General features: G+C 44.6%; 43 protein-coding genes, 1 pseudogene and 1 CRISPR repeat array (2 of these 45 cut by a window edge). Of the genes and pseudogenes, 26 read left to right on the top strand and 18 right to left on the bottom strand.

What is annotated here, in order from left to right; translation table 11 throughout:
• A protein-coding gene (locus tag CRECT_RS11290; RefSeq protein WP_004320855.1) for a DUF4214 domain-containing protein crosses the window boundary here: on the top strand, positions 1-2,016 show its 3' portion. It extends 1,623 nt beyond the left edge of the window; only the last 2,016 of its 3,639 coding nucleotides appear in the window; the start codon falls outside the window, past its left edge; it ends in the stop codon at positions 2,014-2,016.
• A 1,083-nt stretch (positions 2,017-3,099) separates the two neighbouring features.
• Here CRECT_RS11290 and CRECT_RS11285 read toward each other — a convergent pair.
• From CRECT_RS11285 to CRECT_RS11255, 7 genes are all read right to left on the bottom strand, one after another.
• Positions 3,100-6,471: a DUF4214 domain-containing protein gene (locus tag CRECT_RS11285; RefSeq protein ID WP_171992752.1), complete on the bottom strand. Its 3,372-nt coding sequence runs from the start codon at positions 6,469-6,471 to the stop codon at positions 3,100-3,102.
• Positions 6,472-6,531: 60 nt separating this feature from the next.
• On the bottom strand, positions 6,532-11,718 hold the full coding sequence (locus CRECT_RS11280) for a DUF4214 domain-containing protein (protein ID WP_171992751.1): 5,187 nt from the start codon (positions 11,716-11,718) through the stop codon (positions 6,532-6,534).
• 15 nt (positions 11,719-11,733) lie between these two features.
• Entirely contained in the window at positions 11,734-11,904 is a 171-nt protein-coding gene (locus CRECT_RS11275) for a hypothetical protein (protein ID WP_171992750.1), read from the bottom strand.
• A 66-nt stretch (positions 11,905-11,970) separates the two neighbouring features.
• A complete protein-coding gene (locus CRECT_RS11270; RefSeq protein WP_171992749.1) occupies positions 11,971-14,511 on the bottom strand; it encodes an autotransporter domain-containing protein in 2,541 nt (846 codons plus the stop codon).
• Between the two features lie 256 nt (positions 14,512-14,767).
• Complete coding sequence (locus CRECT_RS11265; RefSeq protein ID WP_002946166.1) at positions 14,768-16,228, bottom strand: aldehyde dehydrogenase family protein; 1,461 nt, start codon at positions 16,226-16,228, stop codon at positions 14,768-14,770.
• 974 nt (positions 16,229-17,202) lie between these two features.
• Complete coding sequence (gene bcp, locus CRECT_RS11260; RefSeq protein WP_002945905.1) at positions 17,203-17,700, bottom strand: thioredoxin-dependent thiol peroxidase; 498 nt, start codon at positions 17,698-17,700, stop codon at positions 17,203-17,205.
• Positions 17,697-17,900, bottom strand: a complete 204-nt coding sequence (locus tag CRECT_RS11255; RefSeq protein ID WP_002945890.1) for a tautomerase family protein — start codon at positions 17,898-17,900, stop codon at positions 17,697-17,699. The genes bcp and CRECT_RS11255 overlap by 4 nt, the downstream gene beginning before the upstream one ends.
• Before the next feature lie 192 nt (positions 17,901-18,092).
• Here CRECT_RS11255 and CRECT_RS11250 point away from each other — a divergent pair, with 192 nt between their 5' ends.
• The 5 genes from CRECT_RS11250 (at position 18,093) to CRECT_RS11230 (ending at position 24,676) form a co-directional block, all read left to right on the top strand.
• On the top strand, positions 18,093-19,865 hold the full coding sequence (locus CRECT_RS11250) for an aryl-sulfate sulfotransferase (protein WP_002945891.1): 1,773 nt from the start codon (positions 18,093-18,095) through the stop codon (positions 19,863-19,865).
• 508 nt (positions 19,866-20,373) lie between these two features.
• Positions 20,374-20,592, top strand: coding sequence for a hypothetical protein (locus CRECT_RS11245; RefSeq protein WP_002945913.1), 219 nt, complete (start codon positions 20,374-20,376; stop codon positions 20,590-20,592).
• Between the two features lie 559 nt (positions 20,593-21,151).
• Positions 21,152-23,413 (top strand): cytochrome c3 family protein, encoded by a 2,262-nt coding sequence (locus CRECT_RS11240; protein ID WP_002945909.1) that lies wholly within the window; start codon positions 21,152-21,154, stop codon positions 23,411-23,413.
• Positions 23,414-23,501: 88 nt separating this feature from the next.
• The gene (locus CRECT_RS11235; RefSeq protein WP_002945897.1) at positions 23,502-24,155 is read left to right on the top strand and encodes a thiol:disulfide interchange protein DsbA/DsbL; all 654 of its coding nucleotides are present in this window, start codon (positions 23,502-23,504) and stop codon (positions 24,153-24,155) included.
• The gene (locus CRECT_RS11230) at positions 24,155-24,676 is read left to right on the top strand and encodes a disulfide oxidoreductase (protein ID WP_002945903.1); all 522 of its coding nucleotides are present in this window, start codon (positions 24,155-24,157) and stop codon (positions 24,674-24,676) included. The genes CRECT_RS11235 and CRECT_RS11230 overlap by 1 nt, the downstream gene beginning before the upstream one ends.
• A gap of 842 nt (positions 24,677-25,518) precedes the next feature.
• On the opposite strand, the gene CRECT_RS11225 is transcribed toward CRECT_RS11230, so the two are convergent.
• The 4 genes from CRECT_RS11225 to CRECT_RS11210 are packed head-to-tail and all read right to left on the bottom strand — an operon-like array spanning position 25,519 to position 29,179.
• Entirely contained in the window at positions 25,519-26,199 is a 681-nt protein-coding gene (locus tag CRECT_RS11225; RefSeq protein WP_002945919.1) for a response regulator transcription factor, read from the bottom strand.
• Position 26,200: 1 nt separating this feature from the next.
• Positions 26,201-27,850 (bottom strand): sensor histidine kinase, encoded by a 1,650-nt coding sequence (locus CRECT_RS11220; protein WP_002945917.1) that lies wholly within the window; start codon positions 27,848-27,850, stop codon positions 26,201-26,203.
• Between the two features lie 39 nt (positions 27,851-27,889).
• On the bottom strand, positions 27,890-28,513 hold the full coding sequence (gene dsbI, locus CRECT_RS11215; RefSeq protein ID WP_002945895.1) for a protein-disulfide oxidoreductase DsbI: 624 nt from the start codon (positions 28,511-28,513) through the stop codon (positions 27,890-27,892).
• A 9-nt stretch (positions 28,514-28,522) separates the two neighbouring features.
• Positions 28,523-29,179: a thiol:disulfide interchange protein DsbA/DsbL gene (locus tag CRECT_RS11210; RefSeq protein ID WP_002945914.1), complete on the bottom strand. Its 657-nt coding sequence runs from the start codon at positions 29,177-29,179 to the stop codon at positions 28,523-28,525.
• Positions 29,180-29,414: 235 nt separating this feature from the next.
• On the opposite strand from CRECT_RS11210, the gene CRECT_RS11205 reads away from it, so the two are divergent.
• From CRECT_RS11205 to CRECT_RS11170, 8 genes and pseudogenes are all read left to right on the top strand, one after another.
• Positions 29,415-31,262 carry an aryl-sulfate sulfotransferase gene (locus CRECT_RS11205; RefSeq protein ID WP_002945896.1) on the top strand — a complete coding sequence of 616 codons (1,848 nt, stop codon included), beginning with the start codon at positions 29,415-29,417 and terminating at the stop codon, positions 31,260-31,262.
• A gap of 133 nt (positions 31,263-31,395) precedes the next feature.
• The gene (locus CRECT_RS11200; RefSeq protein WP_002945900.1) at positions 31,396-31,653 is read left to right on the top strand and encodes a hypothetical protein; all 258 of its coding nucleotides are present in this window, start codon (positions 31,396-31,398) and stop codon (positions 31,651-31,653) included.
• 423 nt (positions 31,654-32,076) lie between these two features.
• Positions 32,077-32,915: pseudogene (locus CRECT_RS11195) on the top strand (DUF3737 family protein).
• A 674-nt stretch (positions 32,916-33,589) separates the two neighbouring features.
• Positions 33,590-34,504: a branched-chain-amino-acid transaminase gene (ilvE, locus tag CRECT_RS11190; protein WP_002945915.1), complete on the top strand. Its 915-nt coding sequence runs from the start codon at positions 33,590-33,592 to the stop codon at positions 34,502-34,504.
• A gap of 8 nt (positions 34,505-34,512) precedes the next feature.
• Positions 34,513-35,613: an SPFH domain-containing protein gene (locus tag CRECT_RS11185; RefSeq protein WP_002945892.1), complete on the top strand. Its 1,101-nt coding sequence runs from the start codon at positions 34,513-34,515 to the stop codon at positions 35,611-35,613.
• A gap of 1,111 nt (positions 35,614-36,724) precedes the next feature.
• Complete coding sequence (gene hisIE / locus CRECT_RS11180) at positions 36,725-37,714, top strand: bifunctional phosphoribosyl-AMP cyclohydrolase/phosphoribosyl-ATP diphosphatase HisIE (protein ID WP_002946047.1); 990 nt, start codon at positions 36,725-36,727, stop codon at positions 37,712-37,714.
• 79 nt (positions 37,715-37,793) lie between these two features.
• Positions 37,794-38,321, top strand: a complete 528-nt coding sequence (locus CRECT_RS11175) for a DUF2393 family protein (protein ID WP_002946060.1) — start codon at positions 37,794-37,796, stop codon at positions 38,319-38,321.
• Positions 38,321-38,854 (top strand): DUF2393 family protein, encoded by a 534-nt coding sequence (locus tag CRECT_RS11170; protein ID WP_002946073.1) that lies wholly within the window; start codon positions 38,321-38,323, stop codon positions 38,852-38,854. Before CRECT_RS11175 ends, CRECT_RS11170 begins: the two co-directional genes overlap by 1 nt.
• Before the next feature lie 302 nt (positions 38,855-39,156).
• Here the strand turns inward: CRECT_RS11170 and CRECT_RS13025 are convergent, their stop codons facing one another.
• From CRECT_RS13025 to dnaG, 4 genes are all read right to left on the bottom strand, one after another.
• Positions 39,157-39,285 (bottom strand): hypothetical protein, encoded by a 129-nt coding sequence (locus tag CRECT_RS13025; RefSeq protein ID WP_257792180.1) that lies wholly within the window; start codon positions 39,283-39,285, stop codon positions 39,157-39,159.
• Positions 39,286-39,504: 219 nt separating this feature from the next.
• A complete protein-coding gene (locus CRECT_RS11165) occupies positions 39,505-40,068 on the bottom strand; it encodes a hypothetical protein (RefSeq protein ID WP_002946046.1) in 564 nt (187 codons plus the stop codon).
• A gap of 536 nt (positions 40,069-40,604) precedes the next feature.
• Positions 40,605-41,591 (bottom strand): argininosuccinate synthase domain-containing protein, encoded by a 987-nt coding sequence (locus CRECT_RS11160; protein WP_002946068.1) that lies wholly within the window; start codon positions 41,589-41,591, stop codon positions 40,605-40,607.
• On the bottom strand, positions 41,588-43,246 hold the full coding sequence (gene dnaG, locus CRECT_RS11155; protein WP_002946048.1) for a DNA primase: 1,659 nt from the start codon (positions 43,244-43,246) through the stop codon (positions 41,588-41,590). Before dnaG ends, CRECT_RS11160 begins: the two co-directional genes overlap by 4 nt.
• A 63-nt stretch (positions 43,247-43,309) precedes the next feature.
• Between dnaG and CRECT_RS11150 the strand changes: the two genes are divergently transcribed.
• The 5 genes from CRECT_RS11150 to CRECT_RS11125 all read left to right on the top strand — a co-directional run bounded on the left by CRECT_RS11150 (position 43,310) and on the right by CRECT_RS11125 (position 47,474).
• On the top strand, positions 43,310-44,335 hold the full coding sequence (locus CRECT_RS11150; RefSeq protein WP_039888678.1) for a tetratricopeptide repeat protein: 1,026 nt from the start codon (positions 43,310-43,312) through the stop codon (positions 44,333-44,335).
• On the top strand, positions 44,313-44,750 hold the full coding sequence (gene rnhA / locus CRECT_RS11145) for a ribonuclease HI (protein WP_002946043.1): 438 nt from the start codon (positions 44,313-44,315) through the stop codon (positions 44,748-44,750). The genes CRECT_RS11150 and rnhA overlap by 23 nt, the downstream gene beginning before the upstream one ends.
• Positions 44,750-45,418 carry a ribonuclease III gene (gene rnc, locus CRECT_RS11140; protein WP_002946070.1) on the top strand — a complete coding sequence of 223 codons (669 nt, stop codon included), beginning with the start codon at positions 44,750-44,752 and terminating at the stop codon, positions 45,416-45,418. The genes rnhA and rnc overlap by 1 nt, the downstream gene beginning before the upstream one ends.
• The gene (aroC, locus tag CRECT_RS13120; RefSeq protein WP_002946050.1) at positions 45,415-46,851 is read left to right on the top strand and encodes a chorismate synthase; all 1,437 of its coding nucleotides are present in this window, start codon (positions 45,415-45,417) and stop codon (positions 46,849-46,851) included. Before rnc ends, aroC begins: the two co-directional genes overlap by 4 nt.
• A gap of 338 nt (positions 46,852-47,189) precedes the next feature.
• Positions 47,190-47,474 carry a hypothetical protein gene (locus CRECT_RS11125; protein WP_002946061.1) on the top strand — a complete coding sequence of 95 codons (285 nt, stop codon included), beginning with the start codon at positions 47,190-47,192 and terminating at the stop codon, positions 47,472-47,474.
• On the opposite strand, the gene CRECT_RS11120 is transcribed toward CRECT_RS11125, so the two are convergent.
• From CRECT_RS11120 to CRECT_RS11110, 3 genes are all read right to left on the bottom strand, one after another.
• A complete protein-coding gene (locus CRECT_RS11120; protein ID WP_157752404.1) occupies positions 47,463-47,609 on the bottom strand; it encodes a hypothetical protein in 147 nt (48 codons plus the stop codon). The two genes, CRECT_RS11125 and CRECT_RS11120, sit on opposite strands and share 12 nt — an antisense overlap.
• Before the next feature lie 660 nt (positions 47,610-48,269).
• Positions 48,270-49,162: a CRISPR direct-repeat array (repeat unit 30 nt; unit sequence GTTAAATTTTACTCCTTTGGGGTTTGAAAT).
• Between the two features lie 585 nt (positions 49,163-49,747).
• The gene (locus CRECT_RS11115) at positions 49,748-52,207 is read right to left on the bottom strand and encodes a type VI secretion system Vgr family protein (RefSeq protein ID WP_157752405.1); all 2,460 of its coding nucleotides are present in this window, start codon (positions 52,205-52,207) and stop codon (positions 49,748-49,750) included.
• Positions 52,208-52,461: 254 nt separating this feature from the next.
• Complete coding sequence (locus CRECT_RS11110) at positions 52,462-52,980, bottom strand: Hcp family type VI secretion system effector (RefSeq protein WP_039888673.1); 519 nt, start codon at positions 52,978-52,980, stop codon at positions 52,462-52,464.
• A 139-nt stretch (positions 52,981-53,119) separates the two neighbouring features.
• On the opposite strand from CRECT_RS11110, the gene CRECT_RS11105 reads away from it, so the two are divergent.
• The 7 genes from CRECT_RS11105 to CRECT_RS11075 all read left to right on the top strand — a co-directional run.
• A complete protein-coding gene (locus tag CRECT_RS11105) occupies positions 53,120-53,734 on the top strand; it encodes a tRNA 2-selenouridine synthase (protein ID WP_171992747.1) in 615 nt (204 codons plus the stop codon).
• A 4-nt stretch (positions 53,735-53,738) separates the two neighbouring features.
• Positions 53,739-53,975 (top strand): hypothetical protein, encoded by a 237-nt coding sequence (locus tag CRECT_RS11100; protein ID WP_171992746.1) that lies wholly within the window; start codon positions 53,739-53,741, stop codon positions 53,973-53,975.
• Between the two features lie 32 nt (positions 53,976-54,007).
• Positions 54,008-54,631 (top strand): hypothetical protein, encoded by a 624-nt coding sequence (locus CRECT_RS11095; RefSeq protein ID WP_039888875.1) that lies wholly within the window; start codon positions 54,008-54,010, stop codon positions 54,629-54,631.
• A gap of 273 nt (positions 54,632-54,904) precedes the next feature.
• Positions 54,905-55,549, top strand: coding sequence for a tRNA 2-selenouridine synthase (locus CRECT_RS11090; protein WP_171992745.1), 645 nt, complete (start codon positions 54,905-54,907; stop codon positions 55,547-55,549).
• 4 nt (positions 55,550-55,553) lie between these two features.
• Positions 55,554-55,727 (top strand): hypothetical protein, encoded by a 174-nt coding sequence (locus CRECT_RS11085; protein ID WP_171992744.1) that lies wholly within the window; start codon positions 55,554-55,556, stop codon positions 55,725-55,727.
• Positions 55,728-55,794: 67 nt separating this feature from the next.
• Entirely contained in the window at positions 55,795-56,382 is a 588-nt protein-coding gene (locus tag CRECT_RS11080; protein WP_039888745.1) for a hypothetical protein, read from the top strand.
• Positions 56,383-56,386: 4 nt separating this feature from the next.
• On the top strand, positions 56,387-57,671 hold the 5' portion of the coding sequence (locus CRECT_RS11075) for an alpha/beta hydrolase family protein (protein WP_002946129.1). The gene runs 2,573 nt beyond the window's last position; only the first 1,285 of its 3,858 coding nucleotides appear in the window; the start codon lies at positions 56,387-56,389; its stop codon lies beyond the right edge, outside the window.

The following is a 57,671-nucleotide window of genomic DNA, read 5'->3' as shown; positions in this document are numbered from 1 at the left end:
GCCGAAGCTGAGCTGCAAAAAGCTAAGGCCGATGCATTGGCCGATTTGGCTAAAAAACTGGGAGCGGTCGAGCTAAAACAAGTAGGAGACACAACTCTTTATAGAAGTGCGGATGGAAAGTATAGCGTCGATATCGGCAAAAAGATAGAAAAAGACAAAACTCTCGTAGTGGATAAAACGACTAATAAACTCCACGAGATAGGCACCGACTCTACTTCCCTTGGAGAGGCTAAATTTACCGATAAAGCGCTTTTACGATCCGATGCGGGGAATAAAATTACCTTATTTAAAAATGGAGAAAAACAAATCATTTACATTGAAAAAGACGGTAAGGTCATATCCGCTGTTAATAAAGAAGGAACAAAAGCCTATTTCCTAAAAAACGCCGATGTCGCAGCTGATTACGATACGCTTTCAAAAGGCGCATTTGAAGGCGATAAACTTAAAATAGGCGGTAGCGAGAAAGAGGGATATGAAGCACAGATATCACAAGATGGCAATAAGTTTAAAGTCGATAAAGTAAAAGTGGACGGAACCGATTATACGTTTGATAACGCCAATCGTCCCGCTATCGATGAGACAACGGACTACAAGGTAAAAGATCTAAGCGGCCTTAAAATCCCTCTGATAAACGGCAAGGTCTATAACGGAACAAGAGACGGATCAAAGATAAAGTCCGATAGCCAGTCCGGTATCGGCAATCTTGACAGTGTTGAAAAGGACAATAAGGTTTATAAATTTAATGCCGATTATAAAGTGACATCTATCAAGGATGGCAACTATACTTATGTCTTAAAATCTCCCACCTATTTCGGTAATGCCAGAAACGATCTGAATACGCAGGAAAAACAAGCTAAAGCATCGTCTAAAATTTTAGATCAAGACGGCAATGAATTTATTTTAAACAATGAAGGCAAGATAGAAAAAATAAATTTAAAAAACGGTGCGGAGCTAACGCTAGAAAATCCTGCCGCGTTTAATAGCGCGACTTTAAACGATCTTAAGATAAGCAATATTAAGTTTAAGGATACGAATTTCAAACTTATGGGCGAGCATAAATACGGCGAAGCTAAAACGTATGAAAAAGTCGACGGCAAGAACTTACTCAAAGCCGGAAACAAATATATCAACACCGAAGCTGAAAAAGACGGGCTTAAACATACCGTCACAAATGCCGAAGAAAATAAATACACGCTCACGGTTACCAAAGGCGCCGCAAAAGTATCCGAAGAAAAGCTCGAAAACGGCATAACCAAACTGACGACTTATGGAGATAACGGCACTGACGTAAAAGACGTCACGATCTCGGGCACATCTGCGAATCCAAACGATACCGTCGATGTTGTGAACTCAAATGAAGATAACACGGGTAAAGTCCTGGCAAGCAATCTGGAAAAAACCCAATTTAAAAGCATAGAGAAATTTAATATTAACGCTGCGGTCAGCAATCTGTCGTTTAAACAGTTTGAGAAAATGAACGGAGCCGATACGAAAGAGATTAGCCTCGGTGCCGCTTCTACGACTATTAGCGATGCAAAAGGCAACATCGATCTTAGCAAAGTGAAATATAATAATAAAAAGCTTTCTATGGATATCTCGGATAACAATACGAAAGATACCATAAAATTGAGCGGCGATAAAGGCGAACTAAGTCTCAATGGCTTTAATGCGGCGGATGATAAGATAGATTTTAGCAATCTCGGCGCTACGGATAAAACCGTAACGTCAGCTAATTCGCCTGAAACGACTATCGAAAACGGTAAAATTTACAAGACGACCGTTAGCGGAAATATAAATGATAATGTCTTTGATCAGTTGTTTGCCGCAAGCGGAAAGACTTTTAAAACTACCGTAACTAAAAACGCGAAATCGGTAATAGCCGTTAAAGGATCCGATAAAACTAAACTTTACTCGGTAGAGGATAAAGACGGAAACGGCACGATAGACCAGAGCGAAGTAAGCTTAGTAGGTACTTTAGATAGTAGCGTCGAGCTTAACAACTCAAATATCGCATAAATTTATTTTGATTCTGTCGCCGCTATGGCGGCAGAATTTTCTATTCACTCCAAAATATTTCTCTGTAAGATTACAAAACAATTCGGAAACTTTATCGACGGTTTTTATGCGTAAATTTACGTATGAAATGAGAATTTAAGAGCAAAACGAGCGTATATTTTATCTTGCAAGAAGAGGCTTCGGGCGCAATCAAAGCGGCGAATGCTGGCAAGATCGTATCGCCAACGATCGCTAGATGCTTTGATCCGACAAAGAGCGGCGTCGGTGCCTTGATCGTGGGGCCTACAGTCTTGACTCATAGTATTTTTATCTAAATTCGCCTCATCGGTCCGAGTTTTAGCGGATTTTAATACCGCTTGAGACGCTTTGACGCAGGAACGTGAGCTCGCGCGGGCATCCGCTATCACGCGCAAACGAGCTTTGGGATGTTATCGCGCATACAGCCCGGGGCATATTTTGGCAGATGCTCGGTATGGCTGCCGCTGCGGCTCTACCGGCCGGGCCGACTTTTGGCAGATCGGCAAAAATTCGCGACGAACCGCAAAAACTCGGCTTTTAAAATTTGGATTTAGCGATAGAAATTTGGAAAAATAAAATATATCGCGTGAAGTGAAATTCGATAAATTTAGCGTTTTAGGTTATTAAATTTGTAGCTTGCGGACCTGTTTTGCTCAGCGTAAAATCAGCGGTTTGTCTTTAAATTTGAGTTTATAGCAGGTAGAATTCGGCCTTAAATTTAAATGTATTTGTCGCGCTTTAAAGTTTAAATTTTAAGCAAATTTATGAGTTTGGTTAAATGCGGGATCGATCTGTCAAGCGTTAAATTTAAACCGCCGATATAAATTTAACAAGCGTCGCAACCAAAAAGACTCGGCAAAACGCCTGATCAAATCGCCGCTTTTAGCTAAATTTTAATAAAATAAAATTACTAGCATACGTGCCGTTATCAAATTTAGCTAAATTTTACCATCCGCATAGTGCGCAAATATAAATTTAAAATTTGCAAGTAAAACGGTCGGTTTAGTAGATTTTATAAGAGAAATTCCCTCGAATTTACGAGGGAATTTAAATGAGCTTTTAGCGTCAAGGCGTAGAAATACCGACCAGATCTACGTGCACTGGGTTTTCTATATCGACTTTGATAGTATGCGTGCCGCTTGTATCAGTGTAGGTGCTCTCGTATCTAGTGTAGCCGTTTTCTACGCCGGGATCGTTAGAGACTTTAGTAAAGCCCTTAAGACCTACCGAATCTTTTTTATCGCCTTTGATTTTTAAGATGGTATCTTTGTTGTCCGTCATCGCAAAGATATCGGCCGCGGTCATATTATTGAGCTTAACCGTATCATCGCCGGTATATCCTAAGTGTAACTGTTCAAAATTTGAAATCTTTTGATTTAACGTATCTCGTATCGCATCAAAATCAACGTCTTCGTTAAAATACAAGCTATCGTATCCCTCGCCGCCGTCAAGCAGCGTATCGTTTAGCTCGCCGTAAATTTTGTCGTCTCCTTCTCCTCCTTCTATATGGTCATCGCCATAACTGCCTTTTATCGTATCGTTTCCGCTTCCGCCCTCTATGGTGTCGTTGCCGTTATCGCCGTATAAAAAGTCGTTTCCATCGCCGCCGTCTATGGTGTCGTCGTCTCCGCCGCCATAGATGTTGTCGTCTCCTTCGTTACCATAGATGGTATTATTTCCGGCTCCGCCTTCTATTTCGTCGTTTCCTTCTCCTCCATAAATTTCATCGTCACCGTCTCCTCCGTAAAGCGTATCGTTGCCCTCGTTGCCGTAAATCGTATCATCGCCCTCATCGCCGTAAATGACATCGTTATCCGCACCGCCATACAGCTTATCCTCTCCTTTGCCGCCGTAAAGCGCATCATTGCCGTCGTTGCCGTAAATCGTATCGTCTCCATCGTTGCCGTATACGATATCATCGCCGCCTTTTGCGCGAATGATATCTGCTCCTTGGGTTCCTTGGATATAGTCTGCGTTATCCGTCGGTTGATCGGATAAGAATGCGGTTTTTATCGATTTTTTGATATCTACTTTGACGAGTTCGCCCTTATCGTTTAATCCCTCGTAACGATTGTAATTCGCATCCAAGCCGTTCGTATCGGCCGAAGCGGTAAAGCCGCTTAAAACCGCGATATCTTTATCGTCGCCGTTTATTTTTAGGATCGTATCTTTGTTTGAGGTAAGCTTTGAGATATTTTGAGGACTTAAGTTTCTAAGCGTTGCGGCGTTGCTGTTGCCGCTTCCTAGATCCAGTATCTCGAAATTTTTGATCGCGTCTGCTTGCAGCGTATTAAAATCGATCTCTTTATCTTCAAGGATGAGCGTATCCACTCCTTCGCCGCCGTCAAGCAGCGTATCGCTTAACTCGCCGTAAATTTTATCGTCTCCCTCGCCGCCTTTTAGCGTATCTTTGCCTTTGTGTCCGTAAATTTCATCGTTTCCTTCTCCGCCGTCTATCGTATCGTCTCCGTCGTTACCGTATAGCGTGTCGTTTCCGGCTTCGCCGTCTATCGTATCTTTTCCTTCTCCGCCGTAAATTTTATCGTCGTCGCCGCCGCCTTTGAGGATGTCGTCTCCTTCATTGCCGAATATATTATCCTTTCCGCCTTCTCCATAGATGGTATCGTTTCCGCCTTCGCCCTTTAAGATATCGTCTCCTTCGCCGCCCTTTATGGTATCATCTCCGTCGTTGCCGTAAATTTTGTCCTTACCCTCATTGCCTTCTATTGTGTCGTTACCTTCGCCGCCGTAAATGGCATCGTCTCCGGCTCCGCCAAACAGCTTATCGGCTCCTTCGTTGCCGTGGATGATGTCATTGCCTTCGTCGCCGTAAATTTCATCGTCTCCGCCGTTTCCGTATATCACGTCGTCCCCGCCTTTTGCGCGAATGATATCCGCTTCTTGGGTTCCTTGGATATAGTCCGCATCATCCGTCGGTTCTGTAGCTGCAAATACGGTTTTTATGGATTTTTCGATATCGACTTTGATGAGTTCGCCCTTATCGTTTAACCCCTCGTAACGATTGTAATTCGCATCCAAACCGCTCGTATCGGCCGAAGCGGTGAATTTTTTATCTAAGATTACGGTGTCTTTATTGCCGCCGCTTATTTTTAAGATCGTATCTTTGTTTGAGGTGATATTAAGGACGTTTTGCGGAGTAAGATTTTTTAGAACCATACCGATATAAGAGCCTTTGTTTAAATCCAATATCTCGAAATTTTTGATCTTATTTTTTTGCACGGCGCCTAGATCTATCTGAGAGCCCGTGAGCAAAAGCGCATCTATTCCTTCGCCGCCGTCAAGCAGCTTATCGTTTAGTTCGCCGTAAATTTTATCATTTCCCTTTCCACCGTAAATGGTATCGTTGCCACCATTGCCAAATATGATATCGTTTCCGTCTCCGCCATAAAGAGTATCGTCTCCCGCATCGCCCATTATTTCGTCATCACCGCCATCGCCGTAAATAGTATCGTTTCCGTCGCCGCCGGTGATCCTATCTTTCCCTTCGCCTCCATATATCTCATCATCGCCCCCAAGACCGTCTACGAAGTCATTGCCTCCTTTGGCATCTATGAAATCCTTTTTATCGGTTCCTCGTATATGATCCGTTCCATCAGTACCCACTATCTTGTTTGGTTCCTCAGGATTCGGTACCGGCGGTTGAGGAGGATTCGGGTTCGGTTCAGGCTGCGGATTTGGCGCAGGAGGAGTAGGAGGAGTAGGGTTATCGGGTGGAGTAGGGGTATCCGGAGTACTTGGATTATCTTCTTTAGGCAGTATCTGTTTTATCTCATCTTCACTCTTACCCGTTACTTGAGATAAAATCTTAACCTTATTGTTTTGTTTTGCGGATTCATCCAGTTTGGATTCGTCTACGGTTAAATTTCCTTTATTGTCTTGTATAACCTTTTTTATATCATTTGCTTTTAAAGTAGAGGATATATTGCTATTAATATCCGTAAAAGATTTTAAAGCGTTTTGTATGCTTGAGTTAGGAACGTTTTGTATGCTATCTGCTACCATATTTGAAGCAAGTACTTTATTTACTAAAAGATTGTGAGCCGCTTTAGTAGCTTCATCGGTACTGTTTGAGTATTTAGGATCAAGAGCTTCTTTAAGAAGCTGGCTTGCTATAAAACCTTTATTAGCTCCTTCTTTTAATTTATTTATCCAAAAGGCTTTACCCTCTTTATCTATACCCGCACCTTTACCCAGTACGTTTTCATAGATATGGTTTATAAACTTTTCGTCGGTATTTAAATTACCTCCGAAATACTCTTTTGCCGCACCGGTATTAAGCATAGCGTTTGCGATATCTGCCATACTTAGGTTTTGAGTATTTGCGGCATTTAGCCAGAATTTATTTCCGGCACCTTCACTGGCTCTACCAAACAGTGCTATGTATAAAGCAGAGATATGGGACTGGGTTAGGGACATTGGGACTCCTTTGTAAAATATTATAAAAAGCGCCTGAAGCGCTTTTTATAAATAAATTGACTACGAGAAATCCATATTATTTTCTGTTAAGTCAACACCTTGATATTTGTCGTTCGTGATTGTTGCGACAAGCTTAATTTCATCCTTTTCGATGATGCCGTCTCCGTCGTCGCTGATGCTGTAAATTTGGGTTTGATCTTTGCCTTTTGCCGCAAACACCGCCTTGCCGTTTGCCTCGATGGCGTTAAGGTATTGCGCTAGTTCGGCGAAATCGCTACCTGAAAAGTTTTTATTTTCGATATCGCTTGCTATGTCGGCTTTATAAATTTTACCGTTTTGCGCGCTTTGAGCGGAGCTTATCTTGACCAAATTCGAGTCTGTCGCGCCAAGATTTTTTAGGTTGATTTTATCGTTTGTTCCAAAGTCGGAAATTTGGAAATTTTTAACGGTTTTATCGAAGATAAAGGTTTCGTTCGCATCGGTTGCCTGCGTAGAACCGTTTGAAGGCAGATCTTTGATCTTGATATCTTGTCCGCTTGCATACATAGACTTGTTTTCTTCGTATTCGGAGTATGGTATGGCATCGTCATATGCGCTTGAGGCAGGCGGTATGACTTTGTCGTATGCGCTAAATTTACCTTTGATGGAGTCATACTGCTCTTTTGTGAGGTTGGAAAGGTCGATAGGCACGTTGTTTTCGGTACTGTCTATGCCTTGTCCTTTATCGCCCAATCTATCTTTGTTGGCTATGAGATCCATGATGCCGTTTTGGATGTTTGCGGAAGTATCTTTGATCGTGAAAGTCGCGCTGGAGCTTTTATGCTCTTGCAGTATCTTTTTAAATTCCTGCACGGTAACTTCCAGCAATGATTGCATACCGAAAAAGTCGGCCATAGTAAATACATCGACTTTATCGCTTAAAGCTATGGCTTTATCTTTAGGCTGTAAATCGGTAGCTCTTATGGTATCGTCCGTAGCAAACGCATCTTCGCCCAGTTTATTAAACATCTCTCTGCTCACCGAAATTCTATCGTCGTTTGTCGTCGAGTCTATGGACTTGATCTTGTTGGCGAGATACCGGGTATTGTTGTCCGTATCAAGATAATCAAGCAGCTTTTGTATCTCTTTTGAATTTGAGCCTTTTATGTTGATGGACTTATTTGCAAATTTAGTGTGGGCGCCGGGGGTTGAAAGCAGAGCTTTTGCGGCTTCTGCGGTCATATCGATGTCTTTTATGCTGCCCGCTTTAAGCTTATCAAAGCCTCCGTTTGCTTTAACGGCCTCAAGCGTATTGGTATCTAAAACTCCGCCTTTAAGCGTTATGCCGGCGTCCGAAATTTTAGATACGAGCGTCGATGAAAGTTTTGCAAGCTCGTCTATGCTAAGCTCGACTTTATTTATCGCATCGGCCTTAAATTTGCTTGCGATGCTTTCCAGGTTTTTAAGCGTTTCAAAATTTACATTTTCGTCGATTTTGAGTTTGGTTATGCTGTTGTCGGCCACTTTATCCATAAAGGCTTGTTTTAATTCTTTGAGCGTTTTAGCGGAAACGCCGATATCTTCTATGGTATCAAAACCGTCTTTTTTGCCGTAACCTTCTATCTTTGTTATCTTTTGATCGGCGCCAAAGGTGTATTTGACGTTTTTATATGTAACGGTATCGTTTTCAAGCATATAATTAGCGTTAAAGTCTCCATCGAAGAATTTTTCTACGGTTACGGCTTTATCTTTTACCAACTGCGTCGTCATAGCATTAGGATTCATACTTTTGTAGATAAAGTTGTTGTGAGGATTTGTTTTATCGTTGCCGATTTTGATCTCTTTTATCTGATCGGCTCTTAGGAAAGTATACGTAGTATCGCCGAGTTTTAAGGTATCTCCGTCGTGAAGGTTGCTAGCGACCGATTCAAAGCTTAATTTTTTTATTTGATCCATATTTAAAAGACTCATAAGTCCCGCATAACCTTTGACTCCTATGGCGAAAACCCCTTTTTCTCCAAAGTCGATCCATCTTACGGCCATACTGTCCGTATCGAGAGGTTGAGTGCCGGCCGCATCTATGAAATATTTTCCGTCCGCGTCTTTGTAGATATTGTCTATCCCCGGTATTTTAACTCCCGGAGCCTCATCTCCAAAAAATTTAACGAAACCTTTTTCATCGCTTACTTTTACAAGGCCTTCTTTTTTAGTATTACCGTAGAGTTTAAATCTACCGTCGGTCGTTCCTTGTGCGGATTCTCCGATTTTTACTTTACCTAAATTTACATTCTTAAATACAAGCAACGTATCTATGCCCGCATCATACACGTCCCCTTTTATTTTGTTTGCATCGTTTCTCGAGATATAGACGTAAAGATCGTCGCCTCTCATAAAATATTTTATGGAATTTGCCGGCAACCCGCCGTCTTTGTGTTCGAGTTTATTTGCAAGTCTTTCTATGGATGTTATATCTTTTGCAAAATCGATAACATCGCCCGGTTTGGTATGGATGACATGCGTACCGCCTTCAAGATCGTCGGCCTTGCCGATATTATAGGTTGTCGAACCGTCGGTATTTTTTATCTGAGTGATTCCTTTATATTCGTATACCGCGTTTTCCGTCTCCCCGTAAACTGGTTTTGGGCTCTCGCTAGGATCAGGAGTCGGCATTTCATCAGGAGTCGGTCCCTTAACATCGTAAACGTTATTATCCTTATCATCCTGCGACACTATATCTTTTATAGCTTCGTATTTTGATTTTTCGATGTTTATTTTTTTATTATCCGAGCTATCTAGGGTTTTGATTTTAGTTAGATATTTTTGTATGACGTCAAGATTCTTTGATATATTTTCGGACGTATCTTGGATATTTACTTTGCCTTTCTTTGACATTTTGTCTTTTATAAGGTTAAAATCGGCGATGCTTACGGTAAGATCATAGCCCTCTTTTATGAAAAATTTCTCGACCGTATCGTGTTTGATTAGCTCCATATCGTTTTTGCTGTTAGTAACGCCGTTTAGCCAAATTTTACCTGCTACTATCTTATCCAAAAATGCTTTTGTAAGGGTGTATGTAGGATCGTCCGCATCTAAAGCTAGGGCGCCGACGTTAAATTTGATGCTGTGTATTTTAGAAAGCGTATCAACCTTGCTTATGCTCGCTACCGCGTTTAAAAAGCCGTATCTATCATGTATATCGATAGAATTATCCGGAGCTTTATCTTTTAACTTTGCAAAATCGTCCGCCTCTATCTTTAAAAAATTGCCCGCCTTCATCGTAAAGCTATCGACTTTATCGTTTAGTGCAAGCGCTTTATCTCCAGCTTCAAGATCTTTAACTTCTATTTTGTTGTCTTTGCTGAATTTATCCGCCGTTATCGCTTCAAATTGAGATTTCGTAACGCTTATAGGTTTATCGTTTTGAGTTGAGACGAGGGATTTTACCTTGTCTTTATACGCCGCCAGTTCTGCGATCTTTTCATTTATGGCTGCCGACGTATCCTTTATGTCGAATTTCTTATCCGCATTCTCAGGTTTTGCGGCTTCTTTTAAGAAATCCGCCACGTTAAGATCGCTCTTTTTTACTTCATACACTCCGTTATCTTTATCGTCCTGGGATATTACGTCTTTTAAAGCTTCGTATTTTTCTTTTTCTATATTTATTTTTTTATTATCCGAACTATCTAGAGTTTTGATTTTAGTTAGATATTTTTGTATGACGTCAAGATTCTTTGATATATTTTCAGACGTATCTTGGATATTTACTTTATCGGCTTTTGATATTTTATCTTTTATAGCGTTAAAGTCGGCGACATTTACGGTAAATTCTTTGCCTTCTTTTATAAAAAATCTCTCGACTACGTTATGTTTGACTAGTTCTATATCTTTTTTGCTGTCAGTAACATCATTTAGCCAAATTTTACCTGCTATTATTTTGTCAAAAAACTCTTTGGTGATTACGTAGTTTGGGTTATTAAGGCTAACACTTGAGCTAATTTTAAATTTTATACTATGGATTTTAGAGAGCGTAGCGGCCGCACTTAGACTAGGTATCCCGTTCATAAATCCCCAGTCGTCGTCAACGGCGATAGAGTCGTCCGGAGCTTTATCTTTTAACTTTGCAAAATCGTCCGCCTCTATCTTTAAAAAATTGCCCGCCTTCATCGTAAAGCTATCGACTTTATCGTTTAGTGCAAGCGCTTTATCTCCAGCTTCAAGATCTTTAACTTCTATTTTGTTGTCTTTGCTGAATTTATCCGCCGTTATCGCTTCAAATTGAGATTTCGTAACGCTTATAGGTTTATCGTTTTGAGTTGAGACGAGGGATTTTACCTTGTCTTTATACGCCGCCAGTTCTGCGATCTTTTCATTTATGGCTGCCGACGTATCCTTTATGTCGAATTTCTTATCCGCATTCTCGGGTTTTACGGCTTGTTGTAAAAACGTAGCTACATCGACCTCTTTATTCGGTTCAGGATTCGGTACCGGCGGTTGAGGAGGATTCGGGTTCGGTTCAGGCTGCGGATTTGGCGCAGGAGGAGTAGGAGGAGTAGGGTTATCGGGTGGAGTAGGGGTATCCGGAGTACTTGGATTATCTTCTTTAGGCAGTATCTGTTTTATCTCATCTTCACTCTTACCCGTTACTTGAGATAAAATCTTAACCTTATTGTTTTGTTTTGCGGATTCATCCAGTTTGGATTCGTCTACGGTTAAATTTCCTTTATTGTCTTGTATAACCTTTTTTATATCATTTGCTTTTAAAGTAGAGGATATATTGCTATTAATATCCGTAAAAGATTTTAAAGCGTTTTGTATGCTTGAGTTAGGAACGTTTTGTATGCTATCTGCTACCATATTTGAAGCAAGTACTTTATTTACTAAAAGATTGTGAGCCGCTTTAGTAGCTTCATCGGTACTGTTTGAGTATTTAGGATCAAGAGCTTCTTTAAGAAGCTGGCTTGCTATAAAACCTTTATTAGCTCCTTCTTTTAATTTATTTATCCAAAAGGCTTTACCCTCTTTATCTATACCCGCACCTTTACCCAGTACGTTTTCATAGATATGGTTTATAAACTTTTCGTCGGTATTTAAATTACCTCCGAAATACTCTTTTGCCGCACCGGTATTAAGCATAGCGTTTGCGATATCTGCCATACTTAGGTTTTGAGTATTTGCGGCATTTAGCCAGAATTTATTTCCGGCGCCTTCACTGGCTCTACCAAACAATGCTATGTATAAAGCAGAGATATGGGACTGGGTTAGGGACATTGGGACTCCTTGAGTTTAAAATTTATATGCGAAATCAGCTCTGCCGCCGGTTTCGTTTTTTTTACCGAAAACATGTGTTACGCTAAAATTTAGCTGAGTAGCTTGCGAAGGCGTATATCTCAAGCCAAGCTCGCCGCCGGCGGAGTAGCCTTTTGGATTAAAACTAAGTCCGTCTTCGTCTTGCAAAGCTCTAATTTGCGTATTTGAGTTGAATTTATACTCAAATTTGACCTTCGCGTAAGGCGAAATTTTTTAGCCGTTGTAAATTAATTTTGAGTAAATTTTGGTGATATTGGTTTTTGTATCGTCAAATTTAATAATCCTGCCGCCGATATCGGTTTCGTCGCTTCCGGTGTAGAAAAACGCGTAAGATACGCAGTTATCCATACTAAAATCTCCGAGATTCAGCTTTTTGCCTACGCCTAAATTTGCGCCGTAATACGTCGCCTGCGTATCATACCCGCTAAATTCGCTTTTGGTTTTACCGACTCGTAGCAAGGTATCTACGTAAAAATCGTTTTGTAGATTAAATCTGGCAAAGACGCCGCCGCCGTAGTTTTTTACTTTGCCGTCGAAATTGTGGTTGTCGAATTTTGCATATCCGTGCTCGGCAAATAGGCCAAATACTTTTTCGTCTATCTTCGTGGCTAAACCGGCGGCTACGGCGAAACCTTTTAGGTCGGTATCGCTTTTGTCGTAGTTTGCTTTAAAGCCGTTTATGCCGGCAAAGCTCATTATGAGCCTTTCGCGCTCGCCTATACCCAAATCCGGCGCTCCGGCGTCGCTTCTAAAGTCCAGTTTATCGGCGTAGGCCAGTCTGGCGTAGCTATCTTTCATAGCAAATAAATTCGCGTTTTCAAGGCGGTTTAGATCAACCTCGACGCTGCCGATAGCGTCGCTAGCCACGTCGTTCATCTTGCCGTTTAGGTTCGTCGGAGCGGCTGCGCTTTTCAGCAGTCTTTTGCCTTTAGAGCCGGGCGATTTTTCTTTGAGAGTCGCGCTCAAGGTCGTATCGCCGGTCTTTTTTATTTCAAATTTATAATCGTTTAAAGTGCCGGAAGCGGTTTCGTATTTTATCTCGTCGTCGGCTAAAATTTTACCCGATGCGCCCGTTTTTTTGATCAAATTTACCGTTTCGTTGATATTGAGCTTTGGAGCCCGTCCGTCTATCGTGACCTTAAATTTCGCGCCTTTTAAGTCGGTGTCTTCGTTTGAGCTTAACGAAATGATATCGCTTCCGGCTTTCGTATCTTGAGGTAGGTAGAAGTTGTAGGTCTCGAAATTTTTGACGTTTCCCGCTGTTATGTCGTTAGAATAAACATTGAGGGTATTGCCGCTTATGTGCATTTGGCTTTCGGCTTTGCCGCCTACTATGTCGCCACCGACTCTTACGCTATTTTTTAAATTTATTATGTTATTTATCGCGCTTCCCGTAAAACCTTCGTTGTATCCGCCATAAACACTACCGCCGATATTTGCGTCGCTTAACGTTATTTTATTCGCGTCGGCGTTACCCGTTCCGTAACCCGTATGGCCGCCGTAAACGTCCTTTCTAACCGCCGAGTTAAAGATGCCTACCTCGTTTTTGTCGGCGCTATTTGTTAGCGATTTGCCTCCGTAGACGATGCCTGCTTGCGATTTATTTGCGCCGTCCGACCTTAGCGCGACTTTGTTTAAATTTGCATTACCGCCTCCGGTTTCGCCGCCGTAAATTTCTGCCGCCTCAGAGCCTATAAGCGTTACTTCGTTTTGATTAACTTCGCTTGGAGCAGCGCCAAAAGAGCTTCTGCCTACGCTTCGCCCTCCGTAAATATTTGCTTGCACGATAGAGCGATTTTTACCGTCGGACATAACGGCGACTTTGTTTAAATTTGCGTTGCCGTAGCTGGCCCTTCCGCCATAAACGCCGCTATCTTCTTCAAAGCTCGGTTCTACATCCGAGCCTATTATGGTTACTTCGTTTTGATTTACGTTGCCTTTCGTGCCGTTTACGCTCTTGCCGCCGAATACGCCTCTTGAGAGCGATTTGATTTTACCGTCGGACATTACGGCGACTTTGTTTGAGGTTATGTCTCCGCCTTGCGACTCGCCGCCGTAGACCCAAAAAGCGTTTGAGCCGATGACGGTTACTTCGTTGTTATGCGCTCCGTTTTTGCTAAACCAGGTCCTGCCGCCGTGCGCGACTCTAACCTCCGAAGCGGTTTGCCCGTTTGATTTGATAACGACTTTGTTTGAATTCGCCTTTGCGATCCTTGAGCTTCCGCCGAGGACGGCATCGATTTTTGAGGCTGTTATATTTACTTTATTATTTTGGGCCGCGCCTTTATACGAGTGTCCGCCGCGAGCTTCTACATTCGTTCCATTTACGGAATCCGACAAATTTAACGTATTTTGCGAGACGTTTGAGCTATACGCGCCCGCGGCCAAAATTCGCGGTTTTATTTTAACGCTTAAAAAATCCAAATTTTTTACATTTAGCGCATAACCGCTCAAATCTTTATCTTTATTTAAATTTTCGTCGCTCAGAGCCGCTATCACACTTCCTGAAAAGTCATTTTGCTTGACTGTATTTTTGGTCAAATTTATCTTTTTTTGAGTGCCGGTAAAATAATAATATTTTTGAGCGGTGGTGCCGTTTTCTATGTTTGAGTTTATCGTAGCGAAATCGGCCGCAAAATTTGAAACGGCGAGTAAAATAGCCGTTGCCGCAACCGAACTTAGCTTCGTAAATCCGTTTGTTTGCGTCTTATACTCGTGTCTATATGCGGATTTTAAATTTTGTGTATTTCTCATAATATATCCTTGAGAAAGAGGTTAAAATATAAAAACATAATAATAAATTAATGTTTAATGTAAGCTTAAGGGATTAGTAAAATTTAATATGAAATATAAATTCTTATATTGTGTCAGACATCTAAATTTTAAGAAATTATCGATAGATAATATATATTTTTATACTTTAAGCTTGAAAATAGTTTTGCAGATTTTTAAAGCGATTTAGACCGAATAAATCGCTTGATTCGGTCTAAATTTACGCATTATCGCGGTATCAATAAAACGAACTGACCTTGCCCGTCAAATTTACCATGATATTTTTCATCTGAGTGTAGTGCTCAAGGATGATTTTGTGCGTTTCGCGGCCGATACCCGAGCTCTTGTAGCCGCCAAAAGGGCTGCCCGCCGGGATCTGGTTGTAGCAGTTTATCCACACGCGGCCCGTCTCCATCGCGCGAGCGGTGCGGATAGCGCGAGTGATGTCCTGCGTGAAAACGCCGCCGCCTAGGCCGTATTCGCTGTCGTTTACCATCTTGATGAGCTCGTCCTCGTTTTTAAATTTGATCACGACGCCTACCGGGCCGAAAATTTCCTCTCTGGCTACGCGCATATCGTTGCTCACGTCCACTAGCAGCGTCGGCTCGACGAAGCTACCTCCTGCGGCCGCGAGTTTGCCTCCGACGGCGATTTTGGCGCCTTCTTTGACGCCGATATTGATGTACTCGATGATCTTGGCGGCCTGTTTGGCGTTGATCTGAGAGCCCATCTGCGTCTTTGGATCCAGAGGATCGCCGACTTTTAGATTTTTAAATTTCTCCACCGCCGCGGCGATAAATTTGTCGTAAATTTTCTCCTCGACAAATATCCTACTGCCCGCGCAGCAAACTTGTCCTTGGTTAAACAAAATGCCCATCTGAACGCCGTCTAGAGCCAAGTCAAAGTCTGCGTCGGCGTAGATGATGTTGGCCGATTTGCCGCCTAGCTCGAGCGTTGCGGGGATGATTTTTTCAGCCGCCGAAATAGCGATCTCGCGTCCGATCTCGGTCGAGCCGGTAAATGCGATCTTATCGATGCCGCCGTGTTTTTGTAAAAACTCGCCCGCGCCGCTGCCTTTGCCTGTTATCACGTTTACGACGCCTTTTGGCAGCACGTCTTTGATGAGGCGCATTAGCTCGAGCACGCTCAGACTCGTTTCAGACGACGGCTTTAGCACGCTCGTGTCGCCGGCTGCGATGACCGGAGCTAGCTTCCACGCCGCCATCAAAAACGGGAAATTCCACGGCACGATCTGCGCTACGACGCCGATAGGCTCGCGCAGGATGAGCGAGAGGTGCTTTTCTTCGAGCACGTTCGCGCTGCCTTCTTCGCCCTGGATCACGCCCGCAAAATACCTAAAATGCTCCGCCGCATACGGCACATCCACGTTTAGCGTCTCGCGGATAGGCTTGCCGTTGTCCATCGTCTCGACCGCGGCCAAAAAGTCTTTGTTTGCATCGATTATGTCGGCGATCTTGAGCAAAATTCTGCTTCGCTCGCTCACCGTGCTACGGCGAAACGTCTTAAACGCTTCGCGAGCGGCCTTGACCGCGGCGTCCACGTCCTCTTTGCTCGCGTCCGCGATCGCGGCTAGCTTTTTGCCGGTGGCGGGATCAAAGGTATCTAGCGTCTTGCCGCCGCTTGCGAGGACGAATTCGCCGTTTATAAAAAGGCCGTATTTTTCTTGCAACTTAACCATTTTTTCTCCTTGAAAGATTATTTTATAACTGAAAATATTACATCCGCAGTGTAAATATTTTGATAATTAGAAAATAATCGTTATCAAAAATTTGAGCTGGAATTTGACGGGATTTTAGGTTAAATTTTATGGGAAAATTTTAAATTTTACCTGCCGAGACGCGCATTCCAAAAGCGCAAATTTGCTTCTCAAACTTGCGACGCTTTGCGTCAGCAAAGCTATGTCGCCACCCTTAAACTTCGCTTCGCTCGTTACTAGACGGCAACAAGTTGCCCCTACGAAGAAAAGCGTCGTAGGGGGTGGGGAGCGACTTCGCCATTCAAGCCCCCACCCCCTTTACAATAAAGCAAAAACAACCCTTGAGCGGTTGTTTTTGCGCAAAGAAACTCAAAAACTTAACTAAGCTAAATTTAGCTTTTTGCGGTGCGGGTCTCGGTGCGTAAAATTTGAAACCGAAATTTGCAAATTTGACTTCAAATTTGAGCGCAAAACGATAAGACGCCGTATTTTTTCTTTTTACTTCGTGCAAGCGCTCGTAACGCTCTGCTTGCAGTAGCGAACGCAGTGAAGCTAAAGTAGAGCGCCCTTTTCCTTTGCTTCGGCTTTGCCTCGCAACTGCAAAGCAGACCCGCCCCCGTCTGCTTACAGTTGCAAGCTTTGCGAGGCAGAAACCCCACCTACCCCACTGCACGTGAGAGGTGGCGACATAGCTTTGCTGACGCAAAGCGTCGCGAGTTTTTAGTTAAATTTGAGTGTAACAAATTTACATTTTCAAGATGCGGGTCTCGGTGCGTAAAATTTGAAACCGAAATTTGCAAATTTGACCCTTAAATTTGAACGTAAAAAATCAAGGCGAAGTATCGTGAGATGGATTTAAGGGTTGCGAAGAAATTTTCGATCGAGGATAGAACATATAGTTCATCGAGAGAGAAAATTTCTAGCTCCGTTAAAGACGCTCGCGAGACAAACCGCAATCACTTCACAAGATCGGCCAACACCTTTGCCGCATGCTCTTTTGCCTTCACGCTTTTGTACACCTTTGCGATCTTGCCGTCTTTGCCGATCACAAAGGTCGAGCGTGCGATGCCCAGATACTCTTTGCCGTAGTTTTTCTTCACCTGCCAGACGCCGTAGAGTTTGGCGACTTCGTGCGCGGGATCGCTTAGTAGGATGTGCTTTAGGTTCTGTTTTTGCGCAAAGCCGGCGTGCGACTTGACGCTATCGGGACTAATGCCCAAGATCACGGTATCTTTGGCTATAAAATCGTCGTAAAGCGCGCTAAATTCGCACGCTTCGGTCGTGCAGCCCGGGGTGTTGTCCTTTGGGTAAAAGTACAGCACGACGTTTTTTCCGACGAAGTCTTTTAGGCTGACGCTTACGCCGTCGCTGTTTTCCAGGCTAAACTCGGGCGCCGTATCGCCCGCTGCCAGAGTGATTTTTCGCTCCAAATCTTCTTTAGAAAATTCGCTCATTTTTGCTCCTTTCTAAGCTCCTCAAGCGTCTTGCCGCCCGATCCTATCGAGCTTGCGTCGTATGTCTCGATATAAATTTGCACTCGCTCTCGACTTTTGCCCAGCACGCGCACCATAGTATCGGTCATCTCCTCGACCAGCTTTTGCTTTTGCTCTTTCGTCGGCTCCGGGCCTGCCATTTTTACGTTTATGAAAGGCATTTTTTCTCCTTAAATTTGATAAATTCGGGCTAATTATATCAAAATTTAGCCCGTGCTTCGCCGCTCGCACTAGCTCATTAAAATTTTAGCGGAGGCTTTAAATTTAATATTTAAGCAAAAATTTATACTCGTATGATTATTATGTGATTCGGTAGTAGTAAAATTAGTTAAATTTACCCAAAAGGAGCGAATATGCATAAGAATTTTTTCGGTTCTATCGTTTTGGCTGCGGCCTTAGCAGGCGGCGCGTTTATAGCGGTGCCGCAGACGGCGAGCGCTGCGGTGCTAGCGCATCACGTGAAGGTGCAGGGCGAGCTTGGCTCGGTGTTTATCAACCCATACGACGTGGCGCCTCTGACCGCCGTCATCGATCGCGCGGGCAAGGACATCAAGGATGTCCACGTGCGGGTGCTGGGTAAACCAAATGGCGGCATCGACATCGCCTATAACGTCTCCGAGCATGCGCTGCTAAACCACGACGGCGTGCCGATCTGGGGGCTGTATCCGGACTATCTAAACGAGGTCGAGGTAAGCTACGTTTTTAACGGCGAAAAGAAGGTCGAAAAGTATAAAATTTACGCTCAGCCGATCGTGACGTATAGCCGAGATTATAGATTTAGCCACATGCAAAAGATGAAGGTTAAAAAGGTCGATCCTGCGTTTAAAAACAGGCTCTATCTCATCAACAACACCATCACGAGCGTCCATAAACCGCTTGATTGGAAAAACGGGGGTGCCGCTAGCTGGAACGACTTCACCGAAAATTTCGTCGTCGATACGCAAGGCGAGGTCAGATGGTATCTAGATTATCAGAAATTTTACGACCGCAGCGAGCGTAGAGTGATGGACGGCGGCATGATGATGGGTTTTCATCAGCTGCCAAACGGCGATCTGAGCTGGGGTATGGCGCAGCGATATATGCGCTACGATATGATGGGCAAGGAGGTGTATAATCGCGAGCTGCCGCGCGGCTACATCGACCTTAGCCACGAGGTGATGCCGCTTAAAGGCGATCATTTGCTACTTCGCGTGGGTAAATACAACTATCACCACGCAGACGGCAGGCTCTCGCACACGATCAGGGATCACATCATCGAAGTGGACGGCAGCGGCAAGGTCGTGGACGAGTGGGACCTGAATGAAATTTTCGGCAAAAACGTTTACCGCAGCAGCCTCATCAAGGCTCTTGACGCCCGCGCCGTATGCCTAAATATCGATATGGACGCCAAAGAGATCAAAATCAGCGACGATCTGCCTTTCGGCGACGTGACCTCGACCGGCACGGGACGCAACTGGGCGCACGTAAACTCGATCTCGCACGATCCTAGCGACGACGGCATCATCCTCTCGCTCCGCCACCAAGGCATAGTTAAGATCGGCCGCGACAAAAAGGTGAAATGGATCCTCGCATCGCCTGAGGGCTGGAGCGCGGACTTTAAAGAAAAAGTACTAGTGCCCGTGGATAAAAACGGCAACAAAATCAAATGCGAAAACTCAAAATGCGAGGGCGACTTCGACTGGTCGTGGACGCAGCACACCGCGTGGCTCACTCCGCGCTACGATAACAAGGGCCCCGTAAAGCACATCAGCGTATTTGACAACGGCGACGGCCGCGGCATGGAGCAGCCTGCGCTAAAAGAGGAAAAATACTCTCGCGCGGTCGAGTATAAGATCGACGAGAAAAAGGGCACCGTCGAGCAGACGTGGGAGTTTGGCAAGGAGCGCGGATTTGACTTTTACAGCGCGGTTACGAGCGTCGTGGAGTGGCAAAAGGATAAAAGCACGTATTTCATGTCAAGCTCGAACGTCTATCTGCTAAAGCCAGATAAAACGATCAAAATGGTGCTCGTGGAGATCGATCCGAAAACAAACGACATTAAATTTGAAATGGACGTGGAGTCGGCGTCTAGAGACGACGTAGCTTACCGCGCGCTGGTGATCGATCCGAATATCTTTAACTATTAAATTTGACCTTTTCCGGTTTGGTTTTTCTAGCCGCCGTCAAAATCGGGCGCGCGGCTGGATTTAGAATTTCGCGGCGGATTAAATTTGCCTACTTGTCGCGGATCGGATTTATGTTTTGCCGTCACAGGCCGAATTTTGCCTACTGCATTTTACCTACCGCCGTCAAGTCCGGCGTGCGGCCTTATTAAATTTATCGGCTCGCAGCGGGTAGCTTGATGCGCTTTGCCGTCGTTTGATGCGGAACGAACCAAGCCTGCGCTTCGCCGCCTTGCGGTTTTGATGCTTTACGATACGGCGAGCTTAAATTTACCGCGATCGCCGCGGTTAAATTTAGAATTTACGCGGCAGGTTGGATTCGGTTTTGAAATTTAGCCCGACGCTTTGCTTGATTTAACTCGCCTAGTGAAATTTTACCTGTGTGCGGCGGATTTAGTTTGCGCTATTTACCGCTGTGAGCTATTTTTGTCACCTGAAATCTCGGGTTTGGCGGCTCATTTTTGAAAAAACTATGGAAACCAAATATGTTTATCGCGATGCCGTCTTGCCGAAAGCCGCATTGCAGGGCAAAACGTTTAATCTAATTGCGGCGCTTTGCGTGCGTTACCCGCAGGGCAAGCAGGTGCGGCTTGATTTTGAGGTTTGCTCGCCGAGTTCGGCATTTGCCGCCGGTTATAAGAGTATGAAGCTATTTACGCCAAAAACGGCGATGACGACGGAGTGCGTATAGACGGCCTAGATTATCATCCATAGCGACAAAGGCGACTCGTTTATCGTGCGTTTGTATTGCGACAAGTCGGTCGCGCTGCATTTTAAGTGTTCCGCTCGGCGCGAAATGGGATATTAAGAGGTGCGGCAGGCTAAATTTTGCTTGTTTTCCGTGCGGTTGGACCTACGGCGGTCGCGCGACGGTAAATTTTACTTTTATCCGTTTCGCTAAATTTGTGCTTTGACGGCTCACGCAAGGCGGATCGAATTTTGTTTTTGATTTTAACGGTAAGTCGGGATTTTGTTTATTAACTTGTCGTTCAAGCCGGATTTGTCCGCTTAAATTTGACGCTTTGGATCGCCGAAATTTAAGCCCGCCATTTTTGTTTAAATTTTATTTGCTTATCTGCTAAAATTTTATCTATCGATTTTAAAAATCACACTCGAATTCTTTTTAAATTATAATTTTATATAAATCTTTATCGGCTATATTAGGTGATTGGAATAAAATTTAATTAATCTAAATATAATGTAGTATATTTTATAATACAGATTAACCAAATTTTAATAAGGAGTAAGCAATGAGACATTTAAAGTTTAACGCAAAGCTTGCGTTAGCCTGTTTTATGTTTATGCTCGGCGCCGCCTTTGCCTCCGCGGACTTCCCCGCGCCGAAAAAGGCCTGTCTCGCCTGTCACGAGGGCATTGAGCCCTTTACCGCGCACGATACCCAGATGGCGCAGCAAATTTACGCACTGGGCGCTAGCGTGGGCGATCCTAACGGCTGCGTCGTATGTCACGGCGGCAACCCCAAAGAGCTAAAAAACGCGGCCAAAGCCCATAGCGGCGCGCCGAAGGGAAATTTGCTCGATTTTTTCACTCCGGCTGCGGGCGGTCTTAGCGTGATAGATAAGACCTGCGGCGCCTGTCACGCCGAGCAGACTTCTAGTATCGCAAAGTCTATGATGAGCACGGATGCGGGCAAGATCAAGGTCATAACCTACGGCTGGGGGCTTGATAACGAGGACTTCAAGCATCGCTACGCCAACCACCACACCATAGACAAGGACGGATTTGAGCCTATCTACGGCAGCGAAATTTATAAATCCTACATAAAAGAGCTCGCCGCGCAGCACAAGGATCAATTTCCAAGCGAGCTAAAAAGCATTCCTAAGACGAATTTCGCCGCGCTAAACAACAAGCCCGAGGAGGCGGTGTATGACTATCTGCGAAACTGCAACGCCTGTCACTTGATGTCCAAGGGCAAGCAGCAGCGCGGTCACTACAGAGGGCTCGGCTGCTCGGCGTGCCACGTGCCTTACGGCGTAGAGGGCTTCTACGAGGGCGGCGATAAAGCGATCGATAAAACCAAACCCGGACATATGCTAGTTCACTCTATGCAGGGCACGAGAAATTCCAAAGTAAAGGTCAATGACGGCGAATACAGCGGTATTCAAATTTCTACCTGCAACGCCTGCCACTCTTCAGGCAGACGCGTGAGCTTGCAGTATCAGGGCTTATTTCCCGTCGATCGCGGCGGAGCGTATATACCGTTTGACGATCACGGCAAGCTTCAGCAGCCTAACGCGACTTATCTTTATAAGCACATCAAAGAGGACGTGCACTATAAGGCGGGTATGCTCTGTCAAGATTGCCACACGAGCCCCGATATGCACGGTAACGGCAACATCGGCACGGTGGCTCTGGGCGACGTGGAGGTGGAGTGTCAGGACTGCCACGGCACGCCTAACAAGTATCCGTGGGAGCTAAAACTAGGCGTGGGCGACGAACTTTTAAATGCGGCCGATACGAAGGATGCAAATTTAAAAGAAATGCTGCTAAAAGATACGCCTAGAGGACTCGCGCAAGAGCCAATGGGCGTCACGCAAAATTACGCGACTAATTACGATAAAAAGGACGGCTACTTGGTGAGCGCGCGCGGAAATGCATTCGGCAACGTCGTAAAAGACGGCGATAAAGTGATCCTGCACTCCGCAAGCGGCAAAGATCTTGAGGTGCCTATCTTAAAAGATATCGAGAAAAAGGGCGCTTGGAAAAATCAGCAAGGCCGCCTCGCGATGGTCGGAGCCGCAAAGCACCTAGAAACGATGGAGTGCTACGCGTGCCACGCTACGTGGGCGTCTTCATACTACGGATATGATTACAGCATCGATTTTAGCAACGGCCAAAAGATGATCGACTGGGTAGCTTCCGCCGGAAAGATCGGTAAAAACGGCACGCCGGCGGATTTTGACGGCAAGAGCTTCATAATGCAAAAGGGCGGCTCGGCGGGCGATTATTCGCATGCGCGGTTTGAGGAGCCGATTTTGGGCATTAACGGCGAAGGGCGCGTAACTCCGCTTGTCGGCGTCATCCAAACGGTAGGCACCGTCATTGACGAAAAGGGCAAGGTGCTGCTGCTTAACAACGTCGCCAAACGAAAGGACGGCATGCTCACGATCGATATGCAGCCGCTCAATCCTCACACGAGCACGAGGGAGGTCAGAGAGTGCAACGAATGCCACCAAAACACCAAAACGATGGGATTTGGCATAAGGATGGGCGAATTTGACGCTACGCCGGGAGAGCCTAAATTTATGGGCATAAAAGACGCCAACGGCACTATGCTAAGCAAGCACTACAACGTGCAGATTAACGCCATCAAAAACCTTCACACGGGCGATTTTATGCAAATTTTAGACAAAGACGGCAAGCAAAAGATGAGAGTGGATTCGCATTTTGAAAAATCAAGTCCGCTCAGCAAAGAGCAGATCGAATCGCTCAAAAAGGATAACTACCTCGAGCAAGCGCAGCAAAATCTCAAAAAGTTAGACGCTAAATAATGCAAAAGCGGTTCGTTCGCGAACCGCTTTAATCTCAAATTTACCCTTTATTTTATACAATCTTTAAAATTTACCGAAAAGGAATTTGATGAAAGCAGTCGTTAAATTTATACGAATTTTAGCCGCCGTCTGCCTGCTCGGCCTCGGCGCGAACGCGTTAGAGGAAGGCACGGACTATCAGACGCTGCAAAAGCCGCTGAACGTGCCGAAAAACAGCGTCGCGAAGGTCTTTAGCTACGAGTGCGTCCACTGCTACAAATTTGACCGAACCGTCACACCAAAGCTCTTTAGCGAGCTGGACGGGGTCAAATTTATCCCTTATCACCTAAAAACCAAGGGCACGCTGGGCGAAACGGCGAGCAAAATTTTTGCCGCGATGATCGTTTTAGACGAGGCTAGCGACGTTAGTTTGCTAAGCGACAAGTCGAAATTTAAAAAGGCCAAATTTGCGATCTACAAGGCCACTCACGACAAGGGCGACGATTTTAACGGCGGCAAAGATAAGGCTAAGTTTATCAAAGAGGCTCTTGGCGCGGCCGGCGTGAGTGATGCGGACTACGACAAGGCTCTAGCCTCTACGCGTGCGCAAGAGATCCTAAAAACATGGGACGAGAGCTACGACGTAGCCAAGATCCAAGGCGTGCCGGCGTTTGTCGTCGGCGGTAAGTATCTGCTAAACGTGCAGGCACTTGGCTCAGTGGGTGCTATGACCGAAGCGATCAAAGAATTGTTGGTGAAATAATGGACTACAATATCGAAAATAAGGGCTTTGTCTGCTTTGTGTATAATTTGCAGCGAAGGCGGGCGTTTTGGGCGGCGTTGCTCGCGGTTTTGGCGGTTAAATTTATCTTGTGCGAGCTGTTTTCGGGCGGCGCAGTAGCTGACGCGCTCGTAGTGAAGCTGCGCTTTGCGACGCTGTTTGCGGCGTTTGGCGTGTGCGTAGCGATGTGCGCGCCTAAGGTGTTCGGCGTCAAGCTCGCGGGATTTTTTCTGATTTTTTTGGGCGTGATATTCGGGCTTGATTACTCTACGAGCGATTTTAGCGGCGTTAGCGAGATTAGCTTTCCTTTTGCGCTACCGCTAAATGAAATTTACCCGAGCCTTTTTGCGCCTGATTTTAGCGCGACAAACGAGGCTGGATTTATCAAAATTTACGCATGGGCGAATTTTGCGTTTTTTGCGGTGTTTGGGGCGTTTTGTCTGGTTATGATTTTAAGCTGGTTTGTGTATAACGCCCGCAGCAGCGAAATCAATAAAATTTAGATTTTGGATTCCCCGCGCTTGACGGATTTCAAAAGTAGTTTTTGGCTAGGATACTCGGGTCACGGACGACTAGTCCGCTCCCGTCGTATCCGCCAAAAACTATTTAAACTACATACAATCCGTCTGGAATATTTATCTCATAGCTTACTAAATTTACAAATTTAACTACATCAAATTTAAAAACTCGCGACGCTTTGCGCTAGCAAAACAGTGTCGCCGCCAAAGAAGCGTCGTAGGCGATAGGGATTGTTTAAAAGGACTCTTTTTGACTTCGTTCGATACCGATGCTTCGCTCTGCCAAAGAAGCTTGCAAGCAAGAAGGGGCAGTTACGCTCGCCTTGTACTTAGCTGCACTGCATTTGTTGCTATTAGACGCACTCTTTTTAAGAGCTGCTAGCAGAGCGTAATTCAATCTTTTTCCCTTAACAAAGAAGCAAACCAACTCCAAGCGATGTGTCAAATTTGAAAACTCAAATTTAGTGTCGTCAAGATGCGGGTCTCGGCGAGTAAAATTTGAAGCCGAAATTTACAAATTTGACTTCAAATTTGAATGCAAAACGATAAGGCGCAGTATTTTTACGTCAGATGAGGCAGCGGCGAATGAGGCGAGGGAGCGGACCGGTCGTCCGTAACCGATTTGACATTTTCAAGGTGCGGGTCTCGGCGAGTCAAATTTGCAAATTTAATGCCAAATTTGAACGTAAAAAGTCAAGGCGCAGTATTTTTACGTCAGACGAGGCAGCGGCAAACGAGGCGAGGAGGGTGGACTCGCTCGCCCGTAACCGAAGCCGAGCGAGCCGCTAACGAAGTATGACGGAAAAAGACAAGCCGCTAAATTTAGATTACTCGCCGCTTAGCAGGATATATCCACTCTCGCTAATATTTTTAAACCTCACCCCCAGCTCCCGCTTCAGCCTCAGTACGACGTTTTGTATCGCGCCCTTGCTAGAAAGCTCGTTTTCATATACGAACTCCTCGATCATCTCGTAGCTCACGAGTTTGTTTAGATTATACGCGAAGAGCCAGAAGAGCTTGTTTTGCAAAAACGAAAGATAAATTTCTTCGCCGTTTTTGTAGATCTTTTCTTTGGCGAGATTTATGCTCGTTTGCGGGCTTAAGCGCACGAGCTTCTCGTCCTTTTCGTAGGTCAGAGCCACTAGTAGGCGGCGCAGCGCCGTGATATCGACCGGCTTTTTTAAAAAAGACGCCGCACCGTGCTCGATGCTTTTGATGAGATTGTCGTCGGTGTCGTAGGAGGTAAAGACGATAAATTTTTGCACGGGCTTGATACGTATCATCTCCTTCATCATCTCAAAGCCATTCATTGCGGGCATGTGGATGTCGGTGATGACGACCGTAGGGGCTAGCTTTTTAAAGCGCTCCAGCCCCTCTAGTCCGTCGCCCGCGCCCCAGACGCTTAGGCAGTAGGGTTTTAGCCCGCCTATTAGCAGCTCCCTTGCGATCTCGTCGTCCTCGACGATGAGGACGCTCAGGTCTTTAAGTAGCCTCAAAGTTTCTTGCATCTCACTCCTTTAAATTTATCTCAAAGCCGAGCTCAAACGTCGTCGGATCGCCAGCACTCAGCAGCCTGATATCGCCTGAAAGCTTCTCGTTTGCGAGCTTTTTACCGAAATACAGCCCGATGCCGCTTCCTTGCTTTTTGGTGGTTTTTGGCTGGGTTAAAATTTTATCCCGAGCCGCCTTGCTCACGCCGCTGCCGTAGTCCGTGACGGCTATTTTACACATGCCGTTTTCAAATTTGACCTCGATAAAAATTTGCCGCTTGGCGATTTCGTCTTTGTATCGCTCCACGACCGCGTCCTTGGCGTTGTGTATGAGGATGAGTAAAATTTGCTGCACGATGCCCATTCGCTGCGTGGCCTCTTCGTCTTGAAACTCGCGCAAACTTACCGCGACGTTTGCCTTGCTAAGCTCGGTGTGCATGAGCTTTAACAGGTCTTTGACGCAGCGCTGCACGCTAAATTTTTGCGGGCTGTCGCTCGTTTTATAAAAATTTCTAAAAATCTCGATCGTATCGCTCAAAAGCACGGTCGCCGCCTGCCCCTTTTGCAGCATATTTTCTAGCGTCGCGGCGTCTAGCTTGCCGTCTTTTTGCAGCATAAGCAAGCTTGAGATCATCAAATTTAGCGAATTTACCGGCTGAATAAACTGATGATTTATGCCGCTGATTAGCTCGCCCGCCTCGCTCATACGGGCTTTATGCTTGAGCAGAGCTTCGTAGTCGTCTTGCAGGTTTTTGATTTTTGAATACATAAAGTTGTGGAGGAAATTTGCCACCAGCGCCAGCGCCGCGAACGCAAAAAGCAGGATGAGGGCGTTTTTTAGCGCGGAGTTAAGCAGCGCGGCGAGCTCCTTTTCGTTATCGGTGCCTGCGCCGATGAACCAGTTTAGCGTGGGGATCTCTGCGACGGAGATAAAATTTGATCCGATTTTTATGCTCGTGATGTCTTCGCCCCGCAGGAAAAGCTCTTTAAATTTATCCTCGATCTGCTTTTTTAGCGCCGCGTCCTTCATCGGCGTTAAAATTTCGCCGCCGTGCGTGACGATGAAGGCGTAAGAATCTGGCGCTAGTTTAAATTTTTCCATATTTTTTAGTATGTTTTGCAGCTTCACTACGCCGCAAAACACACCCGCAAACGAGCTGCCGTCCAGCACGGGCACGCATAAATTTAGCGTCGGCTCGTCTAAGGTTTTATGGCGCTGCATAAAATTTACCGTGGGCGCGAGCGTGCTTTTGGTCTCTTCAAACCACACAAGCCCCGTGCGAAGGCTCTTTGGCATCGCTTCATCGTCGCCCAGCTCCTTGCCGTCTACGAAAATTTCTCCATCCTCGCGCAAAAACTGCAATGCGTCGAATTCCGCGGAGTTTTCTTTAAAAAGGCGTATGAAGCCGCCGAGCTTTTCGTCGTCTCGTATTGCGTCTGCGTTTTGCATAAATTTAGCCGCGCGCACCAGAGAGTGCAGGCGCTCGTCCAGCCAAAATGAGAAATTCCCGACCATATTTTCGCTCGCGGCGATCTTGTTTTTATCCGCGAGCGTCGTGATCTGCGCCTTGGCGTCCTCGTAGTTTTTCACGCCCAAAAGCACCACGGAAAGGCTTGCGAAAATGATGATGAAGTAAATTTTAAAATTATGTTCGCGTAAGGCTTTCATGCGCCCAGTATAGCAAAATCGGTCTAAATTTAGACCGATTTAAGCTTTTTTGATAGTTAAAATTTTGCAAATAAACATCGCGGCAAGCACGACGAAGCAGACGCCAAAGCCGATGAGAGTGCAGTCCGCCATCGACATAAATTTGCTTGATGGGATCAGGTACCAGCCGTCCCCATAAAGATCGACTAAATACTTCTGAAAGCCGTCTAGCGTGACGCCCTCGGGCACCAGCGGACTGTCGTAGCCGCAGTCGCCCGTAGGCAAGAACCAATCGGGCGCCCACCGCTCAAGCGGCAGGCCGAACGGATAGTGCGGCTCGGTCGAGCAGCCCTGTACGCCGAACGGTTCGTCTCCGTGCACGGCGTCGTGGATCTTGGCGAGTTTTACGCTATACATTATGCCCTGAATCGCGCCCCAAAAGGCTAGCAGGTAGCCAAGCGCGGCGAGGAGCAAATTTTTAGGATTTATGATCGCGACTAGCCCTCCTAGCGCCATGCACAAAAATGCAAAGCGGATATAGACGCACTGCTCGCAAGGCGGCATATAGACGTAGTTTTGAAACAGCGAGTGCGCGAGGATAACAAGCCCCGCGCTCACCGCTACGAGGATCACCCACGGCAGGCGGCTATCTGCGAATTTTGCTATTTTTTCCGCAAATTTCATGCCCGCGCCCTATTTTTTGAGCAGCTCTTCTACTAGCTGCGCCATGCCGTCGATGGAGCTGATGGACTTCGTCATGATGAGGTATTTGCCGTTTACGACAAAGGCCGGCACGCCCTGGATCTTGGCTACGTCGTAGCTCTCGTCCCATTTTTTAAGCAGTTCGGCGACTTTCGGGTCTTCTAGCTTTTTTTGATAGTCTGCCTCGCTGATGCCTGCCGCATCAAGCCCCGTCTTTAAAAACGCAGCCTCGTCCTTGCCGTCGCTCCAGCGTTGCTTTTGATCGTGATAGGCCTTGTAGTAGGCAAATTTAGCCTTTTTAAACAGCGAGTTTTCATCTAGCAGGCTCACGCCCTTTTCCTCGTCCATCACGGCTAAAACGGCAAAAATTTTACTTCCGAGCTCGCCGTATTCGCCCTTGGTTTTTAGATGAAACGGCGCGTATTTTAGCCCCGCGACCTTTTCTACGACCTTCGGCGTGACGGTTTTGTCGTATTTGTAGCAAAACGGGCATGCGTAGCTAAAGACCTTAACTAGCGTGTTTTGCTCCACGGATAGCGGTTTTTCGAGTTTTACGTAGTCCTCGCCCTCGGTAAACGCAGCCGCGCTCATCGCGCCAAATATCGCGACGGTTAGAAAGCCTTTGCTAAATTTAGAAAGTAGGTTCATGGAATGCTCCTTAAAATGATTTCATTTGCGCTAATTTTATATCCTCCCGCCGCCGCAAAGCTCACGAGAAGATAAATTTTAGATTAAATTTATGAAATTTCGGCTAAATTTTAGCGCAGAAGATAAAATTTGAAATTATTTTTTATAATTAAGTGTTTTTTAATAAATACGTGATTTTTATGTTAGCGAGCTTGATTAAAATTACGATATCAAACCAATTTCAAAGGAGAATAAGATGAAGCGAACTCTTTCTTCATTTGCGCTAGCTGTGGCGCTTTTAGGCGGTCTAAGCACGGCTGCGCTGGCTATCGGCGGACCTAGCGGCGCGCACATAGACTACGGCATCCCGGGCAAGATCGGCGAAGTGGTCGTAAATCCGTACGACATCGCGCCACTAACGGCGGTCATCAAAAACGGCGGCTACACGCTAGCAAACGCGAAAGTCACCATCGTGCCGAAGCCTGACGGTCAGACGATCAGCTACAAAGTCGCCGACAAACACCTTCGCACTCACGGCGGAATTCCCGTTTTCGGACTATATCCCGACTATCAAAACACCGTCGAGGTCGAGTACGATAAAATTTACAAGGGTCAAACCGAACGCGTAAAAGAAACCTATAAAATTTACGCTCCTGCGATTTATTTGGAGAGCTCCGGCATGCCGTCTCAAAAGGGCGCGCTGTTTGATAAAATCGAAGTCGTAAAGGCTCCGAGCGCGAAATTTGCCAATCGCCTCTACTACGTAAATAACTTCGTAAATAAAACGGGCAAGAGCACCAAAGTCGTGTGGAACAACCCCGCAGGCGGCGCGATCGAGTGGAACTATAGCCCAAATAACTTCGTGCTAGACACCAAAGGCGAAGTGCGCTGGTATCTGGAGCCGAGTAAAATTTACGACCTCAAGCAACCGTTTAGCGCGGGCGTCATGATGGGCTTTAAGCAAAACGACGACGGCGCGATGACGTGGGGCTATGGCCAAAGATACGCCAAATACGACATAATGGGCCGCGAAATCTTTAACCGCGAGCTACCTGCGGGCTACAACGACTTCTCGCACTCTATGGACGTTGCGCAAAACGGGCACTACTTCCTCCGCGCGGCAAACGCCAACTATAAACGCGCCGACGGTAAAAACGTCCGCACCGTGCGCGACGTCATCGTCGAGGTCGATCGCGACGGCAACGTCGTGGATGATTTTAGGCTGTATGAAATCTTAGATCCGTATCGCGACATCGTGCTAAAAACGCTCGATCAGGGCGCGGTGTGCCTAAATATCGACGCTAGCAAGGCGGGCCACACCGCGAGCGCGGACGAGCTAGCCGAGATGGATACGAACGAAAAATGGGGCGACATCGTGGGCTCGGGCCCCGGACGCAACTGGGCGCACGTAAATAGCGTGGACTACGACCCGTCTGATGATAGTATCATCATCTCTAGCCGCCACCAAGACGCCGTCATCAAGATCGGCCGCGACAAAAAAGTCAAGTGGATAATGGGCGCGCACAAAGGCTGGAAGGATCAGTTTAAGGGCTACTTGCTCCAGCCTGTAGATAAAGACGGCAAAAAAATAGTCTGCGAGGACGAATACTCAAAATGCCCGGGATATGAGAGCGAGAAAGGTGGATTTGACTGGCAGTGGACGCAACACACGGCATTCCGCATCGACAGCAAGTCCAAAAAGGGCATAGTGTATCTAACCGTCTTTGATAACGGCGACACCCGCGGAATGGAGCAGCCTGCGATGGCTGGCATGAAATACTCCCGCGCGGTCGTCTATAAAATCGACGAAAAAGCTAAAACCGTCGAGCAGGTCTGGGAATACGGCAAACAGCGCGGCAGCGAGTGGTACAGCTCTGTTACATCGCTTGCGCAGTATCAAGACGACCTAGATAGCGTGATGGTTTACTCGGCGGTCGCGGGCATGCAGTTTGACATCGCCAAGGGCCGTCCGGTCGGCGTACCTAGCCCTCACATCAACGAGTTTGAGTGGGGCGCAAAAGAGCCGTCAATCGAAATCAAAATGACCAACGCGATGGGCTATCAGGCGTTTCCGTTTAGTCTAGAAAAGGCGTTTGAGAAGTAAAATTTAAAATTTTAAAATTTAGCGGCTCCCGGCCTGGTGCGCTTCGGGGCCGCTTTTTGGTAAATTTGGATTTTGCGTTTGCGACTCGTTTAAATTTGCCGGTTCAAATTTGACGGGTCGCAGGCTTTGAAATTTGGTCTTAAAGTTTGATATCGCCGTAAAATTTAGCTTTAAATTTAAGCCCGGATTTGACGACCTTAACCCGCACCGCGAAAACTTCAGCGTCAAATCTAACGGAAATTTACGTCGAGCAAGGCTGCCGCATAAGGTCGCTAAAACCGTGCGAGATTTGGCGATTGATTTAAATAATTTTGCTTGCGTCGCACTGCCGAATTTGACCGCACAAAAGGTAAAATTTAGGCTCGCGTTTCCATCCTTTGCGCTAGTCTAAATCTTACCTTTTTCTACCGAGCGCTTGGGAGAAAATCGGACTCCAAACAATCGCAATGCCCGAGCGCTTGGGTTTTTAAACGGCTACATAGGCAAGGGGCTTACGCTCCCGCACCCTTAATGCCGCTTAAATTCTACCGTTATCTTAAGCTCAAAAAACTTAAAATTTAGATATATTCTCAGCAACAGGTGCCTACTATGTGTCCTCATAGTTTGCCTTGTAGCGTATTTGCCCCTTTCGCGCAAGATTGGGGCAGACTTTCATTTCATCCGATTTTTACTTAAATTTATCCCCCCTTTCTTGCAAATTTTACTCCCAAATTTCAGTAATTTTGCAGGATTGGGCAAGTTTTTTGCAGGATCGTTCTAACGCTTTTTTGCAAAAACGGATATAATCTGCGCAACAAAACGGCGGAGGCGAAATATGCAAAAATTTGTCGAGCAAAAATTTATCGGCGAGCGCGCGATGTTTGGCGTAAAGGACGCGGAGTTTGAGCGGTGTGGGTTCGTGGCGGGAGAGTCGCCGCTAAAGCACGGGCAAAATTTGCGCCTGAAAAACTGCATTTTCGAGTGGAAATATCCGCTGTGGTACGCCAAAAACATCGCCGTAGAGGATGGATTTTTGACGCAGACGGCGCGCGCTGGCATCTGGTACTCGCAGGACGTGAGCTTTAAAGATACGCTAATCCAGGCGCCAAAATCCTTCCGCAGGTGCCAAAACGTGAGGCTGGAAAACGTAAATTTGACCCGGGCCGAGGAGACGCTGTGGAGCTGCGCGGACGCGGAGATAAAAAACGTCTGCGCGCACGGGGATTATTTTGCTATGAACTGCGAAAACGTGCGCGTTTACGGGCTAAATTTGGACGGGAACTACGGCTTTGACGGCTGTAAGAACCTGCTCGTCGAGGATAGCAAACTGCTTAGCAAAGACGCCTTTTGGAACTGCGAGAACGTGACCGTGCGAAACAGCTTCATCAGCGGCGAATACCTCGCGTGGAACAGCAAAACGTAACCTTTGAAAACTGCACGATAGAGAGCTTGCAGGGGCTTTGCTACGTGCAAAATCTCATGCTGCGCGGCTGCCAGACGCTAGATACCACGCTAGCCTTTGAGTATTCAAGCGTGGACGTAGAAATTTTAGGGGGCATAGCTAGCGTGAAAAACCCGCTCTCAGGTGTGATAAGGGCGAGGGAGATAGGCGAAGTGATCATAGAGAAGGAATGCGTAGATCCGGCCGCGACTAAAATAATCTATTTAAAATAGCGGCTCGTCTTTTTGTCTTATACTTCGCCCGGTTTTGCCGCAAGCTGCGGTCGCGTATTTATACGCTCCTTCCCTTTGCCCTTGCTCATCCGCCTCGCCTAAAACCGTTTTATGTTTAAATTTGACTCCGAACGACAAATGGCGTCTCGTCTCGCAAGTGCTTTTATAGAAACCTCGCCTGCGGCGTCGCTTCGCTGGTTTTGAAAGAGATTTTTACTTCGCTTTGCTCGCAACTGCAAGCAGAAGAAAATTTAATCTGCGACAGGCTTCATGCCTACTCTTGATTAAAATTTTTCGCACAACTTTCAAAATCATCTCGCGATACTTCGCCTTTATTCCTTGCGCTCAAATTTGAAATTAGCTTTTAAATCCAAGTAGCGCTTCAAATTTGACTCTGAACGAAAAATAACGGCTCGTCTTTTTGTCTTATACTTCGCTGCGGGCGGCAGTCACGTATTATATATACGCTCCTTTGCCCTTGCTCATCTGCCTCGCTTAAAACAAAAACGCTTCGCCTTATCGTTTCAGGTTTAAATTTGACCCCGAACGACTCAAAAAGCGCTAGAAAAAGTGCGTAAATTTGACCGTAAGCAGAGCGAAATTTGGCGTCGGGTATTAGATTTTAAAGATATTTTTGCTACACTCTGCAAATTTTTAATACAAAAGGATATCAAATGAACCCTTCAGAATTTATCTGGATGGACGGGAAATTGGTTAAATGGGAGGACGCGAAGATTCACGTCTTGGCGCACTCTCTTCACTATGCAAACGCCGTATTTGAGGGCACTAGAGCGTATATGACGGATAAGGGCTTAGCGATATTTCGCTTGAGCGATCACACCGCGCGCCTACTAAAATCGGCTAAAATGACGATTTTAAACGTTAAATACTCGCAAAAAGAGCTCGAAGACGCACAGATCGAGCTACTTCGTGCAAATAAATTTAAATCAAACGTCTATCTGCGCCCTATCGTCTATCTAGGCTACGGCGTGATGGGCCTAACTCACACCAAAGCTCCCGTAAATACGGCGATCGCCGCATGGGAGTGGGGCGCGTATCTAGGCGAAGAGGGGCTTACAAAAGGCATAAAAGTAAAAATTTCAAGCTTTGCCAAGCTAAACGTCGGCGGTCAAATGAGCCGCGCGAAATCAAGCTCGAACTATCTCTGCTCGCAAATGGCCAACTACGAGGCTAAAGAGGCTGGCTACGACGAGGCGCTACTACTTGATAGCGAGGGCTATATTTCGGAAGGTTCCGGCGAGTGCTTTTTCATCGTGGAAAACGGCGCGCTCATCACTCCGCCAAACGACAGCAGCCTAGCTAGCATCACGCAAGACACCGTTATCAAGATCGCCCACGATCTAGGCATCGAAGTACGTAGAGAGCGCATCACCCGCGACCGCGCATATGTAGCCGACGAGGCGTTTTTCACGGGAACGGCGGCAGAGGTCACTCCGATAAGCAACATCGACAACCGCATAATCGGCGCGGGCGAGCGTGGAGCGGTAACCAAACGCCTACAAGACGCGTATTTTGACGTAGTTTATGGACGTAATCCAAAATACGCTTCAATGCTAACTTACATTTAAGGAACGAAATGCCAGCAGATTTAAATGATTATTTTAATAAAAAACGAGGCTCCGGCGGCGGAGACGATAACGGCGGCGAGAACAAAGGGTCAAAAGTAAATTTTAAAACGCCCGATTTTAAGGGATTTGGCAAAATTTCGGGTTTTGCCTACGCTATCATCGCGATAGTGGCCGTGATCGCGCTCACGCAGCCTTTCGTCACGATAAATTCGGGCGAAGTGGGTATCAAGTCAAATTTAGGTAAATACGACCCGTCTCCGATGCAACCGGGACTACACTTCTTTATCCCGTTTTTGCAAAAGGTCATTGTAGTCGATACGCGCGTGCGCCTCATCAACTATACTTCGGGCGAAGATATGGGCGAGGTGCAAAAATACTCCGGGCAGTCGCAAGCGGGCATCATCCGCAAAAATTCGATCTCCGTTTTGGACGCGAGAAATTTACCCGTCAGCATCGACATCACCGTGCAGTATCGCCTAAATCCCGAGAATGCGCCTCAAACGATCGCGTCTTGGGGGCTTAGCTGGGAAAACAAGATCGTCGATCCCGTCGTGCGCGACGTCGTGCGCAGTATCGCGGGTAAATACACCGCCGAGGAGCTTCCGACGAAGCGAAACGACCTAGCCACGGCTATCGATGACGGTATCCGTAAGGACATCGACGCGCAGCCAAATAAACCCGTCGAGCTGCTAACCGTGCAGCTTCGCGAGATCATCCTGCCTGAAAAAGTAAAAGAGCAGATCGAGCGCGTGCAAATCGCTAAACAAGAGGCCGAGCGAACCAAATACGAAGTAGAGCGCGCCAATCAAGAGGCGCTCAAAAAAGCGGCCCTCGCAGAAGGTACGGCAAAAGCCGCTATCATCGAGGCTCAGGGTCGCGCGGACGCGGCTAAGATCGAAGCTGATGCACAGGCTTACGCTAACCGCGAGGTCGCAAAAAGTTTGGATCAAAATTTGTTAAATTTAAAACAGATCGAGACACAGGGTAAATTTAACGAGGCACTACGCGAAAATAAAGACGCGAAGATATTTTTAACACCCGGTGGAGCGGTGCCGAATATCTGGGTAGATACGAAGGATAAGGCGAAGCAAAGCGCGATAACGCAATAAATTTAACGGCTTGTCTTTTGAGCGTATTTAACGGAGCTAGTAAAAATTTAGCTCGGCGGACTACCTTGCCCAGCCTACGCTAAATTTTTACTTCGCTTCTGCTTGCAGTTGCGACCGCAAGGGAAGCAAAGCCTTTTCTCGCTTTAGCGTTACGAGCATAGCGAAGTAAAAATCCATCTCGCGATATTGCGGCTTGTCTTTTTGCCCTATACTTCGTTATTTTTAAATTTGGCTCGGTCATTACCGACGAGGTAACTCCCGTCGCCAAATTTAAAAGCGCCTCGTCTAGAACTTCTTGAAAAGCTATGAGCGCAGCGAAGTAGAAAAATCCTATGCTTTATCGCTTTATGTTCAAATTTGAAGTTAAATTTATAGCTTCCGGTTTCAAATTTTATTCGCCGAGACCCGCACCTCGAAAATGTCAAATTTGAATCATGTTTGCGACGCTTTGCGTCAGCAAAGCTATGTCGCCACCTCTCACGTGCAGTGGGGTTAAAGAGGACTTCTGCATCGCTTCGCTTGCAACTGCAAGCAGATAGGAGCGAGTCTGCCTCTAGTAGTTACGAGTGCGGGGCGCGAAGTAAAGGAAAAGGGCGCTCTACTTTAGCTTCACTACGTTCGCTACCGTCACCCTACGGGCTTGAGACCACTTCGCTCGTAGCTGTAAACAGAGCGTAAGTAGGTCTGCTCGCAGTTGCGAGCCACAGGCGAAGCAAAGCCCTTTCCGCTTCCAAGAAAAATTTAAAAGTCAGAGATTTGAATAAATTTTAATCTTTGTGTAAAATTTAGCAAATTTTTAAAACCCAAACGCTGGGCACGAATTGTCGTTTGCGCCCGCGATAAATCGCGGCACGTTCTGCTCTGCTTCCACGCTCTGCGTTCGCAGCTTTTGGGGAAGCAGTTGAGAGGCAAAGCCGAAGCAAAACGTGTTTCGCTTATTGTGTTTTAAAAATTTTTTGAAGTCAAATTTTGATATTTTCAAGATACGAATCTCGGCGAATAAAATTTAAAAAATCAAACAAAAAGCAAAAATATTGTAATATTTCACAAAATATCCGTCAAAGAGACCAAAATGTGCACCAAGCCAAACTCGTAGCCGAAAGGAAATAAAATGAAAATAGATTGGAAAAAAGTGGGCGGCCTTTTGCCCGCCGTCGTTCAAGAAAGCTCGAGCGGCGAGGTTTTGATGCTTGCTTATATGAACGAAGAGGCACTAAATTTGAGCCTAAAAACGGGCTTTGCGCACTATTTTTCGCGCACGAAAAACCGAATCTGGAAAAAGGGCGAGGAGAGCGGAAATACGCAGGCCATAGATGAGATTTTCCTTGACTGCGACAACGACACGATACTGCTCAAAGTCGTTCAAAACGGCGGCGTAGCGTGCCACACCGGCGCAAAATCGTGCTTTTTTAGAAAGATTTCGGGAGACGGCGACGAGTCAAATTTAACCAGTGCCGACGGACAAAATTTGACGCAAGAGCAATTAACCCAAGCTAAAAAGCCGATCTACGGCATAATCGACGAGGTTTATCACACGATAATGGACCGCAAGCTAAACGCCGATCCGCAGACTTCATACGTCGCGAGCCTGTTTAAAAAGGGCGAAAACGCGATCCTAAAAAAGGTCGGCGAGGAGGCCACGGAGCTAGTGATGGCATGCAAGGACGCATCGGCGCGCAAAAGCGATATCTCACGGTTTGACGTCGCCGAAAGCGAGCGCGAGACGATAAATTTGAGTAAATCGTGCGCTGACGAAAATCAAACGAACAAAGAGCGAGGCGGGCGGAATTTGCAAAATTCGAGCGAAAATAACGGCTCGAAAAGCGGTCAAATTTTGCCAAATTTAACCCAAAGCCAAAACGAAAATTTTACTAAAATTTCAAACGAAAACGCCGCAAACAAAAACAGCCAAACCGAGACGTCTCAAAACCAAAAGCCAAAAACGCCGACCGAGGAGATCGTCTATGAGGCGGCCGATTTGTGCTTTCACTCGCTAGTGGCGTTGGCGCTGCACGGCATTCACCCGGGCCGCGTCAAAGCCGAGCTCGCGCGCCGTTTCGGACTAAGCGGTATCGAGGAAAAAAACTCGCGAAAAGGCTAGGGCGGTCAAATTTGGCACGCTTTATGCAGGTGGATTTCAAATTTGGCTCGCCGCAAGGCAAACGAAGCAAAGAGGCAAGATGATAAACGAACTAAAACAAGGCTTAAATTTCTATCTGACGCACCTTAGCTGGGTGGATTTTGCCGCCTATATCTGGATGTTTTTGACCTTTTTAGCGCTCGTTTCGCTTTGCGTCTATGTCGCGTCAAAGTCCTATTTGGCGGGTTTTGCGCTGGTGATCGTCACTATTGCTGGGCTTGGATGCGGGGCGTATTTTATGCCTAAGCTTTTAGACGAAAATTTGCGCACTCGCTCGCTCGAGCTAGTCTCAACCAAGCAACTTGAGTACTCAAACACGCTGCTTGTGGATCTGCGCCTCACAAATCTCTCGAAAAAGTCGTTTAATTACTGCAAAATCGGCCTTAGCTTTTACAAAAACTCGGGCAATGCGCTGCGCCGTTACGCAAACGAGCTAAAGCCGTTTTTAAAGGAAAATATTGTGCTAAAAGACGCGCTGGACGTAAATGCGACACACGAGATCACGCACGCGGTAAATAACTTTCGCGCGCAGGATTACAACGTCACGGCAAGCTCGGAGTGTTTTTGATGGAAGGGTATTTTAACGTCTTTCACCTCATCGCGCTTGCGGTTTTGGTGCTGCTCTCAATGCTTTTTATGCTGATATCGCGCGGCGAAAAAGACCTGAGGCTTTTTAAAATTTATCTCGCGATAAACGTTGCCGCAACGCTGATATTCGGCTATTTTTTTATGCTCGTCGTGGATAAATACACGAAAAAAGCCGTCTTGATAGAGGTCACCGGTCACCGCGTACTCAGAAACGAGATGATCGTTTTTAAGGGTTCGCTGCGAAATACGGGCGAGTTTAGCATAGCAAGCTGCGAGCTGACCGTCAAACTCGTCAATAATCCCGTGAGCAAGGACACGATCGCGGGCTCTATCTTTAAGCCTAGCGGGTTATCGCTGTTCTCGCGCGGCGATGAGCGCTCAAACGTCGCGGAAGTCACCGCTAGCGTCGCTAAAAATATCGCGCCGAAGCAGATACGAAATTTTAGCGTTTCGATGCCTTATCCGTCGTATTTTACAAATACCCAAACGATAACGAAGCTGGAGTGCAGATAGAGCGCGGCTGCGGGTAAAATTGCCCGATATATTGACTCAAGATATGCTTAATTCTATTATGTTCGCTTTAAATTTGATTTACCGTGCGGCAATTATACCACTTTTCACTATCTCTATCGCCCCCCCCTTTTTTTATCTTTAAAGATATCCAAAATATCGGCTACGGCATATAAAATTTTAGCATTTTCTACGGCTTTTGCAGCACGCTCTTTTTGCTAAATTTGGATTGATGTTTTTTAGGTAGCCAGCGATTTTCATATAACCGGGATTCGGTTCGTTTAATAGCTTTTCGCAAGTCTTGGCTAAAAGCGCTTATCTCCAAATTTGCTTAAAATATCAAGCACAAAAAACGTTTCTTGCGGACCAGATAAGAGTTCTACGGCTTTAGCTAAAAGCTCTCTTGCGTAAATTTTATCTTTAAAATCATTCATAGCGCTGCTTGCCGCATAAGCATAATCAGATGCGGTTTTAGCATATTTTTGCCATCTCTATAAATCTCTAAGGTCCACCTTTATGCGCCAAATTCTTCTGCCATATCGTCTAAAATGTCATAGAATTTATAAAAGTCGTTCGTGTCTTTTATAACCGCGCAAAATATAAAAGCCGAGGCATTGATGGTTTTTCAAAATTTGGTAAAAAATCTTAAAAAACTACCCCGCAAATATTTTTTCTCGCCTATACTCTTTAAAAATTTTGACGATATTAAATGCGATTTTGGTAGCTATTAGCGCTAGAAAAATATGCCTAAAAGCATAAATTTTATTCAAAATTTTGTGTTTTTTCATAAGTTTTAGCGCGAGCGATTTTATCGCTTCTATCGGCTTTTTGATTGCTTCGCCGATCATTTTGTCTTTTAGCTCGCGGATGACGAGAGCGGTGATGATTTTTAGGTATTTTTTAGTTTTGGATGCGGGTAAATTTTGCGATTTTTGCGTCGCAGTTTCGCCGTAAATGCCGTCAATCCAAGCTTCAAAATTTCGCCGAGCATTTTTGCTTTTTAGGAGCTTTTCGCCGGCTTTGCTTATCTCGTAAATCCCGCGCGCGGTTTTTAAAACCATCCTTTTTTCTTGCGGCAAAGCTTGAATTTTAGGGCTATTTGCTATGACGCTTAAAAGCGCGTCCGTTTTGCTTTGGCTAGCACCGGTTTTGCGCGATAAAAACTCCGATATTTCTTTACGACTCGCCTTTTTTCTCTCGTTTAAAAACTGCGCCAATAAAAATAATCCTTGATAATCCATCGCAAAAACTCTCATTATTATATTAAAATGAGAATTATACTAAAAATATATCAAAATAAAATAAAAAGATAAAATCATTTTGACATTACCGCACTACCAGATAGGTAAATTTCACGTATTTAAGGAGCTTTGAAGCAAAGCAAAGGGCTTGGACTACAAATTTGAAATTTGTCTGCGCAGAGGCGATAAAATTTGCGGTAAATTTTACAAACATACGTCCGGTCGGTATTATTTGGTAAATTTAACGAAAGATCGCGGAATTTACCGAATAAATTTAAGCCTTGAAAGTCGGTAAATTTAAGCGTTTTAAACTGTTTAAATTTGCCATTTTCGCAAATCAGGCAAATTTAAGCTCAAAGTAGCCAAAAATCGATATCAAATTTAGCTCGCAAGCAAATCTAAATTTGAGACGCCAAAGGATATGTCGCTAAATTTTAGCCGTCAAATTTATTGCAAAAGTAATCTTAAATTCGGCGTCAAATTTATTTAGCCGATGAGTTTTTGAGCCGAATTTAACTAACGAAAAACTCCTGCGCGGCCTGCTTGCTCTCAAAAGGCTTCACGCAAATCTCGCGCCCGCCGATCCTGACTCGCACCGCCGTATCTTTATCGGCTCTGGTGTAGGCAAGCGCCAGCCGCACGGCAAACTCGAGGTCGGCCTCGTTAAATTTAGCATCCACGAAACTCACCGCGCCCACGATATCGCCGTCAAATTTGATCTGCGTAAATTTCGGATTATTTAGAGCTAGCAGTTTGGCGTTATCGTTTTCGTCGCGGCCGATGACCATTTTGGTCCCGTTTGTTAGGCGCAGATGCCGTCCGATGCGCAGCAGCTGCATATCCGCGTTAGTCATATCCGGGTCAAATTTGATGAAATCTTTGATTTTATTCGCGAAGCTCTCGATCGTGAGCAAGCACCCGCCGCCGGGCGTCTCATACTCGCTAAAGCCGAATTCCTTCGCAAGCGCGAGCTGCCTTTTGCGGTCGCGTCCGCTGATGGCGAGCAGTTTGCTGCGATCGACCCAGCCTTCGCGCTCTGGTTTTGTGGGTTTCATCAGCTGCGCAGACATCGGACGCAGGATGAGGTCGTCCTCGTCGCCCGCGGCGTTTTTGACCCGCGCCATCGCGTCGCGCCTCTGACTCATCGGACGCTGGCCGATCACTTCGCCAGTCGCGATAAAGCTAGCACCCTCCGAGCGCATCATCGCAAGCGCCGTTTTAAACATATATCCGTGGCAGTCGATGCAGGGGTTAAAGTGCTTGCCGTAGCCGTGTTTAGGTGTGAAAAGGACGTCGCGCAGGTATTCGTTTCTGATATTGATTATTTTAAGCTCTGCTCCGGCTTCGTTAGCGCGGCGGCGTAAAATTTCGGCCTTTTTCTCGTCGCCGCTAAAGCCGATGTCGATGTGGATCGCCGTGACGTCGATGCCCTGGGCCGTTAGCAGCCTGATGGCGATCATACTGTCCAGCCCGCCGCTAAATAAAACTAACGCTTTCATTTTTTCAGTGCCTCGATAATTTTTTTTATTTTTGTTAGTATTTGTTTCTTTTCTTCTAAAGGAATTTGTTTCATTGAGTATTCTTTGTGTAAATTTTCGTAAAATCCCACTTTTAAAATAACTATGTTTTTTAAAATCTCATCTTCTTCTTTGAAGGCGTCGTAGTTTTCAAACATCAGTTCGCGCACGGCGGGATCATCCGTGCCGACTCCTCGCGCTACGGCTTCGAAAATATCTCTGTGCCGCACAAAATATTCCGTCTTTAAATTTTCCAAAACGATTTTTTTTAAATTCGGATTTTCGAGCATCGTTTTCAAAAACCGAATTTCAAGTATATCTTTACGCCCGCGCTGATTTTTGCCGAAATTTTGCATTTCGTAGGCCTGCATACGCTCCTGGGCGGCTTGCGTATTTGCGCCTCTAGTTAGCCAAAACGACCCCTCGGCTATCTTTAAAATTTTAGCCACGAGCGGCGCGTAGGAGTTTGCGACGATGGGCTTTAGACTCGCCGTAAAGGCCTGGATCGCCTCTAGCGCCTTTTGCTTTTGCACGGGGCGCGATAGATCAAAGCCGCTAGCTAAATGCCTGATGTAAAATTCGCCGATCTCCGTGCCGCTTTCAAAAATTTGCCGCAGATACTCTATCTTGCCCGCTACCACCATATCGGCCGGATCGGCGCCGCCTTCTATGATGACGACGCTGCCGTCGATTTCGTTTTGCGCGAGTAGCAGGGCGGACTTCGTCGCGGCATTTATGCCCGCATCGTCGCCGTCAAAGCACAAAATAACGCTAATCTCGCCGCGCTTTAAAAGCGGCAGGTGTTTGGTCGTGAGAGCGGTTCCAAGCACGGCTACGACGTTGTTAAAGCCCGCCTTGTGCAGCATGATGACGTCCATGTAGCCTTCGGTGATGATGATCTGATTTTTGGTGAAAATTTCGCGCTTTGCCAGGTGGTAGCCGTAAAAAAGCGTTGATTTATCAAAGACCGCGGACTGGGGCGAATTTACGTATTTTGCGGGGTTGCCGCTGATCGTACGTCCGCCAAAACCCACGAGCCGTCCAGCATGCGTGTAGATAGGAAAGGTGATGCGGTTTATGAAACTAGCGTAAATGCCGTTTTCGTTTTGCTTTACGATGCCGACTTCTAGGGCTTCTTTTGGCTCTATTTGCTCGTTTTGCAGTAGCCTTATCGTTTGCGCGCTCTCAGGCGCGAAACCTAGTTCAAATTTATCTATTAGCTCGTCGGTGATACCGCGCGAGTAGAGATACTCCACGGCTGCTGGCGTTTTATAAAGCAGCGAGCGGTAAAAGGCGTTTGCGTTTTCTAGGATGTGCTTGTTTTCTTTCGCCGGTTCGCCGCCGCGCACGTAGTTTAGCGTGAAATTTTGCAGTCCGGCGATCTTTTCGACGGCTTCGGGGTAGCTTAGCTTTTCGTAGTCCATTACGAATTTGATCGCGTCGCCGCCGGCTTTGCACGAAAAGCAGTGAAATATCCCGCGCGACGGGCTCACGCTCATGCTCGGGTTTTTGTCGTCGTGAAACGGGCAGACGCACACGAAGTTCGCTCCGCTTTTTTTCAGCGGCAGATAGTGCCCGACGACATCGACGATATCGGTTTGCGCTTTTAGTCTTTCTATTGATTTTGGATCGATCATAAGCGAGATTATACAATCGTTTTGCTATAATCGGCGTTAAATTTGACTTTAGAAAGCGGCATTTTGGATATATTTTTTATCGAATTTAGAGACCCGATTTTCGGCCTCGTGGTGTTAGTCGCCGCGGTGCTCGTGATCGCCGTTTTTAGCTACGCATGGGGCGTTTTTAAGAGCAAGGACGAAAAGGCGGAGATCGCGGGATTTTTGAAAAAATTCGGCAAATCTCAAGGCCTGAGCGACGAAAGCAGACAGCTTTTGATAAACTCGGGCGCGGATACGACTACGATGTGCTTTTTGGCGGGGACGTTTTCAAAAAGCGGGTATTTTGAAAAGGCTATCAACGTCTATGCCGTGGCCTTAGAACGGGCCAAAAACCGCGCGGCAAAGGAGCAAATTTTTACCGATCTGGGCCAGACTTATTTTAAGGCGGGCTTTCTAGAGCGCGCAAAAAGCGTCTTTTTAGAGGCGCTAAAAATTTCCCCGCGAAATCAAATCGCGCTAAAATCGCTAACGATAATTTTCGAAAAACTAAAAGACTACGAGGGCGCGCTGCAGGCTTTGGACGCGCTGCAAGAGCTTGGCAGCGACGTAAGAGCGCAGACGGCCTACATAAAGGCGCTACAAATTTTAGCGGATAAAAGCAAAGACGAAGCGGCCAAAATAGACGAAATTTTAGCCCTAAAGGACGAATTTGCGCTCGTGCGGCGTATGGCGATGGAGAGGTTAAATTTAAACGGTTCGGGGCTTAAGGATTTTAGCGATTTCCCGCCGTTAGGGGACGTTTTGGATTTAGTTTATTATCAAAACTCGCCCGTAAATTTAACCGATCCCGAGTACAAGAGCCTGTTTTTCGTCAAAGGCATGAGCGACGAGGACGGCGCGCCGCTGGGCTTTGAGCTGGAGGTTTTAAAGAGACTAAAAGCGGCAAACTACGACAAAGCCGCGCTTAGCTTTAACTACGTTTGCAAGAGCTGCAAAAACGCATTTCCGATGCATTTTTACCGCTGTCCGATGTGTAGCGAGCTAGGTAGCGTGCAAATTTTGCCTCACATCACGGAAAAACCGGATGAAAACAGTATGCCTTTTTAGCGACGGCTCGTGTCTGGATAACCCGGGGCCGGGCGGCTGGGCATACATCCTAGAGTACGGCGAGCACAAAAAAACGGCAAGCGGCGGCGAGGCGCACACGACAAACAATCAAATGGAGCTGCGAGCGGCGATCGAGGGGCTAAAAGCGCTCAAACAGCCCTGCCGCGTAAAGCTCTACACCGATAGCTCATACGTCGCAAACGCCGTAAATGCGTGGCTAGAGGGCTGGGTGAAGAAAAACTTTAAAAATGTAAAAAACGTCCCGCTGTGGCAGGAGTATCTGGCCGCTAGCGAGCCGCACGAGGTCGAAGCGATCTGGGTCAAAGGCCACGCCGGACACCCGCAAAACGAGCTTTGCGACGAGATGGCGCGTGAGCAAGCCGTAAAGATAAAAAATAGCTTAAAAGGCGAATAATGCGAAATTTAGAAGAGAAATTAGGATATAAATTTAAAGACGAAAAGCTGCTAAAAACCGCGCTCACGCACAAAAGCGTAAAAGGCGGCGCAAACAACGAAAGGCTCGAGTTTTTGGGCGATGCGGTGATGGATCTGGTGATCGGAGATTATCTTTTTCACAAATTTTCGCGCCTAAGCGAAGGCGATCTAAGCAAACTGCGCGCCGCACTCGTAAATGAAAAAAGCTTCGCCGAGCTGGCTAAATATCTAAATTTAGGCCAGCTCATCAACATCTCGCCGGCCGAGGAGCACAACGGTGGACGACTAAAAGCTTCGATACTCTCGGACGCCTTTGAGGCGCTGATGGGCGCGATATACCTAGAAAGCGGCTTTGACGCCGTGCGTGCAGCTAGCCTAAAAGCCTTTGAGAGATGCTACCCCGATATTAATTTCGACCGCATGGTAAAGGACTACAAAACCGCGCTGCAAGAGCTCACTCAAGCGCGCTTCGCCGAGATACCAAAATACGTGCTGGTAGGCTCAAAAGGCCCCGATCATAAGAAGGAATTTGAGATCGCGCTGATGCTAAACGAGCGAGAGATCTCGCGAGCCGCGGGCAAGAGCAAAAAAGAAGCCGAGCAAAAAGCAGCCAAAACCGCTCTTGAGATTTTAGGAGAGGGCAAGTGAATACCTTTGGACGCAAACTAACGCTAACGACGTTCGGCGAGAGTCATACAGCGGCGATCGGCGGCGTGCTAGACGGCTTTCCCGCAGGCGTGCGTATTGATTTAAATTTTATCCAAAGCGAGCTTGACAAACGAAAACCGGGAGGCTCGAAATTTGCCACGGCAAGGAGCGAAGGCGACCGCGTGGAGATTTTAAGCGGCGTGTTTGAAGGCGTCAGCACGGGCACTCCGATCGGCTTTATCATCCGAAACGAAAATCAAAAATCGGGCGATTATGAAAATTTACGCGAGCTCTTTCGCCCCGGGCACGCCGACTATGCATACTACCGAAAATTCGGCATCCGCGACCACAGGGGCGGCGGACGCAGCTCGGCTAGAGAGACGGCCGTGCGCGTGGCGGGCGGAGCGATAGCTCAAATTTTACTAAACGAGTTTGGCGTCAGCGTGCAAAGCGGCGTGGCTAGCGTGGGCGAAATTTCGTGCGGCGAGCGGTTAGACTTTGATCTCGCGGCGCGCTCGGAGATATTTTCGCTGGGCAATGAAGAGGCGATGAAAGAGGCAATCCTAAAAGCCAAGCAGGAGCACGACAGCGTCGGAGCTAGCGTCGTCACGGTTATCCGCGGCGCACCGGCGGGGCTTGGCGAGGGGCTATACTATAAATTTGACGCGGCAATCGCGGCTGCGATGATGGGCATAAACGGCGTCAAAGCCGTAGAGATCGGCGAGGGCATAAACGCAAGCAAGATGCGCGGCAGCCAAAATAACGACTCGATGAGCGCGGCGTATGCGCACGTAAATTCGGCCGACTCGGCTCACGGCGTAAATTTTAGCCGCGGGGATAACTCTACTCTTGACGATGCGGGCGAGCAGTCAAATTTAAACGGCGGCAAATTCGGCGAATTTAAAAGCGACGCAAGCGAAAATTCGAACGATTCGTCAAATTTGAAAAACGTAAATTTAAATAGCTTTTCGGACGGTAGCTTTACCGAAGCAAGCGAAAATTCGAAGAGCGATTCGCCTGCGAATTTTAAAGTCGCAGATGTAAATTTTGCCGACGGTTCGGGTAAAATTTCAAAAGAAACAAACGGCTTTTTTGGTAGCGCAAGCGACTTTTGCAGTGCGAAAAACGACAAATTCGGCTTTGCATCAAATCATGCGGGCGGAACGCTGGGCGGTATGACGAGCGGGCAGGAGATCGTGATAAAGACGCATTTTAAGCCGACCCCGTCGATATTTTTATCTCAGCCGACGCAAAACGTGCGCGGCGAAGACGTCATATGCGAGCTGCGAGGACGGCACGATCCGTGTATCGGAGTGCGCGGCAGCGTCGTAGCCACCGCGATGGCGAGGCTGGTTACGGCCGATATGATGCTTTTAAATCTAAGCGCAAATCTAGCGAATTTAAAGAAAATTTATGCAGAGATGAGCAAATGAAAAGTTGCGAATAGGGGGATGGCGAGACCTCCCTTAAGGCGAGATCGCCGAAAAATCCGCCGTATTTCATCTGCTTTAAACCAAATTCTATCAAATTTTAAAAATCTTAAAAAACTACAAATTTAATGCGCCTGCCACAAAATCGCTAAAATTTATCTCAAAAAAATAAAAGAGCCAAAAGAGATCGCGTAGATATTTCAAAGCTAAGCAACAAAGGCTCCTTAAAAAGAGCGTTTGGCTTTAGCGAGCCAGTTGTAGTTCTATACGTTTTTGCAGGGCCGGTGCATGGCTCGGACTCCGCGCAGTCTGCTTAAATAACGATCGGCCGGAGCGGCTATATGTTTTTAGCATCGGTTTTTCGGCCGACCTGCATTTTTGACGCGCAACAACTGCCCGGAGCCGTCGCAGACGCTTTCGGATTTAAGCGAGATTACGCTCTTTTGCGTGAGTGCGGCTTTGTTTGCGAGTATCGGCCGAACAAGAAACGCGCGCCGGAGGGCAAGCCTGCGACGTATAGGACGCCGACGCGGTTTATGACTATGTCAGCTTTTGGGCGTAAATTTCAACTCGCGCGAAATAGCGTCATAGACGGCAAGGACGGATACGAGCCGTCAGTCGCCTAAAAAGCAGATAGCCTCCCCGGATACGGCGAGCGAGCGGATCTCGCACGCGATCTGCGAAAACGCTATGAGGCTTTTGGGCGGCGGCGCGGCGGCAAAGGATGTGCACATAAGCGCCACTCTGACATTTTTGCGCATTTTATACCTACTTGCAGGAGATAAAGCTCAAGAAGCCAAAAACCGTCATCTTCATAAAAGATGAGTAAAAGCCCAAGAGGTTATAAGTATAATCGCGGTGCTTTAAGGTGGCGGCGCGGCGGCAAATTTGAGTTAAATTTGAGAAATTCGACTCAAATTTTATGGATTTACGGTAATGTTTTTTAGAAACGACTACCCTAAGCACCGACGCTTTCGGTGTTTGAGAGGATTTATGACTACGGGCTTGAGTTGTTTTGATCCCGCATTTTTAGGTAATTTTATTGCGGTACATCGTAAAATAGCCTCTATGCGTCTTGAGATTTTATTATTTGACGGCTCGAACGGCTTGCTAAATTCGTATCGAGATATCGGACTTTAGGTAAAATAATCCGCTGCCGCTAAATGCTTTGGCTTCGTGTATTTAACTCGACTTTGGATAAAACGATCGGCTGTAGATGATTTTGCAATGATGCGGCCGGTTTTATCGCTTGCATTTTTAGGCGCGCTTGAGTTATGCCGATAAAGCTTTTTATAAGATTTTAAAAAGGGCGAAATTTGGGGTGTTTCGCGTTAGTTTGGTTTTATATTTTAGTCAAATTTAAGGCGTAAAAATATAAACTTTTTATTTTGATAGCCATTAAAATGTATGTTTTAGTGCGGGTTAAATTTTACTCCTTTGGGGTTTGAAATTATAATCGAAGCCAAAGAAAATTTCATAAAGAATTTTGAGGTTAAATTTTACTCCTTTGGGGTTTGAAATTCGGATCGGGCTCTCCGTTTGTTTTGGCTATGGCTATGTTAAATTTTACTCCTTTGGGGTTTGAAATCGCAACCAGCGCCAAGGCTCTATCATCCGTCCTTTGGCGTTAAATTTTACTCCTTTGGGGTTTGAAATACCGCTTTATGCACGGTGTAGTATTGCGAGAGCTAGGTTAAATTTTACTCCTTTGGGGTTTGAAATGCAAATTCAAAAAATTCTTTCGGAGTAGGGCAAAAGTGTTAAATTTTACTCCTTTGGGGTTTGAAATGATGATACTGTTGTATTGTTGCCAGAATTTTGAGCTAGGTTAAATTTTACTCCTTTGGGGTTTGAAATTAAATTCGTTTGCGATGTTTAACGTAGACGCTAGCCGTTAAATTTTACTCCTTTGGGGTTTGAAACACGTTAAAACTAGTTGTCTGAGAATTTTCATAAGAGTTAAATTTTGCTCCGCCGGGGTTTGAAATTTTCAGTTGCTACTTCTTCAAAATCTTTATCAGTGGTTAAATTTTACTCCGTTGGGGTTTGAAATTTATCAAACCGGGATATCTAAGGAGGGCATGGCCTAGTTAAATTTTACTCCTTTGGGGTTTGAAACATCGATGAGGATAGCCATCCTCTTGAAATAGATGTGTTAAATTTTACTCCATTGGAGTTTGAAACGGTATAATGTCGTTTAACATAGCTTTATTGAGGGCGTTAAATTTTACTCCGTTGGGGTTTGAAATGCGCACTAGGGAAGCGATATTGCCCTAGCCAGATCGTTAAATTTTACTCCTTTGGGGTTTGAAACCCGCATGATGATAATACACAGATGGTTCAGGCACCTGATTAAATTTTACTCCGTTGAGAGGATGGATGAAACGCATATCGGCCAAGTATTTCGGGATTACCGCTGCTCTAGCGTGGTTTTTAGCTCCGCCTGTGGTTATTTCGCCTCTTACATCTGCCGCATATAAGGCTTTAAATTCGTTAGCTAATCTTTTTAAAGAAACCTGTTATTTCGTGGCACCGCTTCGCTTGTTTTCTATCTTTATGAGATAGAATTTAAGCCTTGGGAGGTGATGAGCCTATAGCTTTACTTATTTCGCTTAGATTTCCGTAGAGATTATTAAAATTCTGTTGCAAGTGATACGCCTATTGCTGCAAGTAAATTTTAGTATGTCTATGGGGTCGCCGTGGCTTTTGTTATGGTCTAACCGCCAACTGTATGTTTATTATTAAATTAATATCCCTTTCAAGGCGAGGTAAATTTAAAATTTCTACTTTTTAACAAAATAGAAAAGTAGCATTTAAGAAAATAATATAAAATTTTTTAAAAAGTCTTCTTTTCTTAAGTTTTTTGCAAAGAGTAGATTATGCTTATCGCGGACATAATCTACTCCGCCCTTACTTCTCCGCCTATGACGGTTATGCCCCTTTGATCAAAGATCGCTTCTACTCCGCCCGCCCTAATAATCACATTACTTGACGTTATCTCGATCTGGGTGCTACCGACTTGATGTATGATTTGATTGCCGGCATCCACCTCGTAATTTGACTTAATATCCGAAAATTTAGAGTCCGCGACTTCGGTATGCTGAGAGTCGGTGTTTGTGGTTAAATTCGACTTTGATTTTATGTCTATGTAGTTATCGGCCTGAAGAACTATATGCTCCTGAGTATATTCGTTTATTCCCTTTGAGGAGCTTAGCTCATAGCTCCCTTCGATTACGTCTTTTTTATCTTCTTTGACGGTTCGATTCTCGTTTTTATAGATTACGGTATCTAAATTTCCTTTTATTTCGATATTTTTATCGTTTCCTACGTATTCGGAGCTATCTTTACCCACTCTTATTTTACTATCTATGCCTACGTTTAGAGTGTTTGATAGTCCTACTATGGTATCCCTACTAAGGCCTACCGTCGTGAGGTATTCTGCTCCTACGTTTACGTTTTTGGCTAGATCTATAGTCTGCACGTGGGCTTCTTGTATTCTTTCAGTGTAGGTTCCTAGGACTTTTGAGGACTTATCGTTTAGTATGGTTTGGGTAAAATCATGCTGTATCAGTTCGCCGTAATCCTTTTCGGCTTTTAAATAAATATGCTCTTTGTCTTTTAAATTCGAAAAAGTAAATTCATTTCTACCGTTTTCGTTTACGCCTATAGTCTTTGAGCTTATAGTGGTCTGGTGGTAATCGCTCGGTAAATTCGGCAGCTGCGGATTATAGGCATTATATAAACTAGCGCTCACCATCGGCTTATCTATATCGCCTTCCAGAAACGATACTACGACTTCGTCGCCTATCCTAGGTATAGCAAAAAAACCGGAGTTGCTGCTAGCTATAGGCGTCATCACTCTTAAATAAGCGCTATGAGAGTAGTCGTTTGAATTTGTCGGATTGATGTTGTTTTGGCTAAAATTCGTAGAATTATCCACGCTCTCCTGAGAAGCGAAGGCGTTGATTCTTACTTTTACGCGGCCATACTCATCGGTGTGGATAGTATTTTTCTCGTCATCTATGCCGTTGTTGCCTATAACTACGCCCAAAGTCACCTCCGGTGGTCTAGGTTTTGTCTTAAATTTAGGCACATACACGGCGCTAGAAGGAAGCATTATTATTTGATTACTATATGATGTTGAAAAGCTTTTGCCTGCGATAGGGACTATATCGTTGGTATCGAGTCTATTTTCCAGATTTGTCTCGTCTATGAAATTTTGAATAAGAGCTATAATCTTAAAATCAAATTTGGCATCGCTTTTGAGGCTGGACGGATCATAGTTTAAAGATACGCCGCTATTTAATTTTAATCCAAATACGTTGGAATCAGCCACATAAGTATTTAAATTTAAAATAGATCTACGTCTTTTTAACTCCGTGGGGATACTTAAGGACTCTTGCTGCGTAAAAGAGTACTGCCCTAAGTGAAAGTGCGCATTGTATTTGGTTTTCTCGTTTTGTTTGGAATTTACCATATCTAAAACAGTAGGATACATCGTATTTTGCGAAGAATACGAAAAGTTGTTGGTGTTTAAAATTTCGGTTTTATTTATGGCTTTTATGCATTCTTGATTTAGTATATTGTTGATATTCGGATTAAAATTTACTTCTCTAACGTCAGACGGAGCGCTTGAAGCCGCACTACCGCTGTTCGCTTGCTCAAAACCGGAAATATTTAAAGTATCGTAAAAATATATCTTATCATCGTCCTCATAAAAATATATACCGTTGTTAAAACAAATCCTTTGCAAGAAATCCAAATCGCTTTCGTTGTATTGCGAGATATACTCTCTTGCCTCGTAGGAGTTTTTTATATTAGAAAAATCGACCTCTTTTATCGGCGAAGCTTGGTAAAATTTTAAAATTTCCTTAATAACTTCTATCACCGTTTGATCGGTGAAAATCCTGTTTGCGGAATTTATCGAGAGCCTAAACAGAGGAGAGCTCAAAACAAATCTAAAAAAATACTTTTGACCGATAGAATTTTTATTACTCCCGGAATTTGACGTCCCTATATATCCTACTTCCGATATTATCCCGTTATAAACGGATTCGTCGTTACCGCCGCCGCTTGGTAAATTAATAGAGTTTGAGTCGCTTGCGTTTTGTAGCGCTATTTTTTTTATTTTAAGAACGGCTTGCTTGTCTAGAAATTTATATACGTCCAAATCATTAGAAAGGGTAGAATTTAAGCTTTGAAAAAGCGGACTTTCCATACTTTCGCAGTATCCTTCGCACTCTGCAAAAAATATCTCCTCCAGGCTTTCTCTTATCGTAGCTTTTGTTACGGTGAAAATCTGCCCGTTTATAGTCAAATTTGCATACGAAATCGGTTTTTGTGAATCCATGCGTATCATCCCCATACTCTTAATAACTCAAATTTTGCATTCTGTCATGCTTTTAAGTCGATACGACCAACTTAAATTTTAAAATATTTTAAGGTCTTTGACAGCAATACAAAGCATTTTATGATAAAATCAAATTTGTCTCATTTTTAGAAATACATTACAGTTTTTGAATTTACCATACTACATTTATAATTACCGTTTTAAGGGGTGATTATAAATATAGTAAGAGACTTGCAAAAAACAAGTCTCCTAAATTTATAAGCTTAGCTTTTTGAGTTTTCTCTCCAGTCATCGCTTCCGCTGGTTCCAGCCGCAACATGTTCCCACGTTATCTTTCTATAGTTCATAGAAACTTTAAACAATTCCGTCTTATCGTTATTGTTTTTATCTTGGGCATTTGGCATCACGAGGGTTATGTCGGTTATTATCGCGTCTTCTAGTTTAGTAGTAAAATAGTGCTCCGCACCGCCGCTAGTGGATGTTCTAAACCAGTGAACTTCTACGTTGTTTAGTCTCTCTCCGTTAGTTAATGCATTGTAAAGTAGCGGAACCGCTTTATTTAGAGACGATGTGAAAACAAAAGGCTTATGAACTCTTTGTCCTGAAGGTTGACCGCTTTGCGGATCGATTGGGACATTTACTATATGCGAAACTTCCTGCGCCATGATCTCATCTTCGTGTCCTGATTGATAGCGATTACCTATGCTGGTTTCGGTAGATGCTCCGCTTGATATGAGACCTTGTGAAGAACCTTCTATTTTGATATACGCTGGCTGTGCCATTTTTACTCCTTTGAAAAAAATATTCATTATTGTATCCAACGTAAACTTTTATTTTACTTGAATTTCTCATAATTCGCTAACCTCTCTTAAAATTTAAAAAGCTATAATACAAACCGACACTAAAACCAAAGGATAACTAGTGAAATTTATCTTAAGCATATTAGCGGTATTAGCAATAGTATTTTTAGTCGGATGTAGCGCAAAGGATACTAGAGATAATAAACTAAGCAATAGTGAAATAACAAAACTAGGTAAGAAATACGGAGGAGTATATGTGTTTAATAAGAAATTCGAAAAGGAAATAGATGATAGAGAGAGGGAGAGAAAAGAGGCAATAAAAGAATTAAAAGGTAGGGATTTGGGCGATGGACTATATGCCGTAGATACTAAGCTAGTCGATGAAAAATTCCCCCAAACCCTCTCCAATGGTAAAAAATACTATACAAGCACCAGAGCCTATGGCGAAGACTATAACAAGCAAGCCAAACTGCCCGAAATTTATAAAGAAAAGATCATAAATTTCATAGGACAAGAAGATTATAATAAATTTAAACCATCTATGCTCCTTTCATACTTTTATGTAGACGACAATAAAAACATAATTCCAATAGTGGTCTCGGTATATTACACGATAGGATATACTAAATTCGGTTTCTTCGGAGACGAAGGAAGAGGATTTTCTTTATCCAGAAGAGACGTAAAAGACGTAGGCGGAGATAGTGTGTTTTATTTGGAAGATTTAGAACAAAGGTAATATCATGAGTAAAATTTCAAACAAAGACCTAATATCTAAATTTAAAGACTACGCTGATATTGCAGACGCTAGCTACGCTATGCTTCATTGGGTAAATGAAAACGAAGACGACGGATGGTTTGATAAATTTAAAGAAAGAAAACTTATAACATTTAAATTTATTAAATCAATAATAGGAAGAATCTTTAACCCTCTTCCTTTTTTAATAAATCAACCTCTCTTAAAATTTAAAAAGCTATAATACAAACCGACACTAAAACCAAAGGATACCTAGTGAAATTTATCTTAAGCATATTAGCGGTATTAGCAATAGTATTTTTAGTTGGATGTAGCGCAAAGGATACTAGTAGCAACGATATCGGGAAAGCAGAGCTAACCGAGCTATCTAAAAAATATAGCGGAACATACGTATTTAGCAGAAAATTTGAGAGTGAGATAAAGCAGAGAGAGAACATGCGGGATGCAGTTAATAGGCAAATTTTAGATGAAGTATCTCGCATATCAGATAAAGACGAGCGAAATAAAAAGATGAGAAAACTGCTTAAAGAAAGATATTACGGCAACCCAAAAATAGCTCAAACCCTCTCCAATGGCAAACAGTATTATTTAAGAAGTAACTATAGAGGAAAAGTGGTTATACCTGAAGAAGTATCTTTAAAAATCAAAAATTATATCGGAGAAAAAGCATACAAGCACTGCCCTATCGTAATAGAGGAATTTTATATAGACGGTAATGAACAACTACAAGTCATATCGTTAAGCTTGATGTTTTATGTCGGCTACACAAAATTTGGTTTCTTCGGAGACGAAGGAAGGGGATTTTCTTTATCTAAGAAAGATGTTAAAACTTTGCCCGGTAACAATAAAATTTATATAGAAGATTTGGAAAGAAAATAATACTATGAGTAAAATTTCAAACAAAGACCTAATATCCAAATTTAAAGACTACGCTGATATTGTAGATGCTAGCTACGTTATGCTTCATTGGATAAACGAGAATGAAGACGACGGATGGTTTGATAAATTTAAAGAAAGAAAACTTATAACATTTAAATTTATTAAATCAATAATAGGAGGAATCTTTAACCCTCTCCTTTTTTTAATAAATTAACCTCTCTTAAAATTTAAAAAGCTATAATACAAACCGACACTAAAACCAAAGGATAACTAGTGAAATTTATCTTAAGCATATTAGCGGTATTAGCAATAGTATTTTTAGTCGGATGTAGCGCAAAGGATACTAGAGATAATAAACTAAGCAATAGTGAAATAACAAAACTAGGTAAGAAATACGGAGGAGTATATGTGTTTAATAAGAAATTCGAAAAGGAAATAGATGATAGGGAGAAGGAGAGAGAGGCGGTTAATAGGCAAATTTTAGATGAAGTATCTCGCATATCAGATAAAGACGAGCGAAATAAAAAGATGAGAAAACTGCTTAAAGAAAGATATTACGGCAACCCAAAAATAGCCCAAACCCTCTCCAACGGTAAAAAATACTATACGGCCACCAGAGCCTATGGCGAAGACTATAACAAGCAAGCCAAACTGCCCGAAATTTATAAAGAAAAGATCATAAATTTCATAGGACAAGAAGATTATAATAAATTTAAACCATCTATGCTCCTTTCATACTTTTATGTAGACGACAATAAAAACATAATTCCAATAGTGGTCTCGGTATATTACACGATAGGATATACTAAATTCGGTTTCTTCGGAGACGAAGGAAGAGGATTTTCTTTATCCAGAAGAGACGTAAAAGACGTAGGCGGAGATAGTGTGTTTTATTTGGAAGATTTAGAACAAAGGTAATATCATGAGTAAAATTTCAAACAAAGACTTAATATCAAAATTTAAAGACTACGCAGACATAGCGGATGCTAGCTATGCTATGCTTCATTGGATAAACGAGAATGAAGACGACGGATGGTTTGATAAATTTAAAGAAAGAAAGCCTATGGAGGAATCTTTAACCCTCTCCTTTTTTTAATAAATTAACCTCTCTTAAAATTTAAAAAGCTATAATACAAACCGACACTAAAACCAAAGGATACCTAGTGAAATTTATCTTAAGCATATTAGCGGTATTAGCAATAGTATTTTTAGTCGGATGTAGTGCAAAGGATACTAGAGATAATAAACTAAGCAATAGTGAAATAACAAAGCTAGGCAAGAAATACGGAGGAGTATATGTGTTTAATAAGAAATTCGAAAAGGAAATAGATGATAGAGAGAGGGAGAGAAAAAACTATATGGATAATTTTTTTAAAACAAAGAAAGTTTTCAAGAAGGATGATTTAAAAGTCTTAGATAATACACTCCCCCAAACCCTCTCCAATGGCAAACAGTATTATCTAAGAAGTAACTATAGAGGAAAAGTGGTTATACCTGAAGAAGTATCTTTAAAAATCAAAAATTATATCGGAGAAAAAGCATACAAGCACTGCTCTATCGTAATAGAAGAATTTTATATAGACGATAACGAACAACTACAAGTCATATCGTTAAGCTTGATGTTTTATGTCGGCTACACAAAATTCGGTTTCTTCGGAGATGAGGGAAGAGGATTTTCTTTATCTAGGAAAGATGTTAAAACTTTGCCCGGTAACAATAAAATTTATATAGAAGATTTGGAAAAAAGATAATACTATGAGCGAAATTTCAAACAAAGACCTAATATCAAAATTTAAAGACTATGCAGACATAGCGGATGCTAGCTATGCTATGCTTCATTGGGTAAATGAAAACGAAGATGACGGATGGTTTGATAAATTTAAAGACGAACCACCTGCGAGGTGGAAATTTGCGGATTATACGACTAGGGGCGATACCTTAGAAGAAATTACTGAGAAGGCAAAAGATAATAATAGAAAAATCGGCGAACCCACCGCCTATGCCTTAGCTATAGAAGCTAGGTTTAATCAGGATATGGTTATAGAAAAACCGGAAGATGAGAGCAGCAACAGTAAAATAGATGAAAAGCCTGAAAAAAAACAAATAAACAATGAAATTCAAAGTTTTGTTCATAGGCCAAAAGATAAAGATAAACCCCCTTACATTTTCGTTAATCAAGAGAACAGACATCAGCTCTCCCTCCGCACCAAATCCTTCGTAAACCGTTACGAACTGCTTCATCACGTTAAAGACACTTCTATCACGGGGTATTCTTCCAGTGCTTTTTACGATAGTAAATTTAATAACTACGCGATAGGTTTTAGAGGTACGGAGATGAGCATAAAAGATTTGCTTATAACGGACGGTATGATAGCGCTTTTTGGCGCAGCGCTGGATCAGATAGTATCTCTTAAGATATTAAAAGATGAAATCTATAAAAGCATAGTTGATCATTACGATAAAAATTTTCTCGCAGCAAATTCAAATACAGTTAGCAATATGAATTCTCCGAATAATGACTCAAATTCAAACTTACGACCTAACTATGATAGCTCAAATTCGTCCATCGACTCAAATCAATCAAACGATAGCTCAAGCGTTTCGAGTTCTTTAAATTCTTCGTCCCGATCTTCTCAAGCGAGCACTTCTTTGCATTCTAGAGGCTCTTTAAGCGCTTCTTACGCCCTCATCCCTCCCATCGTAGTAGCCGGTCACTCGCTAGGAGGTCATCTGGCTCAAGCTTATTGCTCTATCTATCCAAACGACGTAAAGGAGCTATATACCTTTAATGCTCCGGGCTTTGGAGGCGTATGGATATCCTTGCCGGTTATCGCTTTTAGGTTTTTAGGCTTTATAGCCAAGGTCATATATAAAGGCATAAGGTGGGTAGCTAGGATACTGGACCCGTATGGCTTTATAGGCAGTATAGTTAGCGGCGTGTTTGATAAGATAAAAAGCTTCTTCGGCTTTGGCGGAGATAAAAAAGACGAGACTACGCTAAAAGAGTGCGTCCATCTCGTAAAGGAAAACAAAACGGCTT

This window comes from Campylobacter rectus (assembly GCF_004803795.1).
Lineage (GTDB): Bacteria > Campylobacterota > Campylobacteria > Campylobacterales > Campylobacteraceae > Campylobacter_A > Campylobacter_A rectus.
Note: the sequence above shows the minus strand (reverse complement) of the source record. Positions and strands in the feature narration are given on the sequence as shown.

What these genes read in the sequence shown, in the direction of transcription:
- CRECT_RS11170 (WP_002946073.1), top strand. Translation starts at nt 38,321, where the DNA reads ATGGAAGGGTATTTTAACGTCTTTCACCTCATCGCGCTTGCGGTTTTG.
- CRECT_RS11210 (WP_002945914.1), bottom strand. Translation starts at nt 29,179, where the DNA reads ATGAACCTACTTTCTAAATTTAGCAAAGGCTTTCTAACCGTCGCGATA.
- CRECT_RS11225 (WP_002945919.1), bottom strand. Translation starts at nt 26,199, where the DNA reads ATGCAAGAAACTTTGAGGCTACTTAAAGACCTGAGCGTCCTCATCGTC.
- CRECT_RS11125 (WP_002946061.1), top strand. Translation starts at nt 47,190, where the DNA reads ATGTTTTTAGCATCGGTTTTTCGGCCGACCTGCATTTTTGACGCGCAA.
- CRECT_RS11160 (WP_002946068.1), bottom strand. Translation starts at nt 41,591, where the DNA reads ATGAAAGCGTTAGTTTTATTTAGCGGCGGGCTGGACAGTATGATCGCC.
- CRECT_RS11240 (WP_002945909.1), top strand. Translation starts at nt 21,152, where the DNA reads ATGAGACATTTAAAGTTTAACGCAAAGCTTGCGTTAGCCTGTTTTATG.
- bcp (WP_002945905.1), bottom strand. Translation starts at nt 17,700, where the DNA reads ATGAGCGAATTTTCTAAAGAAGATTTGGAGCGAAAAATCACTCTGGCA.
- CRECT_RS11115 (WP_157752405.1), bottom strand. Translation starts at nt 52,207, where the DNA reads ATGATACGCATGGATTCACAAAAACCGATTTCGTATGCAAATTTGACT.
- CRECT_RS13025 (WP_257792180.1), bottom strand. Translation starts at nt 39,285, where the DNA reads ATGAATGATTTTAAAGATAAAATTTACGCAAGAGAGCTTTTAGCTAAA.
- CRECT_RS11185 (WP_002945892.1), top strand. Translation starts at nt 34,513, where the DNA reads ATGCCAGCAGATTTAAATGATTATTTTAATAAAAAACGAGGCTCCGGC.
- dnaG (WP_002946048.1), bottom strand. Translation starts at nt 43,246, where the DNA reads ATGATCGATCCAAAATCAATAGAAAGACTAAAAGCGCAAACCGATATC.
- rnc (WP_002946070.1), top strand. Translation starts at nt 44,750, where the DNA reads ATGCGAAATTTAGAAGAGAAATTAGGATATAAATTTAAAGACGAAAAG.
- CRECT_RS11100 (WP_171992746.1), top strand. Translation starts at nt 53,739, where the DNA reads ATGAGTAAAATTTCAAACAAAGACCTAATATCTAAATTTAAAGACTAC.
- CRECT_RS11270 (WP_171992749.1), bottom strand. Translation starts at nt 14,511, where the DNA reads ATGAGAAATACACAAAATTTAAAATCCGCATATAGACACGAGTATAAG.
- dsbI (WP_002945895.1), bottom strand. Translation starts at nt 28,513, where the DNA reads ATGAAATTTGCGGAAAAAATAGCAAAATTCGCAGATAGCCGCCTGCCG.
- CRECT_RS11220 (WP_002945917.1), bottom strand. Translation starts at nt 27,850, where the DNA reads ATGAAAGCCTTACGCGAACATAATTTTAAAATTTACTTCATCATCATT.
- CRECT_RS11265 (WP_002946166.1), bottom strand. Translation starts at nt 16,228, where the DNA reads ATGGTTAAGTTGCAAGAAAAATACGGCCTTTTTATAAACGGCGAATTC.
- CRECT_RS11120 (WP_157752404.1), bottom strand. Translation starts at nt 47,609, where the DNA reads ATGCGCAAAAATGTCAGAGTGGCGCTTATGTGCACATCCTTTGCCGCC.
- CRECT_RS11280 (WP_171992751.1), bottom strand. Translation starts at nt 11,718, where the DNA reads ATGTCCCTAACCCAGTCCCATATCTCTGCTTTATACATAGCATTGTTT.
- CRECT_RS11230 (WP_002945903.1), top strand. Translation starts at nt 24,155, where the DNA reads ATGGACTACAATATCGAAAATAAGGGCTTTGTCTGCTTTGTGTATAAT.
- CRECT_RS11245 (WP_002945913.1), top strand. Translation starts at nt 20,374, where the DNA reads ATGGAAACCAAATATGTTTATCGCGATGCCGTCTTGCCGAAAGCCGCA.
- CRECT_RS11235 (WP_002945897.1), top strand. Translation starts at nt 23,502, where the DNA reads ATGAAAGCAGTCGTTAAATTTATACGAATTTTAGCCGCCGTCTGCCTG.
- CRECT_RS11255 (WP_002945890.1), bottom strand. Translation starts at nt 17,900, where the DNA reads ATGCCTTTCATAAACGTAAAAATGGCAGGCCCGGAGCCGACGAAAGAG.
- CRECT_RS11205 (WP_002945896.1), top strand. Translation starts at nt 29,415, where the DNA reads ATGAAGCGAACTCTTTCTTCATTTGCGCTAGCTGTGGCGCTTTTAGGC.
- CRECT_RS11175 (WP_002946060.1), top strand. Translation starts at nt 37,794, where the DNA reads ATGATAAACGAACTAAAACAAGGCTTAAATTTCTATCTGACGCACCTT.
- hisIE (WP_002946047.1), top strand. Translation starts at nt 36,725, where the DNA reads ATGAAAATAGATTGGAAAAAAGTGGGCGGCCTTTTGCCCGCCGTCGTT.
- ilvE (WP_002945915.1), top strand. Translation starts at nt 33,590, where the DNA reads ATGAACCCTTCAGAATTTATCTGGATGGACGGGAAATTGGTTAAATGG.
- CRECT_RS11250 (WP_002945891.1), top strand. Translation starts at nt 18,093, where the DNA reads ATGCATAAGAATTTTTTCGGTTCTATCGTTTTGGCTGCGGCCTTAGCA.
- CRECT_RS11085 (WP_171992744.1), top strand. Translation starts at nt 55,554, where the DNA reads ATGAGTAAAATTTCAAACAAAGACTTAATATCAAAATTTAAAGACTAC.
- CRECT_RS11110 (WP_039888673.1), bottom strand. Translation starts at nt 52,980, where the DNA reads ATGGCACAGCCAGCGTATATCAAAATAGAAGGTTCTTCACAAGGTCTC.
- CRECT_RS11285 (WP_171992752.1), bottom strand. Translation starts at nt 6,471, where the DNA reads ATGTCCCTAACCCAGTCCCATATCTCTGCTTTATACATAGCACTGTTT.
- rnhA (WP_002946043.1), top strand. Translation starts at nt 44,313, where the DNA reads ATGAAAACAGTATGCCTTTTTAGCGACGGCTCGTGTCTGGATAACCCG.